Origin of the sequence: Pandoraea pnomenusa (genome assembly GCF_040391475.1) — a bacterium.
GTDB classification, from domain to species: Bacteria; Pseudomonadota; Gammaproteobacteria; order Burkholderiales; family Burkholderiaceae; genus Pandoraea; species Pandoraea pnomenusa_C.
This window is the reverse complement of sequence record NZ_JBEBXS010000032.1, coordinates 1-51419: the sequence shown is the minus strand read 5'-3', so window position 1 is coordinate 51419 and position 51419 is coordinate 1. Positions and strand designations below refer to the sequence as shown.

Genomic DNA, 51419 nt, shown 5'->3' with positions numbered 1-51419 from the left:
AGTACTTGGCTACGAACCAAGGGGTCGTGGGTTCGAATCCTGCCAGCCGCGCCAACTCAGTTGGCAAAAACGCTCCAGAGGCGAAAGCTTCTGGAGCGTTTTTCGTTTGTGCGTGCCCTTTTGCACCTGCCCTGAGTGCGGTGTGTGCCGTGAGAGCCGATGGTTTGCGTCAGGCATACGCGGGGAAGGGCGCCGAGGGATCGGTGCAGCCTGTCCTTCCCCCGAAGCCTGTGTGGCGCTATCCCCGGCTCGACGATGCCTCGCGGACGCCCTTGACGGTCGCCGTGGCGCTGCCGTTCGTGGCATTGGCGGCATTCGCGTTCCCGGCCGTTTTCCCCGACGTCCCTCCGCCGGTTTCCGGCCCCACTTGCCATCCCAGTCCCAGCGCTTTTTGCAGCGTGACGAACGACTTCAGCAGTTGTGCGTCGCCGGCGATGCGATCCTGCTCGGCCGAGAATCGTGTGCGTTCCGCATCGAGCCAGTCCAGCGTACTGGCAGTCCCGGCACGATAGCGCTGACGGGTGAGTGTCGCCGCCCGGGTCGCCGACGCTTCCACGCTGCGTAACCGGTAGACGTTCTCTCGCTGATGCCCATACCGCGCGAGCGCCACATCGGCATCGCGCAACGCACCGAGCACCACACTTTCATACTTCGCTTCTGCCTGATCGCGCCCGGCTTTTGCGCCATCCACGCCCGCCTGCACCCGACCGAAGTCGAGCACATTCCACTGCAGGCGCGGCATCGTCATCCAACTGAAGTTTTCCTTGCGCACCAGATGCCCCGGGTCGAACGCCGAATACCCAAGCTCGCCCATGATCGAGAGCTTCGGAAACCAGTTGGCGGTCTGCACGCCGATCTGCGCGTTCTGCGACGCAAGGTGCCGTTCGGCTGCGCGGATATCCGGACGCGCCTGCAACAGCGCAGACGGATCGCCGATGGCCACTGTCGCGGGCACGTTCGGCAATGCCTTGGACGCCTTCAACGTGTCGTCGAGCGCCCCCGGTGCGCGGCCTGTGAGCAGAGCCAACTGATCGAGCGACTCGATGACGTCGGCTTCGAGCGGCAGCACGCGCGATTGCGTTTGCTCGACTTGCGTGACGAGCCGTTCGACGTCGAGTTCCGATGCCACGCCACCCGCGCGTCGTTGCCGCGTGAGTTCGAGCATCTCCCCTTCGAGCTGTGCCGAGTCACGCACGAGTGCGAGCCGTGCCTGCTGATCGCGCAGCGCGACATACGTCTGCGCCACTTCAGCGGCGAGCTGGACGTGTGCATCCGCGAGGTCTTCCGACGCAGCGTCGGCGTCGGCACTCGCGGCCTCCACGGCGCGACGCGTGCCGCCGAACAGATCGACCTCCCAACTGGCGTCGAAGCCGGCGAGGTAAAGGTCGAGCGGCCCACGCCCGCCGCCGCCACTGTCACCGCCGAGCAAACTCAGATCGGGCGAGCGCGTGCGCACCATCGTGAGATCGACCCCGGCCTTCGGCAGCAGATCGGCCTGATGACTGCGAAGACTCGCTCGCGACTGACGCACCTTCGCCTGTGCGGCGCGAATGTCCGGACTATGGGCGATGGCGTCGTCGATGAGCGCGGTGAGTTGCGCATCGTCGAGCGCGGTCCACCAGCGTGCGACGCCTGGCGTGTGTGCCTGTACGCCCTCGCCGGCGTGGGCGAATGTGGCGCCCGTGCGCAGTGCGTCGCCTGCGACCTCGGGCGCGCCGTGATAGTCGGGACCGACCGTGCAGCCGGTGACGAGAAGGGCTGCCGCGACAGCCAGTGTTCGGATAGGAAGCGTCATGTTCGTTCAATGCCCGCCAGAGCTGAAGCCGGTCGGTTGCTTGAGCATCAGGGCCAGCGGCACGCACAGCAGCAGCGCGATCCCCAATGCGTAGAAGGTCTCGGAAAACGTCATCACGCTGGCTTGCCGCGCGATCTCGGCGGCGAGTTGCGCGGTCGCCTGCAATTGCGCATGCACCATGTCGCCCGACTGCGCGAAGAAGCCTGCCGCGTTGGCCGCCAGATGCTCCTGCCCCAGCGCGCTGTTCGCCGTGATCGTCTCGCGCAGCATCGCGTCGTGATAGTCGGTGCGGCGGTCGATGAGCGTGCCGAGCAGCGCCAGCCCGACCGACCCGCCCAGATTGCGGGCCATGTTGTAGAGCCCGGCGGCGTCGCCCGCGTCCTCGGCTGCAACTGCGGCCATCGACGCCTGATTGAGCGGCATCATCGCGAGCATCTGACCGACGCCGCGCAGCAGTTGCGACAGCGTGAAGTCATGACCCACGCTCTGTGCCGTCAGATCGATGTCGAGCATGCAACTCGCGAAGAAGCAGAGCAGACCGAGAATGACGAGCAGGCGAATGTCCACGCGGCTGATGAGCCGGGGCAGGAACGGCATCATCAGGAACGCCGGCAGCCCCGAAAGCAGCATGATGTTGCCCGACTGCTGTGCGTTGTAGCCCGCGATCGTCGCCAGGAACTGCGGCAGCAGATACGACACGCCATACAGCCCGGCGCCCACGGTAAAGACGATGTAGATCACGCTCGCATAGTTCTTGTTGCCGAGCAGCGAGAGCTTGACGATGGGCTTCTCGGCCGTGAACTGCGCCACGAGCATCATGCCGATGCCCAGCACCGAGAGCGCGGTCAGCCAGATGATCATGTGCGAGTCGAACCAGCGTTCGCGCTGGCCTTCCTCGAGCACGACCGTGAGCGAACTCAGGCCGATGGTGAGTCCGACAATGCCGAGCCAGTCCGCCTTGAAGAACGCTTGCAGGTTGGTCGGTTCACGCTTCAGGCCGAGCATGAGCAGCGTGACGATGGCCGCCGAGATCGGCAGGTTCAGGAAAAAGCACCAGCGCCAGTTCGCGTTTTCCGTCAGCCAGCCGCCGACCACCGGCCCGAGCAGCGGGCCGAGCAACACGATCAGGCCGAACATCGCCATGCCCACCGGCATCTGGTGCCGCGGCAGGCGCGTGCGGATGATCATCTGCGCCGTCGGAATCATCGCGCCACCGGCGAAGCCTTGTCCGATGCGTCCGACGATCATTTCCGTGAGGCTGCTCGACGCGCCGCACATCATCGAGAAGATGGTGAAGAAGACGGCGTTGAGCATCAGGAAGCGTCGCAACCCGAGCACGCGCGTGAGCCACGCGGCCAACGGGATCATGACGATTTCCGACATCAGGTAGCCGGTCGAGATCCAGGTGCCCTCGGTGCCGGAAGCGCCGATCTGTCCCTGAATCTGCGGCAACGCCGAGTTGGTGATCGAGATGTCGAGCGTGGCCAGCAGCGCGCCGAGCGCCCCGGCGGCGACGGCCACCCAGTCGGCTGCCGACGCGTTGCGTGGCTGCGCGGGAACGGTCGTTGCGACACTTGCCGAACCGACGTGCGCGACCTTAGCCACGCTTGACTCCGTTACCCGGCGAAGACGGCGCGGGGCTTGCATTGGACGGCAGGCCGACCGCAGGCCCGATGCCGGAATTCAGCGGTGCGCTGAGCGAGACGTTTGTCGGCGCGGCTTCCGTGGCCGGCGCTTTCGTGGGCGCCGCTTCCGTCGACGCCGCTTCCGTCGACGACACGATGGCATTGCCCGCCACCGGCCCCGCCTGCTTTGCCGGGGCGCTTTGCGCACGGCGATGCGTATCGACATCTGCCGTCACCGACAATCCGGGCAACAGCGCGGCACGTGCAGACGCCGGCACATCGAGTCGAATGCGCACGGGCACCCGTTGCACGATCTTCGTGAAGTTGCCCGTGGCGTTCTGTGCGGGCAGCAGCGCGAACTGTGCGCCGGTGCCTGGCGAGAGCGAATCGACCACGCCATGAATCGGCTCGCCGGGCAGGGCGTCGACATGCACTGTCACCGGCTGGCCGGGACGCATATGCCCCACCTGCGTTTCCTTGAAGTTCGCCGTCAGATAAACGTTCTGCACCGGCACGACCGTGAGCAGGCGCGTGCCCGGTTGTGCGAACTGGCCGACGCGCACGGCGCGGTCGCCGACGCGTCCGGCCAGTGTGCTCTTGACCACCGTATCCGCCAGGTCGAGCTCAGCCTTGCGTGCGCTCGCCTGGGCGACCGTCAACTGCGCTTTGGCCTGCGCCAGTGCGGCGGTGAGCGTATCCGTCTGACGCTCGGTGGCTTGCACGCTGGCCTCGTTGCTCTTGACCGTGGCGTCGGCACGTGTGCTCGCATTGCGCAGCTCGGCCAGACGTTCGTCCGTCTCCGCGCCGGTGGCGACGAGCGGCGCGTAGCGCTTGACCTGTCCAGCCGAGTACACGGCGTTGGCGCGCGCGCTGTCGAGTTCGGCGCGCGCCTGCGCGATCGTGGCGGCGTGCTGCGAGAGTTCGGCTTGCGCGCGAGCCACGTCGGCCTCGCGGGCCACGACGGTCGCCTGCGCTTCGTCGAACGCAGCCTGATACTGGCGTGCGTCGAGTCGCACCAGCGGCTGACCGACGCTCACGGTTTCGTTGTCGCCCACCAACACTTCGGTGACGTAGCCCCCCACCTTGGGCGCGACGGTCATGCTGTCGGCCTGCAAATAGGCGTCGTCGGTCGATTCGATGAAACGCCCGACGAACCACCACTGCGCGCCCCAGCCGAGGCCGGCAATCACACCGAGCGCCAGCGCGCCGAGCAGGATTTTCTTGCGACGCGGATTGCCGGGCTTGGCCGGCGCCGGGCCGGACGCCTGCGACGTTTCGTTGGCGCCGTGGGCCTTGCCCGCCGGGCTGTCAGCCTCGCGCACGACGGCGGGCGCGGATTCTGCCGGTTTGACCTGTGCTGCGGTGGTCATGGGAATTTCCTTAAATTATTCCAGTTGGCAGAATTATTCCAGTTGATCGATTTATGTCAAGTGTTATATTTTTGACGAAAGTTTTGGCAAGCAAGGAGCGACATGACAGGGACATCACGCGCGGGGCGTGCACAAGGTGCCGCCGTGCGCCCGCGACACGCGGTCGACACGGGATACCAACGTGGTGAGGAAACGCGTGCGCGCATCATCCTCGCGGCGATCAAGTGTTTTGGGGAATACGGTTTCGCGGGCGCGTCCACGCGCGACATCGCCACGGAAGCGGGGGTGAATGCCCCCGCCCTCCAGTACTACTTCGATAACAAGGAAGGGGTGTACAAGGCGTGCATCGAGTACATGGTGGGACTGGTGATGGGCCAGATGGGCGAGGCCATCGAAGCCGCCGAACGGGTGTTGGCCAACCCGGATTCGACTGACAGGCAACTGATCGATGCCTTCCTGGAGTTGCAGAACCGCAAGTCCGGCTTCCTGGAGGAAGTCCCTGAAGTCGAAGGCTGGCACATGTTCATGGCGCGCGAGCAGGCGGGACTGGGGCCGGAGGCGGGCTTCAAGGTGTTCCACGAGCGCTTCTCGAGTCGCCTGGCCGCGGTCGGCGCGGGGATCGTGACGCGTCTGGCCGGCGTGCCCGAAGACGACGAGGCCATGCGCGTTCGCGCCGTATGCATCAGCACGCTGGGCATGGCGTTTCGCGTGATGCGACGCTCGGTCGACAGCTCGATGGGCTGGAACAGCGAGCCGAACCCCGAGCGCAACCGGATGGTGCGCGAAGCCGTGCTCGACCAGACGCGATATCTGCTCGAACGCACGGTCCGGCAGCGCAAGGCGGCCGGGCGATAGTGCGTTTGTGAGGAAAGCATGAAAGAAGGGGCGCCGGTGGGCGCCCCTTTTTTGTTGCCGATCCGACAGCCCGAGCGTCTGCCTGAAAGCAGGCCACTTACAGCAGGGACTTCATCCGTCGATCACGACTGCGCGGCGGTTCGCTGCTGCGTCTCGCCATCGCGCTTGCGATACCAGAGGAAGTAAACCAGCAGCACGGCCGCGACGAACGGTACGCCGAAAATCAGCGTCATGCGGAACACGTCGGTGAAAAGCGTGGTCAGCATGATGGCGGCCATGAGACCGGCGCCGAGCAGCGTCAGCCACGGGAAACCCCACATGCGGAACGCCAGTGGCGGATGACGCTCGCGTCGCCATGCGCGACGGAAAAAGAAGTGCGTCACGAAGATCATCATCCACGTGAGCATGGCGCCGAACATCGAGATCGCCATCATGAACGTGAACGACGACTCCGGGTACAGGAAATTCACCAGCGTGGCGAGTGCGATGCCCACCGTCGAGAGCAGCAGCGCGGCAAGCGGCACGCCGCGGCGGTTCACCTCGCCGAAGCGCGCCGGCGCGTAGCCGGCGCGCGAGAGCGAGAACATCATGCGCGTGGTGATATAGAGCTGGCTGTTCATCGACGAGAGCGCGGCGATGAGCACCACGAAGTTGATGACGCCTGCCGCGCCAGGAATGCTGATCGCTTGCATCACCTTCACGAATGGGCTTTCGTCGTGACCGGCGGCCGTCCACGGCACGATGGCGAGCATGAGCGCGAGCGTGAGCAGATAGAACAGCACGAGGCGAACGACCGTCGAGCGGAACGCCCGCGTGACGGCACGCTCCGGATTCTCGGCTTCCCCCGCTGCCACGGCGATCATTTCGATGGACAGGTAGCTGAAGATCGAGATGATGACGGCGACCCACATGCCCCACAGGCCCTTCGGGAAGAACCCGCCGTGCGCGGTGTAATTCGCGAATCCGGCCGGTGTGTGGCTGCCGCCCGCGACCGAGCCCGGGGCGATGAACACCACATACGCCCCAATCAGAATGAACACGACGATGGCAGTGATCTTGATGAGCGAGAAGCCGTATTCGATCGCACCGAACAGGTTGACCGACATGGCGTTCACGAATACGAGTGCCGCCGAGAAGCCCGCGACCCAGTACCAGCCGGGTACCTGCGGGAACCAGTACTTCATGTAGACGGCGATGGCGCTCACTTCGGTGCCGACCGCGAGCACGATGCACGACCAGTACGCGTAGCGCACCAGGAAGCCGGCCCACGGGCCGATGTAATGCTCGGCGTAGGCGCCGAACGAACCGGATGTCGGGTGCGCGACCGTCATCTCGGCGAGGCAGCCCATGAGCATGAGGGCGATGAGCGCACCGATGGCGTACGAGATGAGCACGCTGGGTCCGGCAAAGCCGATGGCGAACCCGCTGCCGAGGAAGAGGCCCGTGCCGATGGCACCGCCAATGGCGATCATCGCCATCTGACTCGCCGTGAGCGAGCGTCGCAGCCCCTGTTCGCGCCGCGTGATGTGCGAGAAATCGCGAGGTTGACTGGAGGAAGACTGGGGGGAACGCGTCATGACACACCTCTTGGGCGCCGCCGTGCAACGCATACGGCACCCGCTTGAGTACAGCATTGCTTGTCATTGCCCGTTGGCGCATGGCGTGCGTGCCGTGACGGCCACGACAAGCACGCGAGCGCGAGCGAGCCCCGCCACCCCGGCCGGAGCCGGGGCGGGTCATACGAACCTGCCGATTGATGCATTGCTACGGGATGAACCGCTGCGGGCGAAACCGGGAAGGCGCGAGCGAGTCGCGCCGCCGGATCAGAAGATGTGGCGAATACCCGTTGCCACGCCCACTTGGGTCGAGTTACCCGGCAGTTCGACGCGTGCGGCGCCGCTGACCTTGTTGTAATCGACCGTGCCGTAGACCTGCGTGCGCTTGGACAGCGCGTACTCGGCGAGCAGCACGTACGTGTAACGACGGCCCGAACCGGCATCGCCCGCCTGGGCGTTGATATTCTTGATGTCGTCGAAATACGCGGCGCCCGTGATCGCGAGGTTCGGCATGGCCTGGATGGTCGTGCCGAGATAGAACGTCATGTCCTTGCGCGGGTTGTTGACCAGGTCGCCGGTGGTGACGGTGTGTGCCGGGTCGTTGAGCGTGCCGTCGAGCCAGCCGCTGCGGTCGCGACCGCCCATGTAACCGACGAACACCTTGGCGATGGAGACGCTGTAGATACCGCCCAGGCCCCACATCTGTTGCACACGCTTGGCAGCGTCACGCGCTTGCTGATACACGCCGGCGACCTGGAACGGGCCCATCGCGTAAGCGGCGCGTGCGCCCCAGTAGTTGCTGGCGGCCATCGTGCCGGCGGTGTTGCCGAAGCCGTAGGTGGCGCCGACCGACAGGCCGCCGAACGTACCGGCGTAGCTCACGGCGTTATCCACACGACCGCGCGTGATGTTGTACATCCACGAGTTGTTCGCGTAGTTGCCGATGGTGAGCGGGTCGAAGTCGCCGTAGACGTTGAACGCCTCGGTCGCCTGACGGCCGATCTTGATCGTGCCGTACTGGTTCTGCAGGCCGACGAACGCATAGCGGTCGAACAGGCGCGGGCCGTTGGCGAGCGTGCCGTTCTGCGGATTGATGCCCGATTCCAGCTGGAAGATCGCCTTCGTGCCGCCGCCGAGGTCTTCCGTACCCTTGAAGCCGAAGCGGCTGTTGGTCACGGCGCCGTTGGCGACTTGCCACGAGGCGTCGTTATTGGCGTTGGCGTTGGTCTGGTAACGCACGCTCTGGTCGACGATCCCGTACAGGGTGACGCTTTGCGCTGCGGCAGTGGTGCTGAAGGCGAGGCCGCACGCGGCCGAAAGAATGGCCAGGCTGGCCGGAATTGCAGACTTCATGGGTCTCCTTTTCTTGTCTTGTAGACGTCTTAGAGCTTATATAAAACGATCCGCGGTGCCCTCCGATGTAGGCCTCGCGGATTCTTTCCAGTCACGACAACGGCAATATGCAGAACATCGCCCAAACGCCGGAATGCCTCATCCAGCCCGGCCCAAGGGCGAGAGCTATCATAGCAACGCAAAAACCGAATTTGGTTGTTATTTCTGGCGGGGAACTGGCGGTCGTTCGAAGGATCTGCCAGAATCCGGGAAAACTTGACGGATTCTGCCAATGAACCTCGACCTTGCCGATCTGCGCATCCTCCGCCATCTCGAACTCAATGGCCGCATCTCCAACCAGGAGCTGGCCGACGCCGTCGGCTTGTCGCCGTCGGCATGCCTGCGCCGGGTCAAGTTGCTGGAGGATCGCGGGGTGATTTCCGGATACCGCTGCATCGTGGACGCACAGCATATCGGGCTGGAGTTCGAAGCGCTAGTGCAGATCACGCTGCGTCCGGACGTCGAACAGTGGCACGAGAAGTTTCTCGCCTGCGTGCAGAACTGGCCGGAGGTCGTGACCGCCCGGATCGTGACCGGCTCCGCCAACTACATTCTGACGGTAAGAGCGCGTAACCTCGCGCATTACTCCGACTTCATCGTCAATGAGCTATACCGGGCCCCGGCTGTCATGTCGATCCAGTCGAACATCGTGTTAAAGACGATCAAGAACGCCCAGTCGCTGGTGGACCTCGTCAAACAGAAATAAAAAATCTAGAACATATTAACTAATTTACAACAGTTCTCAATTCGCAGCCGGGAATTCCCAGTGCGAAAGAATAGGGAAAGAGACGCAGCATGGCAGTCATTACCACCATCGAGGACCTGCGGGTTCTCGCACAGCGGCGCGTGCCGCGCATGTTCTACGAATACGTCGATTCGGGCTCCTGGACGGAATCCACCTATCGCGCCAACGCGGCCGATTTCGCGGACATCGCGTTCCGTCAACGCGTTGCGGTCAACATCGAGCATCGGAGCACGCGCACCACGATGCTGGGCCAGCCGGTGGCCATGCCGGTCGCGCTGGCGCCCACGGGCATGACCGGCATGCAGCACGCCGACGGCGAGATCCTTGCGGCCCGCGCGGCGGAGGCGTTCGGTGTGCCGTTCACGCTCTCGACCGTGTCGATCTGCTCGATCGAGGATGTGACGGCGCACACCAAGGCGCCGTTCTGGTTTCAGTTGTACGTGATGCGGGATCGCGACTTCATCGAACGGCTCATCGACCGTGCCAAGGCGGCGGGGTGTTCGGCATTGATGGTGACGATGGACTTGCAGATCAGTGGCCAGCGTCATCGGGACATCAAGAACGGCCTGTCGGCGCCGCCGAAGCTCACGCTGCCGAACATTGCCAACATGATGACCAAGCCGCGCTGGTGCATGGGCATGCTGGGCACGCGACGTCGCACGTTCGGCAACATCGTCGGGCATGCCAGGGGCGTGGACGACATCGGCTCGCTCGCGACCTGGTCGGCCGCGCAGTTCGATCCGTGTCTGTCGTGGGACGACGTCGAGTGGATCAAGAAGCGCTGGGGCGGCAAGCTGGTGCTCAAGGGCGTGCTCGATCCGGAAGATGCCCGTGCGGCGCGCGATACGGGCGCCGACGCGATCGTGGTGAGCAATCACGGCGGCCGTCAGCTCGATGGTGCGATTTCGACCATTCGCGCGCTACCCGACATCGTGGCGGCGGTGGGCCGCGACACCGAAGTGTGGCTCGACGGCGGCATTCGCTCGGGGCAGGACGTGATCAAGGCGATGGCGCTGGGGGCAAAGGGGACGATGATCGGCCGCCCGTTCCTGTACGGGCTGGGGGCGATGGGCGAGGCCGGGGTGCGCCGGGCGCTGGAAGTGATCGCGAAGGAGATGGACGTGACGATGGCGCTGACCGGGCGCACCACCATCGACCGTCTCGATCCGTCGATGCTGATTCCCGGGAGCTATCCGACGGGCATCGGTCCGTACCTTCCCGAGCCGGGCGACCGCTGACAAGCGTCGCAGCCGACAAAAAAAGCCGCAGCCATGATGCTGCGGCTTTTTTGTTTGCATAGGGGCTTTCCGATAAACCGCCGCGCCCCTCCCGAAGCAGCGTCCGGGCGGCGATGATGTCACGAGTTGATTCGGCGGCATGGCGGCGACGCGAGGGGTGATGACAACAGATATGTTGTGACCGATGCGCAGAATTCACAACAAAACTGTTGTACCATTCAAATCCATCGCAGGTGAGGCATGAAGTACAGCGAATTTCGCCGGTGGCTGAGGCGGCAGGGTGCGACGTTCGAGCAGCACCGGGCCGGTTCGAGCCACTTTCGCGTAACGCTTAACGGGCGTTCGACGGTGTTTCCCGATCACGGTGCGAAAGAGATCGGCACGGGCCTTGTGAGTGCGATCAAACGACAGCTGGGACTGCAATGATCCCCGCCTGTCCCCCGGCCAAGCTACGAATCCAGAGGTAAGCCATGTTGACCTATCCCATGACGCTCAAGCGTGACTCGAACGGAACGCTGCTCGTTACATTTCCGGATGTGCCGGAAGCGATCACCGTCGGCGAAGACGAGGCCGACGCGCGTGAGCAGGCGCTCGAGGCGCTGGAGGCCGCACTGGAGTTCTACTTTGCCCAGAAACGGCCGATCCCCTGGCCCTCTCGCCCCAAGCGCGGGCAGTCAACGGTGACGTTGCCGATCATGGCGTCGATCAAGGTCCTGTTGGCAAACGAGATGGTTGCGCAGAACGTGAGAAAAGCCGAGTTGGCCCGACGCATGCATGTCAATCAGGTGCAGGTCGACCGTTTGTTGAAGCTTGGCTATGCGTCGCGGCTGGACGCTGTCGAGACGGCGTTCGCTGTCTTGGGAAAACGGCTCGAAGTCAGGGCGGTATGAGATTCGCGCCTTCGCAGCCTTTGCAAACCGCATAAACAAACGCCCCGCATCTGCGGGGCGCTTCGTTTCGGCCGACGCAGCTCGATCAATGATGGTGCTTGCGATGGCCGCGGCGCTTGCCGTGGTGGTGATCGTCGTCATACGAGCTGGAACGCGACATGTTGCCGCCGAGCGCGGCACCGGCGCCGCCGCCCACGGCCGCGCCGAGCAATCCGCCCGTGCGCCCGCCCATCGCATTGCCGGCTGCCGTGCCGGCACCGCCGCCCAACGCACCACCGAGGATGGCGCCCGTACGCTCGCGTCGGTTCGACGTCATCGCGCCGCCGGCACCGCCGCCGACCGCGCCGCCCACCACGGCACCGGTGCTGCCGCCCAGCGCACCGCCCACGGCCGCGCCCGCGACACCGCCCAGCGCACCGCCGAGGGCATTGTTCATATCACTGGCCGAGGCCGTCAGGGAGGTGGTTGCTGCCAGCGTGGCAATGGCCACCATCGGGAGAATTCGCTTGAACATGGGTCTTGATTTCGATTCGGGTTGACGCGAGGGAAGTATAAAGACGCGATCCCCCCGTGCTGCGGCTCGATTGTTTCGTCGCGCGTAAGACGGGTAACAAACTGTTACTGCGCGTGCATTCGCGCCGATTTGGTTATAGCGAATCGCCTGTCGCTCGACGTCGCGAAGGCACTTTCATGTCCGCGACGTGGCGGTACAACTGCGCCGCTGCGGGCGAGAGCGGACGGGCCTTGCTGCGGATCAGGCCCACGCGTCGCGTGACCACCGGGTCGATCAGCGGCACGCTCGTGAGCAGTGGATGGTCGCCACCGGGCATTGCCATCGTCGGGACCGCGGCCACACCGAGTCCCGCCTCGACCAGTCCCAGCATGGTGGTGACGTGCTGCGTCTCGCAAATGCTCGGCGGACGCTGCGGCAACCCCGTCAGCGCCTGATCGAGCAAGAGCCGGTTGCCCGAGACCTTGCCGACCGTGATGTAGTCGTATTCGTAAAGCTCGCGCCATGTCACGCGCTTCTTGCCGGCGAGCGGGTGATCGCGGCGGCAGGCTGCCACGTAACGCTCCTGCAGCAGAAGCTTGAATTCGATGTTCGGCTCCTGGCTGCCGATGAAGTTCAGTCCGAAATCGGCCTCGCCGTTCGCGACCGCCGAGAGCACCTCGTTGGCGCTCGCATCGAGCACCGAAATGCGAATGCGGGGAAACGCCCGGTGATAACGGGAAATCACCTGGGGCATGAAGTAGTACGCGGCAGACGGCACGCACGCGATCGTCACGTGTCCCAGACTCGACGACGCCACGTCGCGAATCCCGAGCAGCGCGTTGTCGAGGTCGTCGAGAATCCGCTCCGCATCGCGGGCGAACGCCCGCCCGACATTGGTCAGCGCGACCCGCCGCGTGCTGCGCTCGAACAGCTTCACGCCCAGCGCGTCTTCGAGCTTGTCGATACGACGCGAGAGTGCGGGTTGCGAAAGGTGAATGGACTCGGCCGCGCGGCGAAAGCTCGCGAGTTGCGCCACCGCGCGAAAGGCCTGCAAGTCGTTCAGATCGAAGTTGATCGCCATGAGATCGTCGGTAAAGTGCCTGGCGCCGGGGCAGCCGGAGGCTGAGCGGAACAAGGCGGCGCAGAGTGTACCGTGTTACCGCTCGGTAGGCGCATCAGCATCTTACGATTGATAGCGGATGCGCATCAATCCTTCCAAAACTTGCAATTCACAACGGGGGAACTTCCGGCGCACCATTGGCGGCTTCAAAAAGCGTCCGTGACGATGAACAAGTCCCAGGCAGAGACGCAGTGCGACGATTCATTGTCGGCTCGACCCCCCGGGCCGCAAGCAACACGGAGACAGCGCATGTCACAGCGCCCCCAAGACGCGGTTACGCGTCGCCCCTCGAAAGTCGGCGCAGTCGTGCGCGTGACGGCCGGTAACTTCCTCGAACAATTCGACTTCTTCCTGTTCGGTTTCTACGCCACGCAGATCTCGCGGGTCTTTTTCCCGACGGACAGCGAATTCGCCTCGCTCATGCTGACCTTCGCCGTGTTCGGTGCAGGGTTCCTGATGCGACCGCTCGGTGCCATCGTGCTTGGCGCGTACATCGATAACGTTGGCCGCCGCAAGGGCCTCGTCACCACGCTGGCGATCATGGCCAGCGGCACCATCCTCATCGCCTTCGTGCCCGGTTACGAAACCATCGGACTCGCTGCGCCGGTGCTGGTGCTGATCGGCCGTTTGCTGCAAGGTTTCTCGGCCGGCGCCGAACTCGGCGGCGTGTCGGTCTATCTCGCGGAAATCGCCACGCCGGGCCGCAAGGGCTTCTACACGAGCTGGCAGTCTGCCAGCCAGCAGGTCGCTATCGTCGTCTCGGCGGCGCTCGGCTTCACGCTCTCGCTCACGTTGACCGCGCAGCAGATCGCGGCGTGGGGCTGGCGTCTGCCGTTCCTCGTGGGCTGCATGATCGTGCCGGTAATCTTCGCGCTGCGCCGCTCGCTCGAAGAGAGCGACGAGTTCAAGCAGCGCAAGCGTCATCCGTCCGTGGGCGAAGTGTTCCGTTCGATGGCGGCGAATGCCGGCGTCGTGATTGGCGGCACCATGCTGGTGGCGCTCACCACCACCGCGTTCTACCTGATCACGGTCTACGCGCCGACGTTCGGCAAGAGCGTGCTGCACCTCTCGAGCGCCGACGCGCTGCTCGTGACGCTGTGCGTGGGGGTATCGAACTTCATCTGGTTGCCGATCGGCGGCACGTTGTCGGATCGCATCGGACGCCGTCCGGTGTTGCTGCTGTTCGCCGGACTCACGCTGGTGTCCGCGTATCCGGTGCTGACGTTCCTTGTGCAGGCGCCGAGCTTCACGCGCATGCTGGTTGCGCTGCTGTGGCTGTCGTTCCTGTACGGCATGTACAACGGCGCGATGATCCCGGCGCTGACCGAAGTCATGCCGCCCGACGTGCGGGTGGCCGGCTTCTCGCTCGCCTACAGCCTCGCGACGGCGCTCTTCGGCGGCTTCACGCCGGCCCTGTCGACATACCTGATCCACGCCACGGGCGACAAGGCTGCGCCGGGCTACTGGATGAGTTTTGCTGCCCTGTGCGCGATCTGTGCGACGGTGTTGCTCTATCGCGGCCGTACTGGTGGCCAGGGCCGCACTTCCACCGAACTCGCGGCTGGCTGACGTTCGAGAGACAGGCGCGAAGGGCTTCGGTCCGGCGCGCCTGTCGTGATTTTCGAGCCGTACGCCATCCGACGTACGCACATCCCCAAGAACAACACTCAGAGAGACAACTTCATGAACACGATGACCGCCCCGGCACGCGTGCGCCGTCTGCTTTCCGTCCTCGGCGCCGGGATCGCCGCGACTGCGCTCCTTGGCGCTGCCCCCGTGCATGCCGAAGATCTGCGCGTGATGAATTCCGGCGGTTTCACGGCTGCCTACAAATTGCTGCTGCCTAAGTTCGAAGCGGCGAGCGGCGACCACGTCGACACGGCGTGGGGCCCGTCGATGGGCAAGGCGCCCGAGGCGATCCCCAATCGACTGGCGCGCGGCGAGTCGGCCGACGTCGTCATCATGGTCGGCTATGCCCTCGACGATCTCATCAAGGCCGGCAAGGTGCGCGCCGATTCGCGCGTCGATCTGGCCGACTCGCGCATCGGGGTCGTCGTGAAAGCGGGCGATACGGTGCCTGATGTCAGCTCGCCGGAGAAACTGAAGGCCGCGTTGCTCGCTGCGAAGTCGGTGGCCTATTCCGACAGCGCCAGCGGCGTGTACGTCGAGCGCGAGTTGTTCAGCAAGCTCGGCATTGCCGATCAGATGCGCGGCAAGTCGGTCATGGTGCAGAAGACGCCCGTGGCCGAGAAAGTGGCCGCAGGCGACTACGCGATGGGATTGCAGCAGGTGAGCGAATTGCTGCCGGTGAAGGGCGTCGCCTTTGCCGGGAAGATCCCCGAGTCGCTGCAATCGGTCACGCGCTTCGCCGGCGGCGTGCCGGTCGCGGCACCGCATCCGGAAGCGGCGAAGAAGCTCCTGATGTACATGGCTGCGCCTTCCGTGGCGAAGGACGTCGAGTCTACCGGCCTCGATCCGCTCGTCCACTGACTATCGATGGCGTCGTCCCCAACGGGCGGCGCGCATCGATGAAGATGTGAACCAACGTGTCTCGTGTGCCCGGGCGGGCTTAACGGGCTTAATTTTCCCCTCGGCATCTTTGGCGGGTTTGGCTGACAATGACGTGTCAAACCAAGGCGTCGTCAACGACGACGCCACGCCAAGGAGAGAGACATGGCCCTCGCGCCAGCGACACCGTCCAACCCATCCACATACGCCCAGGCTGCCCGATCGGGGGCAGCCGCGCCCGATCTGAACGACATCGTCGCGCTCGACGCGCTGGCCTTGTCCAAGGCCATCCACACCCGGCGTGTATCGTGCCGCGAGGTGATGCAGGCCTATCTCGCCCACATCGAGGCGGTCAATCCGGCGGTCAATGCCATTGTGTCGATACGCGATACCGACGCGCTGCTCGCACAGGCTGACGAGCGCGACCGGCAACTGGCGAGCGGACAGTCGATGGGCTGGATGCACGGCATGCCGCATGCCGTGAAGGATCTCGCTTCATGCGCAGGGCTCCCCACGCGCAAGGGCTCGCCGTTGACCTCGGCCGATCCCGACACGCAGGACAGCATCAGCGTGGCGCGCATCCGCGCCGCAGGTGCGGTGTTCATCGGCAAGACCAACGTCTCCGAGTTCGGTCTCGGCTCGCACAGCTACAACCCGGTGTTCGGCACCACCCGTAACGCGTACGATCCCACGCGCATCGCGGGCGGCAGCAGTGGCGGGGCGGGCAGCGCGCTCGCGCTGCGCATGCTCCCGGTGGCCGACGGTAGCGACATGATGGGTTCGCTGCGCAATCCGGCCGCCTTCGGCAACGTGTACGGCTTTCGTCCGTCGCAGGGGCGTGTGCCTTACGGCCCCGCACCGGAAGTCTTCGTCCAGCAATTGAGCACCGAAGGGCCGATGGGCCGTACCGTCGCCGACGTGGCGCAATTGCTCGCCACGCAGTCGGGCTACGACGCCCGCAGTCCCCTCTCGATTGCCCATGATGCGTCGCACTTCACGAACGCGCTGCAACGTGATGTGAAGGGCCTGAAACTCGGCTGGCTGGGCGACTACGGTGGGCATCTGCCGATGGAAGACGGCGTGATGGCGCTGTGCGAAGCGTCGTTGCGCGACTTCGCGGCGATGGGCTGCGAGGTCGAAGCGTGCGTGCCGGATTTCGCGGCGGACCGTCTGTGGCAGACGTGGCTGACGTTGCGGCACTGGCTGGTCAATGGTTCGCTCGGCGATCTGTATGCCGATCCGGCGCGCCGCGGCAAGCTCAAGCCGGAGGCGCAGTGGGAGGTCGAGGGCGGTCAGGCGTTGCGCGCCTCGGATGTCTTCCGTGCGTCGATCGATCGCAGCGAGTGGTATCGCGCACTGGCGCGTCTGTTCGAGCGCTACGACTTCCTGCTGCTGCCGTCGGCACAGGTGTTCCCGTTCGAGGCGCAAACGCACTGGCCGTCGTCGGTGGCGGGCCGGTCGATGGACACCTATCACCGCTGGATGGAGGTCGTGATCGGGCCGACGCTGGCGGGCTTGCCGGCGATCAGCGTGCCGGTCGGCTTCGACGCGCGCGGCTTGCCGATGGGATTGCAGATCATCGGCCCGGCGCAGGCGGATCTCGCGGTGCTGCAACTGGCGCACGCCCATGAGCAGCAGACGCAATGGGTACAACGCCATCTGCCATCCATGCTTACGCGAGGCTGATACCGCATCACTGATGCGCAAAGCGCGGCCGGGCTCCTGTCCTGCCGCGTCCCCGCCGACGGGGCCGTTGGCGGTTCTCCATCGAAACCCTGGCGAATCGTCGCCAACCCGTCAGCGGCCCCGGGCGCCTTGGGCATGCGCGCGCAAAGGCCGCAGTAGCTCGCCCAAGGCGTTGTGATCGATCTCGTGCATGAGGGCGAGCAGGCGACCGATCTCGCCCGGCGGGAAGCCTTCGCGTGCGAACCAGCTCAGGTAGTTGCCAGGCAGATCGGCGATGAGCGTGCCCTTGTGCTTGCCGAACGGCATGGGCGTGGTCACGAGACGCATGAGCGCGTCGGCATCGAAATCGATCATGAAAGGCGGAGCAGGGCGGACGAAAGGCATCACGCTACCACACGCCCTGTCCTTCGTGCCCGACGTGTCTGCCACGTCGTTCAGATGCGTGACGTCAGCAATTGCCAGCCGGCGGTGCCGAAGACCACGGCGAGGCAGCCGTCGAGCCAGCGGCGCAGGCGTAGATAGACGCGTCGTGCTGCACGCGTGGAAAACAGAACCGCGTAGCCGCAAAAGATCGTCAGGCCGAGCGCGGCGCAGCCGGGCACCACGATCCAGGGCATGCCGCCGTCCGGCGTAGACGACAACGCGGCGACGGAGACCCATCCGAGCACGGCCTTGGGATTGGTCAGGTGCAGCAGCGTGCCGCGCAGGTACAGCCGTCGGAGCAAGAGCTTGCCATCGGCACCGACCGGCACCGTGGCCGCCGAATCCGACGCACGCATCGCCGAGCGCGCCGACTTGAACGCCAGCCACAACAGATAGAGGCCGCCGAAGAGCTTGATGACGACGAGAAACTGCGAATAGGCGAGCAACGTGGCCGAGACCCCCAGTGTCGCGATCATCGCCCAGAAGAGCGAACCCGACATGACGCCCAGTGCGAACGTCAACGCGGGGCGGCGGCCGTGATTCGCCGCGATGGACATGATGGCCAGGTTGCTCGGCCCCGGACTGGCCGCGTTGACGAAGTACGCCGTAAAGGCGATCAGCAGATGCGCGGAGAGTGTGGCGCTGGCGAGCATGGCAAACCTTGGACCGGGCGGTGGGAACCTGCGAAGTGTCACGGCGCGCATCTGCGAACGCCATAGACACTTCGTCAATCTTCGACCGAGCCAGTTGCATCGGGCGCAGAGGCTCGTGGTGTCACACCCCCAGCGGAAAGCGCCGATCAAATGTCGGCCTCACGTCGAGCGGTTGGCGCAGCAGGCCGACCTGCGAGTAGAAGTCGGCCGTGCGCTGTTGCTCGGCGATCAGCGCGTCGTCGATGTTGCGCCACTTCGTGGCACGTCGCGAGAACTGAAGTTTCGCGGCTTCGGGCGGAATGCCGATGATGCGCGCCATCGTGGCCGAGTAGGCGTCGACATGTTGATACGACCAGACCTGCGCGCGCACCACGCGTGCCAGGAAATCCCGCAGCACTTCCTGCCTGGCGGCAATGGCGGCGTCGGTCGCTGCGAGGTAGCTCAGTCCCGACCAGAGGCCGCGGCCGTTGGCGAGCACCCGGGCGCGTCCGGTCGTCTCGGCCACGGCGGTGTAAGGCTCCCAGGTCGCCCAGGCGTCGACGGACCCGCTGGCCAGTGCCGTGACCGTGTCGGCGGGCGGCAGGAACCGGAAGTTGACGTCGCCCGGCGCGAGACCGGCGGCCGTGATTGCCTTGAGCGTCACGAAGTGCCCGATGGAGCCGCGCGTCGTGCCGATGTTCTTGCCTTTCAGATCGGCCGTCGTGCGCAGCGTGGCATCCGGGCGGACAAGCACGGCGGTGCCGTAGGCGTCGGAACGGTTGGCGCCGATGATCTTGATCGCGGCCCCGGCCGAGAGCGCGAAGATGACCGGCGCGTCGCCGATCGGTCCGCAGTCGACAGCACCCGCATTAAGCGCTTCGGCCAGCGGTGCGGCTGCCGGAAACTCGGTCCATTGGATGTCGTAGGGCAATTGCTTGAGTTCGCCTGCGGCTTCGAGCAACGCGCGAAGCCCGCCTTTCTGATCGCCCGCCTTGAGCAACGGGCGGCCGGATTGGGCGTATGACAGTCCGGGCAGCGCGAGCGTGGTCAGGGTGCCTGCGGCGCTGGAAGTCGTGAGGTATTGCAGAAAGCGGCGTCGGGAAATCGTCATGTGGAGTGCCTGTGAAGCGTCGGAAGAATTGAACGGGTGGCGCCTGCGGACTAATGCACGAAGCCGCCTTTGACGAATCGCACTGGGTCGTCGTCGATCTCGCGCAGCGTCACACTGAGCGGGTCGGCACGCATTGCCGTCGGCGTGCCGCGTGGCGACGTGTCGAGATTGGTCGACGTGGTGCACATCAGCCCGCCATCGGCCCAGCCGCGACGTCCGGCCGGCGCGAGCGCGCGCAGCCAGCCGTCGCGATCGGCGAGCCATTCGGTGCCGGCCAGACGTGATGGCGACGTGCCGGCGATCTGCGCGAAGACTTGCCATGCCCCGGGCGTGTCGGCCACGCAGTCCGCGCGTGCGCCGTAAAGCGGGGTGACGGTGGCGGGGGCGGCATCGTCGCGGCGTGCCGCCACCTTGCGAAGGCCGGGCGAGGCGAGCGTCTGGCGGGGCACCTGACCGTCTTCCGTCACGAGCAGCGTGACAAAGCGCGGGTCTTCGAATGGCGCGGGGTGCGTTGCGTCGACGGCAACGACACGAACCCGTTGCGTCGCGCGCCATGCCGCGATGTCCCGCGCGGGTGCGTTCGCGCATTTCACGGCAAGCGCCGGCAGGCCAATCGGCACCGGCCAGCTACCCCCCGCTGCCATACCCGCAGACGCCGAGAGCACACGCATGTAGTCGAGCGCCCCCCAGATCTCGCGCTCGCTCAGCCGTCCGGCAAAGGCGGGCATGGTCACGCCCTGATCGTCGCGCATGCCATACAAGACGTGCCAGAACAGATCGCCGTCGGCGCGACGGCCCAACAGCGCGCTGGCCATCGTCGGTGGCCAGCGCCGCAGCGTGTCGGCGAGCGGTCCTTCGCCGCGTCCGTCCGCACCGTGGCAGGCGGCGCATTGCGCCGTGTACACGCGTTCGCCGCGCGCAATGCTCTGCACGGTGAAACCCGTCGGGTTGCTGTGGAAACTCGTGGGCACGGCCGCGGTGAGCCATAGCGAAGGCGACGGCCACGGGGCGATGGCGACGGCGGCCAAGGCCGCAATCAGCAGCCGGTGCCATGCGCGTCGCCAAACGAGAGCCAGCAACACGCAGGCGAGTGCGAAGGCGATCGCCGCCAGCATCCACGCGAATTGCCGCGCGAGCGCCACATCGATCACGAGATTTTCACCGGCGATGCGCACGTCCCACGGCCACGCCGGGGCGCCGTAAATGTCATCGGTGATGCCGAGCGCGTACAGTGCGTGCAGCACGGCGGATTGGGCGAACTGAAGCGCTTGCAGCAGCGCGTTCAGCCAAAGGTGCGAGGGCGGCGACGTCATCGGCGCCCCCCGCCGTGCTTGCGAAGCTGGCGGGCGTTGCCCGCATGACTCGCGTTTCCCGAATTACCAGCTTGCATCGAGCCCCAGATGTCGGAGCGCTTCGTGGCGCAGTTCGTTGATGCGTGCATCGCCGCGATGGCGTGGATACGGCAGGTCGACGCGCAGCTCGGCCACGATCCTCGCCGGACGCGCACTGAAGACGATCACGCGCTGCGCGAGAAAGAGCGCTTCCTCGACATCGTGCGTGACGAGCAAGGCGGAGAAACCGGCGCGTTGCCACAGATCGACCAGCTCGCTTTGCATGGCGAGCCGCGTGAGCGAATCGAGCTTGCCGAGCGGTTCGTCGAGCACCAACAGACGCGGATCGTTGACCAGCGCGCGAGCGAGCGCCACACGCTGCGCCATGCCGCCGGAAAGTTGATGCGGAAACGCGTCGGCGAAGTCGGCGAGCCCGACCCGCGCCAGCGCGGCATCGACTCGAGGGCGCGCTTTCGCGAGCACGCCACGCGCCTGCAAGCCGAGCGCGACGTTATCACGCACCGTACGCCACGGGTACAACGTGGGGTCCTGAAACACCACGATGCGCGAAGGATCGGGGCGCGTAATGACGTCACCGTCCTGCGTGATGCTGCCACGCGTGGCGGTTTCGAGTCCCGCGACCAGACGCAGCAACGTGGACTTGCCGCACCCGCTCGGGCCGAGCAGCGCCACGAATTCGCCGGGCGCGACGTTCAGGTCCACGCCGTCGAGCACCTGCAGTGGCGACTGCTGCGTGCCGAACCAGTGACTGACGCCCCGAATGTCGATTCGTGCGCCGGTGCCGTTGGCCGCATGCGGCGGCAGCAGGGGCGTTGGCGGCTCGGCGGCGAGAGACCGCGCGTGCGTTGCCGTGGAGGTTGCCGGGCTTACCATTTGACGGTTCCTTTCTGCCAGGCGAGCGCGCGGTCGCGCACGGTGAAGAGCAGGGTGATGACGCCGGAGAACAGCAGCGCCATGACGATCAGCGCGGCGTACATGTTGACGTACGACGCCCAGCCTTGCGCCCAGGTGAGGTACCAGCCCAGGCCGGATTTCACGCCCATCATCTCGGCCGTCACGAGCACGGAGAACGACGCGCCCAGTCCCATGAACAGTCCGACGAACACGTTGGGCAGCGCCGCGGGAATCGCGACGCGCAGTACCAGAAACGCTTCCGAGGCCCCGAGCGTGCGCGCCACGTCGTAGTAGCTCTTGTTCACGCCCGCGACGCCCGACCACGTGAGCACCGCGACCGGGAACGCCGTCGACAGGGCAATGAGGAACGCGGCCGCCGAGTAACTCGAGGGGAAGAAGTAGAACGTGAGCGGCAGCAACGCGGTCGCGGGCACCGGTCCGAGCACGCGCAGCACCGGATGCACCCAGTAGCCGATCGCGCGGGACCAGCCGATCGACACGCCGATCAGAAACCCTGCGACGGCACCGAGTCCGAAGCCGATGCCGAGCAGCTTGAGGGTGTTCACGGCGCTGTCGCCGAGCCGTCGCCAGTCCTCCGTATAGACCTCGATGAGCGACTGCGGCGGCGCGAAGAACGGCGTGGGCAACGTGCCGGTCTTCGCCGTGAGGATCTCCCACGCGGCGAGCACGAGCGCGATGGCGACGAGCCACGGCCCGGCGCCGGTCAGCGCCTCGCGCAGTCGCAGCAGGGGGGGCGTGGCCCGCCCCGCCACGGACAGTACCGCGAGCGACGCCGCCACCACGAGCGCGACGACGCCGAGTTCGTCGGTGAAGGCCCAGTCGGAGAAGCCGACCACCTTGTTGGGCCAGCGCAGCGTGAGCGCGCCGAAGGCCGCCCAGGCAAGTGCAGCGGCAAACCCGACGCCCCACAACGCAGGCGTACGCGGTGCAGCGAAAAGCTGATCGATCTCGGTCTCGTCGAAGGGCTGCGCGGGCAAGCGCAGCGGCGTGCCCTGCGTCTGCTCCGCCAGTTCGAGCGCACCGGCGGGGGAAGCCCCGCGCAGCGCGGCGTTATCCAGAATGGCACTCATGGTCGTTTATCCCAGGACATTGGCGTAGACGTGCTGCGCCAGTTTCTGCGGATCGGTGGACTTCTTGAGTACACCGATACGGCGGAAATCGTCGGCGAAGAACGCGATCTCGTCGCGCAGATCGACGCCGGTCGGATGGTGCGAATAGGTCAGCGTGGCGTACAGCTTGCGCAGGTCCTCGGGGCTGATCTTCGGTGAGTATTTCGCGAAGATCTTCGCGGCTTCGTTCGGGTTCTCGTTGACGAATTCCGTGGCCTGCACGATCGAACGGGCGAGCGCACTGGCGGCGGCGCGGTCGTTGCGCACCAGTTCGCCACGCGCGCCGATCACGCAGCACACCTTGCGGGCGTACTCGCCGCTCAGGTTGGTGGCCAGCTCCACGTAGGCGCCGTTGGTGCGCTTTTCCAGCAGATACAGATTCGGATCGCCGTCGGCGATGGCCTGAATCTCGCCCTTGTCGACGGCCACGCCCAGCAGGTCGGCCGGGTACTGACGCCACGTGATGTCGCGATCGGCGTCGATGCCGTGCTTGGCGAGCAGAATCTGGAAGAAGTGCTTGCCCGGGGCGGCGAGGTCGGACACGCCGATGGTCTTGCCCTTGAGCGCGGCAAGCGACGTCACGCCCGCGGCCTTCGCGCCGAGCAGTCGCACGCAGCCGCCGTGCGAGCTGCCGATGATCTTCACGTCGAAGCCGGCCTCGAGCGGCTTGAGCCAGCGGTGGATCATGCCCACGGCGGCGTCTGCCTTGCCGGTGGCGATGGATTCGAGCAACTGGTCGGTGGAACCGCTGTAGTTGATCAGATCGACCTGAAGCCCGTTCTTTTCGAAGAAGCCGCGCTCCTGCGCGGCGACGATGGGCGTGAGGCAGAACGAGTTCTGGTTCCAGGCGAAGGTGAGCTTGCGCGGCTGCGACCACGCGCGACGCCCGAGTAACAGTGCCGGGGCGGCGAGCGCGGCGGCGGTGCCCGCACGAAGCACCTTGCGGCGGCTGGCGCTCACGTCAAGTGATGTCGTGACGGCCGATTCGGTAGCGGTGTGGCGAAACTTCATGGAGACGACTCCCCTTTGGCATTCTGATGGTTGTGTGAGAGAGACGCGCGAGCGCTTCAGTCGAGCAGATCGGGCTCGGCGGCGACGAGCCCTTCATACAGGCTCTCGAACGAGTACAGCGCGCCTTCGGGGCCGCCGACCTGACTGTGCGTGTAGCGCGCGGTCGCTTCGTCGATGGGCACCGGCGTGCCGGCAGCCTGCGCAAGCAGTTGCGTGTGCGCGGCGTTCTCCAGTGCGATGTACCACCACGCTGCGGCCTCGACCGTCGGGCCGGCGGTGAGAATGCCGTGGTTCTTGAGGATCACGCCCTTGACGGTGCCGTTGCCGCCGGGTTTGTTCAGGGCGTTGGCAATGCGGTTGCCTTCGCTGTCGTCGACCACCATGCCGGTGAAGTCGTCGAACAGGGCATGGTCTTCGAAGAAGCCGCACGAGTCCTGCGTGAGCGGATCGAGCGGGCGGCCGAGCGTCGACCAGGCCTTGCCGTAGGTGGAGTGCGTGTGTGCGGCGGCCACGAGATGCGGATGCGCCTCGTGGATCGCGGCGTGAATCGCGAACGCGGCCTTGTTCAGCGGCCGATCCCCCACCACGGTTTCGCCGCGCGCGTTCACGAGGAGCAGATCCGAGACCTTGATGCGCGAGAAGTGAACCCCGAGCGGATTGACCCAGAAGTGATCGGTCAGCTCGGGATCGCGAGCGGTGATGTGGCCCGCGAGTCCGAGGTCGAAGCCGTGGCGCGCAAAGATGCGGAACGCGGCGGCCAGACGCGTCTGACGATGGCGGCGCTCGGCGAGTACGTCGCTGCGAACCGGCGGCGGATCGAACCAGAAGCGCTGCTGCGGCGCGGCGTTGAGCACGAGGCCGGTCGGCGTGATCGTGGTGCGGGCGGTGCCGGTGGCGGTGGCGGGAGTGGGCGGCGTCGGACGGGCAAAGGCCTGGGAATCGACGGGCAGAACGGCGGACATGGGGCAGGCTCCTGGTGATCGATGGTGGCGGCAGATGGCGTCAGGCGGCGCGGCGATTCGCGTCGGTACCGTTCGCGCGGTCGCGTTCGGCGACCAGTGTGCGCAGGCGCGGAATCAACTCGCGGCCGTAGTCGATGGCGTCGCCCAGCGGGTCGAAGCCGCGGATGAGGAACGTGCTCACGCCGAGGTCGTAGTAATCGAGCAACGCGTCGGCCACCTGCTCGGGCGTGCCGACGAGCGCCGTCGAGTTCGAGCGTCCGCCGATGAGCTTGGCGATCTCGGTCCACAGCACCTTGTCCAGACGCGCGCCCTTGTCGGCCGCTGCCAGCAGGCGACGGGCTCCTTCGCTCTGCAGGGCCGAGCCTTGCGGCAGTCCCGCGGCCTCGCGAATCGCCTTGGCCTGCGCGAGGATCCGGTCGGCACGCGCCCACGCTTTCTCTTCCGTCTCGGCCAGGATCGGGCGGAACGACACGGAGAAGCGCGGGGTGCGTCCGTGCACCGCGGCTGCGGCGCGCACACGCGTGGTGAGGTCGCGCACCTGATCGAGCGATTCGCCCCACAGTGCATAGATGTCGGCGTGTCTGGCCGCCACGTCCAGCGCCGCAGGCGACGCGCCGCCGAAGAAGATCGGCACGTGCGGTTGCTGTACGGGTTTGACCTCGGAGAAGCCTTGTTTGAAGCGGTAATACTTGCCGTCGTGATCGAACGGGGTGTCCTCCGTCCAGATGCGGCGAAGGATGTTCAGGTACTCGTCGGTGCGGGCATAGCGCTCGTCGTGCGAGAGGAAGTCGCCGTCGCGTTCCTGCTCGGCATCGGAGCCGCCGGAAATGAAGTGAACGCCCAGTCTCCCGCCGCTGAACTGGTCGAGCGTGGCGATCTGGCGTGCGGCCAGCGTCGGCGCCACGAAGCCCGGGCGATGCGCGAGCATGAAGTGGATGTTCTCGGTCACGGTCGACGCGTAGGCAATCGTGAGCGTCGCCGACGGGCTCGTGGAATGATGCGGCACGAGAATCCGGTCGAAGCCCGATTGCTCGTGGGCGCGGGCGAAGTTGCGCACGTAGTCGCGGTCGACGGCGGCACCTTGCTGCGGATGTATTTCGGATTGCTTACTGCTTTGGATCATGCCGATGATTTCGACGCTCATGACGCACTCCTGGTAGGGAAAAGAGGCGCGTGCACGGCGACGACGTGGGTCGGTTTGCGCTACACGCCCATCGTTCGATAGTGGAAGACGATAAGACAGTGAACGGGAGTGAGCCTACGCAAACAATCTTCGGCCGTTAAATAATCATTTACGCAAAGATTATTCGATATGGATGGTTGGGCCGCGGCCCGCAGCGTCTTACGCTATCGGCACTACGCAAGACGGCGCATGGTGCGCTCCGCGCGTATTTGCTTATTCCAAAATCATGGCTTCTTCCGCTCATCCGGTGGCGCGCTCGGGCGCGTCTTCGGGCACATCTTCGGGCACATCGTCCAGCGTTTTGCTGCTGCCCCGTGCCGAGGGCATTGCACGCCTCGCACAACTCGATGCCTTGTTGCCGTCCGTCACGTGCGCGTTCGCCGAGGGGGCATCGCTGCTCGATCGGGACGCTCGCTTTCCCTTCGATCACTTCGCACTGTTGCAGCGTCACGGACTGATTGCCGAGGTGGTGCCGCGCGATGCCGGCGGCGGCGGCGGCGGGCTCGTCGTGGCGCGTCGCATCGTGGGCGCCGTCGCAGCGGGCGAGTCGGCGACAGCGCTGGTGTTGACGATGACCTATCTCCAGCATCGTGCGCTCGCGCGTGGGAACACGCGTTGGCCGCAGGCCCAACGCCACGCGGTGTTCGAGAGCGCAGTGCGCGACGGGGCCCTCATCAATGCGCTGCGCGTGGAGCCCGATCTGGGGACGCCGGCGCGTGGCGGGTTACCGTCGACCATCGCCCGGCGTACGCCATCGGGCTGGCGTCTGTCGGGGCGCAAGCTCTATTGCACCGGCATTCCCGCGCTGCGCTGGCTGTCGGTCTGGGCGCGCACGGACGAACCCGAGCCCCGCGTCGGGGTGTTTCTCGTACCGCGTCCGGCCGGATCGCAAGACGTGCCGGATCGTCCCGGAATTCGCGTGGTGCAGAACTGGGACCATCTCGGGTTGCGCGCCTCCGGCAGCCATGAAGTCATCCTCGAAGACATCGATCTGCCGTTTGGCAACGCCGTCGACATCCGGCCTCTGCACGAGTGGGCGCCGGCGGGCATCGGCCAGCGCGACACCGACGCTCACATCGAGCAACAGGCGTGGATGAGCGTGCTGCTCGGCACGTTGTACGACGCCGTGGCGCGCGCGGGCCTCGACTGGCTCGTCACGTTCCTGAATACTCGCGTGCCCGGCAATCTGGGCGCGCCGCTGGCCACCGTGCCGCGCATTCAGGAGACCGTGGGCGAGATCGCCGCACTGCTCCACGTCAACCGGCGGCTGCTCGATGCCGCTGCGGTGGCGGCCGATGCGGGAGAACCCGATGACGATATTGCCAGCGGTGCGCTAAAGTTCACGGTGACGGGCAATGCGATCCGGGCGCTCGAACTGGCGTTGCAGTTGTCGGGCAACCATGGGCTCTCACGCAACAACCCGCTCGAGCGCTATCACCGCGACGTGCTGTGCAGCCGCATTCACACGCCGCAGAACGACTCCATTCTGGGCGCCGCCGGCCGGCAGGCGCTCGCTGTTTTCCGGGAATCCGTATGACTGCAGGTGTGAACGACATCAGTCTGGCTGGCGATCTGGCCGGGCACGATGCGAAAGTTTACGAAGCGCTCGATCCCTTGCGCACGTTCGTCGCGGGGTTCTCGCGATTGCTCGAGCGCCGTCCGCACGAGACCACGCTGCTTGAAGAGGGCGCCGGGCTGCTTGCCCAACTCGTCGCGCGCGACGACTGGCTGCCTGAGGCGTTCGCCACGCCGCATCCCGAGCATTACCAGCAATTCCTGTTGCACTGCGATTCCGCGCAGCGATTCTCGATCGTGAGCTTCGTGTGGGGCCCGGGGCAGCGCACGCCGATTCATGACCACACCGTGTGGGGCCTGATCGGCATGTTGCGCGGTGCGGAAGATTCGCAGCCGTTCGTGCTCGATGCGAACGGTGTGCCGGTCGTCGCCGGCGATCCGGTCCGGTTGTCGCCGGGCGATGTGGAAGTGCTTTCGCCGCGTCTGGGCGACATTCATCGCGTGAGCAATGCGCACGCCGACCGGGTGTCGGTGAGCATCCACGTCTATGGCGCCAACATCGGCGCCGTGCATCGCAGCGTCTTTACCGAGACGGGTGAACGCAAGGGATTCGTCTCCGGTTACGCCAATGCGCAACTCCCCAATCCGTGGGGACGCCCCGCCGAGCGAGCGCCTGGTCGTTCGCAGTAAGATCGAATTCACTTCTCACGCATTCAAGGAATTGCCGTGCCCGTCCAAACCGATTCATCCGACCTCGCTTTCCCCGTGCTGCGTTTTGCCGACGTGCGCGCCGCCTTGCTGGCCCGCGAGGAAATCGCGTTGCTCGACGTGCGCGAAGAAGACCCGTTCGCACAGACGCACCCGCTGTGGGCAGCGAATCTGCCGCTTTCGCGCGTGGAAATCGAAGCGTGGGCGCGCATTCCGCGCCGCGACACGCGCATCGTCCTGTATGGCGAGCATGACGGCCACGATCTCGCGCCACAGGCCGCTGCCGTGCTGCGCCAACTCGGCTATACCGACGTCAATCTGCTCGAGGGAGGTCTCGACGGATGGATTGCGGCAGGCGGCGAAGTCTTTCGCGATGTGAACGTGCCGAGCAAGGCGTTCGGCGAATGGGTCGAGGGCTTGCGTCACACGCCGTCGCTCTCGGCGCAGGAAGTGCAGGCGCTGATCGACGCCGAGGCCGACGTGGTGATCGTCGACGCGCGTCGCTTCGATGAATACCAGACCATGAACATTCCCGGCTCCACGAGCGTGCCCGGTGCCGAGCTGGTGCTGCGCGTGCGCGAACTGGCGCCCGACCCGGCCACGCGCGTCGTCGTCAATTGCGCGGGACGCACGCGCAGCATCATCGGCACGCAATCGCTGGTCAACGCCGGACTGCCGAATCCGGTGGCGGCGCTGCGTAACGGCACCATCGGCTGGACGCTCGCCGGACAGACGCTGGAGCGCGGGGCCGACCGCCGACATCCGGCAACGGTGCGCGAAGCGACACTGGCGGTCGCCAGAGAGGGCGCGCGCGCCGTGGCGGATCGTGCCGGGGTGCGTCGTATCGCTTTGGCGGAGGTGCCGTCGCTCAATGCGCCGGGACGCACCGTCTACCGGTTCGACGTGCGCACGCCGGAAGAGTACGCGGCCGGGCACCTGCCGGACTTTGCGAGCGCACCGGGCGGTCAACTCGTTCAGGAAACCGATCATCAGGTGCCGGTGCGCGGCGCGTGGATCGTGCTTGCGGACGACGACGGCGTGCGTGCCGACATGACCGGGTCGTGGCTCGCGCAGATGGGCTGGACGGTGTATGTCGTCGAGCCGCATGGCGAACTCGAGCGCGATGCGCAGGGCGGGTGGCCGCTGCACACACCGAGCGCTCCCGACGTGGCGAGCGTCGCGCCCGCGTTGCTCGCACGCTGGCTCGACGAAGCGACGCCGGGGCAGGTGGCCGTGCTCGACTTCACGTCGGGCGTGAACTACGTCAAGCGGCACATTCCGGGGGCGTGGTTCGTCATTCGTGCGCGTCTGGCCGAGGCGCTGCGCAAGGTCGGGCCGGCGCAACGATACGTGCTGACATGCGGCTCCAGCCTGCTTGCACGGTATGCGGCGGCGGATCTGCGGCGTCTGACGGATGCCGAGATCGTCGTACTGGAAGGCGGCACGCAGGCATGGATCAACGCCGGACTGCCGCTGGAATCGGGCGAGACCCGTCTGGCCAGTGCGCGCGACGACCGCTATCGCCGACCGTACGAAGGCACTGACAACGCGGCCGAGGCGATGCAGGCGTATCTCGACTGGGAGTTCGGCCTCGTCGAACAACTGCGTCGCGACGGCACGCATCATTTCCAGGTCGTGTAAGCGACGTTCGTAAGCCGATGGCCTGCGCGCGCCGATGGGCACCGGGGCGCGCATTATCGGCGGTGTGGGTAGACGTGGCATACTCCCGAACTTCCGACGCCGCCGCCTGAGCCGTTCGCGACAGGGGCATCGCTCGCATGACCGCGAGCGATGCCTGAGACACGGACGGGGGGCCGCGGCCGACTCGCTTCCGATTCGACCATGCCATTGCAGCGTTTCATTGCCCGTCGACTGGGCGCCCTCACCGAGCCGAGCACCCGCATTCCCTATGCGTGGGTGTATCACGAGCCCGACGTCTTCATGCAGCGCACGTCGTCGCTCACGGTGGCCAAGAAGTATTTGCACCGCCGCTTGCGTCTGGCCATGAGCGGGCAGGCGAACCGTGAGGTGCCTCACGTCGCCCCCGATGCGCGCGTGCTGTGGATCTACGGCGGCAAGGCGTCGGTGGGCGATGCCGTGATGGACATGTCCGGGCGCGCATTGCTGCGTGACCGGGAGGGTCCCATCGACCTGCTGATCTCGCCAGGGCTGAAGGCGGTCTTCGAAGGCGACGATATCTTCCGGAACATCTTCGACGATCCGGCGCGCGTGAATCCGGGCGACTACGACGTCGTCGTTCTGCAGGAATTCAACTATCCAACCTTGCGCCTGAAGCGCAAGCACTTCGCCGCGTTGCCGTTCGCGTGTCTGTTCCGTTTCTTTCACGGACCGGATCGCAACCAGACGCAGTTCAGTCTCGCGGCCGTCAACGACGTCTTCTCGCTGGGGTTGTCGTCCGATGCATTGTTCGCTCGCGCCAAGCCGTACTTGCGCGAGGAGTCCGACCTGCCCGATACCATTGCGCAGCAATTGCCGCCGGGGCCGTTCATCATGCTGGCGATGGGCGGTGTCGAGCCGCGCCGCACGTATGCGCACTGGCGTGAGTTTCTGCAGGCCTACGACATTGCGTACACGCCCGGCATGCCGGCCGGGATCGTGATGTTGGGGTCGGGCAACGGGGTGGACGCCGCGCGCGCCCTGATGGAGGCGAAGTTCGTCCATCTGCAACTGACCTCGTTCGTCGGGCAACTGACCCTTCGCGACGCCAAGCGCGTGATTGCCAATGCGTCGCTCTTCGTCGGTGCCGACGGCGGTCTGATGCACGTGGCGCACACCACCCCGACGCCGAGCGTCACGCTGTTCGCCAAGGCAGAACCACCTTATCTGCGCCTCACGCCGCGTTGTCAATCCACGCCATTGCAGACGGAGAGCGATGTGAGCGCAGTGGATCCCGACGAACTCGCCAACACCGTCATCGACGCGTTGCGCGCGGCACCCGCCCGTTTGCGCTGACCCGGCCAAGCCATTTGCCGCCACCGTCCGGGGAGCGTGGCGCGACGCGACGTCGCCGAATGGATCCTGCTGCGGCCTGTCACAGGCGGGCGTGTCAGCCCCACATGACCAGGCGAATAGCGCTCTGCACCTTGTTGCGGCAGCCCGTCTTGTCCAGGCAATTGCGGATGTGAAAGTTCACGGTGCGTGTAGAGATGCCGAGGATCTCGCCAATTTCGTCGGCAGTTTTCCCCTCGGCGGTCCACAGCAGGACTTCTCTTTCTCGCGCCGATAGCGAATCGAAATCGAACTGCCGAAGTTGCGGGCGCAGCAGCCGGCTCATCGCCTCATGCGTGTAGTTCGCCAGCACGCCCATGCCGACGCGAAGCGAGTTCAATTCCGTTGCGGTGAGTGCGTCTTCTCCTCGGCTGAAAGTCAACAGCCCGAACTCGCCGTGTGGCCCCCAGCTGGAGCGGGCGACACCGTGATTCAGGCCGAAGTCATGCGCGTCGCGCCATAGCGCGTCTGCGGGCAACAGCGTTGGATCGTCCCACGGGATCAACGACTGACTGCGCATGCCGGCTTCGATCGTCGGATCGATCGCGAGATAGCCTCGCTCGCGGTAATGCCTCATCCAGCCGGCGGGATAGCTATCGAAGACCAGCGTTTCCGACTGCGTGGCACTCCGGTGGTACCGGAAGCCGTAGCTGCAAAACGCGAAACCGATACGTTTCGAAAACTGATCGACGCGCTCGAACAGCAGGTTCGCGTCGTTCACTTCGCCGTAGTCCGAATGGATCGTTTCGAGCAGGCGCATCAGGTGCGGCATCACGTCCTCCGGGACGATGGGTCACGACAATTTGGCCAGTTTCACTACCGAAGCACGATTCGCACGCGCGAACGATTCCGGCGCGGCAACTGGCGATGGCCGCGTGTCCCCTTGGGCAAGGTCAGAACGTCGGATTCGAGAAATGAATAAAAGCGTAGTGATGGTGTTGCTCACGTCAGGCGTCGATTCTTTTGATCTCGTCGATCAATTAATCAGCGATGACGTATCAATGCCGGTGAGGTCTATCCCCGTGTAAAAAATGCAATCCGTGCATTAATGGAATGAAGAATATCAACCGCCTATCGGGATTGCAATGTGTGCATCAAAAATATCGCAAATCGGGACTTCTTGAAAATCAAGATATTTTTTAATTATATGAGTATTATTTAAATCAATGACTTGCACGTGAGTTGGCTGGGATCGGGTACGGGGGCATCTGGGCGGCGGTCGCGATGTATTACATGTTTGCGTGTAAAAATGCTGTAAAAATTTGGTGATTTCTAAAATTTCTTTGTCTTGAAATGGTTTGAAAGTTTAATTTTGGTGAATTTGTTGTTTATCGAAATGCACGGTAGTTTTTGGTGGGTTTTCTGTGAAAATATTCGGATCTGAATGTTTTCTGATTTAGACGGAAAGTGTCACGATCTATTCGCTTCGATTGCGGCGCGAATCAATTGGGTCAGTGCTTTTTCGTCGATGGCGTCATCTTGATGGAAGTCGATGGCGCGTCGGGTATTGCCTTCGAGGCTTGCATTGAACAGATGGGCGGGGTCGGGAAGCGTGGCACCTTTCGGGAAGGTCATTTTGACGGCGTTCTTATAGGCTTCGCCGGTGCAGAGGATGCCGTTGCAGGACCAGACGGGCACGCGCCATTTCCATTCCTCGACGACGTTGGGAGATGCGTGTGTGACGATCTTGCGCAGATGGGCGAGGGTAGTGCCTCGCCAGTCATCGAGCTCGGCGATGCGGGCATCGATGAGGGCGGAGGCTTCGGCTGGGGAGGGGAAGGTTTTCGGCATGTCGCGGACTCCGGCAGGGGAAACACGATAGAGGAAGGGGCATTGTAGCGGGCCGACGGCGCTGGGTATCGACGGGGGCAGTTGGGGAGAATTCGGGGGAGTGAAGCATGGAGACGGACCGGGGCCCCTTTCCGAATCGAGTTGGGTCTATGTCTGAGAGGCGGAAAGGGGCCCCGGTCCGTCGGGGGGCGATCAGAACCCGAGAGGGGGGAGCGATCAGAACCCAGGAAGAGGGACGATGCTCGGGAGGGCGCCAATACGCCACTGGGAGAGCGTAGCGCCGGATCAGCACGCGGCCATCAGGAATGGCACTCGGAAGGGCAAACTCAGTACCGAGCGGACCCGGGGGGGCACGCTCGGTACTGAGTCGAGGGCCGGTTAGAACGCGGCGGAGTAGATCGCGAAAGCGTCGGCTTCCTTGACCTCGCGGGGATTGTTCACCAGCAGACGGGTCTGGAGCATGGCATCGGAGGCCATGCGGGCGATGTCCTCCTGCTTCACGCCGACTTCGCGCAGCGTGCGAGGAATCGCGGTATCGACGACCATTGCTTCGATGTGACGGATGAGGGCATCCGTTTTCGCTTCGTCGCTGCCGGTGGCTTTCGAGGGCAGGATCACGTCGGCGAGTTCGGCGTACAGCTTGCTGGCTGCCGGGGCATTGAAGCGCATCACGTGCGAGAGCACCAGTGCGTTAGACAGGCCGTGGGCGACGTGGAAGATGCCGCCGATCGGATAGGCCAGCGCGTGAACGGCGGCCACTGGCGAGTTCGCGAACGATTGCCCTGCGAACATCGCGCCGACCAGCATGGCTTCGCGGGCGTTACGGTTGGCGCCGTCGTTGCACGCGGGCAGCAGATTGCGCGAGAGCAGTTCCAGCGCCTTCACCGCCAGCATGTCCGAGATCGGATTCTTCAGATGCGCGGACGTATAGGCCTCGATCGCATGCACCATCGCGTCGATCCCTGTCGCTGCCGTAGCGGCGCGCGGCAGGCCGAGCGTCAGTTCCGCGTCGAGAATTGCCAGATCCGCGAACAGCTGCGGCGCGACCACGCCCATCTTTGTCGTCTCACCCGTCGTCACGATCGACACCGCCGTGACTTCCGAGCCCGTACCGGCCGTCGTCGGCATCTGGACCAGCGGCAGTCGCGAGCCCGTCACCTTCTTGATGCCGTACATGTCCTTGATCGACTGCGTGCCCGGCAGCAGCACGGCGAGCAACTTCGCCACATCCATCGACGAACCGCCGCCCAGACCGAGCACGATCTCCGCGTCGGCCGCGCGCGCGCGTTCTGCGGCTTCGAGCACCACATGCTCGGGCGGATCGGCGATCACGTCGTCGATCACCGATACCTGCCAGTCATGCTTTGCCAGATCGGCCAGCGCCGGGGCCAGCAGACCGCTCTTGTGCAAAAAGCCGTCCGTGACCACGCACAGGCGCTTGCCTGTCGGAAACTGTTCACGCAGCAGCGCGCCCAGACGGCGTGCAGCCCCAAATTCCACGACGACGGTCGGTACCGTCTGGAAACGAAATGCGTTCATGATCGTTTTCCCTATTCGTTCTCTTCAAGCGTTTTCAGATACTCACCGGATGCTCACGCCACCATCTGGCCGCGATCGATCCGATAGACGTTATCGAGCACAGCACCTGCGTGTTGCAGATCCGCGCCCGAAAGAATGACCGCGAGGCCCTCGCCGCGCATCTGACCGATCACCTCGGCAATGCGCTTCGACAGGGCGGGGGCCACGCCTTCAAACGGTTCGTCGAGCATCAGCAGGCGCGAGCTCGTCATCATCGCGCGGCCGACGGCCACCAGTTTCTGCTGGCCCCCCGACAATTGCAAGGCGCGACGCGGCGCCCATTCGCGCGCTTCCGGAATGATCCGGTAGACCTTGTCCAGGCGCGCCTGCACGTCCTTCGCCTTCAATGCCCAGGCCGGCACGCACAGATTCTCCTCCACCGTCATGTCCGGAATCAGACGACGGTCCTCCGGCGCATAGCCGATGCCCAGCGACGTACGTTGATGCGACGGCGCCTTCACCAGATCCACGCCATCGAACGTCAACGTGCCGCCGTTCGCCTTCACCAGCCCCATGATCGCGCGCAGCGTCGTCGTCTTGCCAGCGCCGTTGCGGCCGATCAAACCCACGATCGCGCCCTTCGGCACCGAGAACTGCACCCCGCGAAGAATGTCCGTCGCGCCGAAGCGCACATTCAGATTTCCGACTTCAAGCATGGGCCACCTCGCTTGCCACCCCTGCGGTGCCCGGCACTGCGGCCACCGTCTCGCCAATGATCAACTCGCGCACCTGCGGGTCGGCCAGCACCACGTCCGGTGTACCGTCCGCGAGAATGCGGCCGTCGCAGAATGCGAGCACGCGGTCGCTGTAGCGCCGCACAATCTCCATGTCGTGCTCCACGAACAGCACCGTGATGCCCAACACGCGTGCCGCATCCAGCACTCGGTTCATCACGTCGAACTTCTCTTCCGCCGCCACGCCCGACGTCGGCTCGTCGAGCAGCAACACCTCCGGCTTGCAGACCATCGCCAGCGCAATGTCGAGCAGCTTGCGCACGCCTTCGGGCAACGTGCCCGAGATCATGTCCGCAAACTCCAGCACGCCCAGGCGCGCCAGACTCTCGTTCGCCAGGTCGGCAGACAAACCCGAGATCGCCAGTGCGATCTCGATGTTCTCGCGTGCCGTCTGCGAGCCGAAGAGCTGCGGGATCTGGAACGAACGCGCAATGCCCAGACGCGTAATCTTGCGCGGCGCCAGCCCGGTGATGCGCTTGCCGCGGAACACGATCTCGCCGCGATCCGGCTTGATGTAGCCGGTGAGCATGTTCACGAACGTGGTCTTGCCCGCGCCGTTCGTGCCGATCAGGCCGACCACGCTCTGCGCGTCGATGTTGACCGTGATGTCCTTCGCCGGCGTGACGCTGCCGAAGGTCTTGTACAGGCCCGTGGCCTCAATGATGTGATTCGATGCCATCTCGTGCCCCTTATGCGGTGTCGCCCGATGCGGCCGCAGTCGTCGTCGGCGAGGTCTGGGAGGTTTGGGTGACCGGATGCACCGCCGCCGACTTGCGGCGGCCCAGGCCCAAACTCGTCAGACCGCCCGGCAGGAACGCGATGATCGCCAGCATGATCGCGCCCATCACGATCTGCCACGTATTCGGTGCGTAGCGATACGCCATCGCGCGCGCCACTTCCAGCAGCAGCGCACCGATGAACGGCGAGAACGCGAAGCGCGTACCCGAGAGCACCGCGATGAAGACGAACTCGCCCGAGGTCGTCCAGAACGCCATGTCCGGATCGATGTGGCCGATGTTGAACGCCTGCAACGCACCGCCCAGACCGGCCAACGCGCCCGCGATCACGTACGTCAGATGAATGTTGGCGCGCGCCGACGTCCCGAGATACTCCACGCGAATCTCGTTGTCCTTGATCGCGGGGCCGAGACGACCCGGCGTCGAGCGCATGTACACCGCCACCACCATCACACAGACGATCGCCGCGATGAAGCCCACGGCGAACAGGTTCGTCCCCGTGAGCTGCCACGGCTCGGCGCTGCTGCCCAGCGTCGGGGCATTCACGTTGAAGCCGTCGCTGCCGCCGAGTTCGACGTTATTGAGCAGCAGCCCGTAGCAGATCATCGACAACGCCAGCGTGAGCATGGCGAAGAAGATGTCGCGGTAACGCGCCAGCAGGAAGCCGAGCACGAACGCCAGCACCGCCGACACGACCATCGAGACCGCCAGCAGCGCGAACAGCTCCGTGAGGCCGTAGTAGTTCATGCCGAGGCCCACGCAATACGCGCCGACCGCGAAGAAGAGTGCCTGCCCGAACGAGGCCAGTCCCGTGCGCAGCAACAGCGCCAGACCCAGCGCGACAATGCCCTTGGACAACGCCACCGACACCAGGAACTGCCACTGCGGCAGCGCGAGACCCGCCGCACCGATCACGACGAAGCCGACCACGGCGAGCCACGTGCCGGGCGCGCGCAGTTGAGAACAGATTGCGGAACTCATATCTTGCGAGCCTCCAGCGGAGCGAAGATGCCTTTCGGGCGCACAGCCAGCACCAGCGCCATGACGATGTAAATGGAGAAAAGCTCGCCTTGCGGCCAGTAGTGCACGGCACTCGCGCGCACCAGCCCCACGAGCAGGGCGCCGAACGCCGCGCCGGGCAGCGAGCCGAGCCCGCCGATCACCACCACCGCAAACGTCAGCACCACGATCTCGACACCCATGCCCGGTGCCACCGAGACCGTCGGCGCGGTCAGCGCACCGCCGATGGCCGCGAGCACTGCCCCGGCCATGAACGTGAATACGAAGTAGCGGCTCACGCGAATGCCCATCGCCTGACTGACTTCACGATCGTGAATCACCGCGCGCAGCAGACGACCGCTGCGCGTGAACTTCAGGAACGCCGTGAGGCCGACGCCGGCCACGAGCGCCACGCCCACGATCAGGAAGTTGTAGTTCGGGTACGAAAGATCGCCCAGATCGAAGTTGCCGAGGAAGCTGTACGGTTCCGAGACCGAATACGGATCCACGCCCCAGACGAGCTTGATCGCGTCTTCCATGATGAGGAACAACGCGTAAGTGACCAGCAGCAGCACCACCGGGTCCTGCCCGTAGAAGCGCTTGAGGACACCGCGCTCCATGATGAAGCCGATGGCTCCGCCGGCGACGATGGCCGCCAGCACGAGCAACAGATAGCTCACGTAAAGATTGCCGCCCTGGGCAACCCACGGGCCGATCAACGTCACGCCAGCGTACGCGCCCAACGCGTACAGGCTGCCGTGCGCCATGTTCAAGATTTTGAGCACGCCATAGACGAGGGTCAGTCCCAGGGCAACCAGGAACAGCCACGCGGCGTACATCACCCCGTCCACCAGGACGGCGTAGATCTGCGACATCTCGCATTCTCCTTGGAACGCAAAGCGGCGGGCGAAACCCCGTTCGCCACGCCAGCCTTGCGGGTACGACTCAAGGTCGGTTACTGCTTTCTTGCAGGGAAGGCGCGAACGCCCTCCCGAACGTGATGCCTGCGATGCTTTAGTGCTTCAGGCCGCCCTTGATCCAGTCGGCAGACTTCACGCCTTCCGGCGGGGTCACTTCCGCGATCGAGTACTGCTTGACGTCGGTCACGGTGACCTTGCCGTTCACGTTCTTCACCACGCCGAATGCCGTACCTTGTGCCGCCTGGTGACCCTTGCCCAGCGTCAGGCCGATCTTGCCGGCCGGGGCATCGAACGCCAGGTGCTCGAACGAGGCGATGACCTGCTCGGGCGTGGGCTGCTTGCCGCCGTTTGCGGCCTGTGCCTTCTCATAGGCGGCCTTGAGCGCGAGAATGCTCTGGTTCATCTTGTACGACGGGTAGCTCGGCGTATCGTTGAACTTCGCGCTGTAAGCGGTGCGCAGCCAGCGGTTCAGGGCGTTGTCCGGCGCGAACATGCCGTACATGCCGCGTGCGCCGATGATCACGCCGTCCGGCAGACGCGTCTTGCCGTGCGTGGCAGTCTCGCCTGCGGTGAGTACCGTGAGCGATTTCTTGAACAGATCGCGCGGACCGGCCTGCACCACCAGACCTTCCAGATCGCCACCCCAGAAGCTCGAGTGCAGCACGTCCGGGTGGGCAGCCAGCAGGCTCGAGATACCGGCGTTGTACTGACCGGCGCCCAGTTGCGGCATTTGCGAGCTGACCGACTTCGCGTTCGGCTTGAGCGCCTTGAGCGTGCCTTCGAAGTCGGCCCAGGCGTCCTGACCCCACGCGTAGTTCTGGTTGATACCGGCGTAGGTTTGCAGATCCGGCTTGCGCTCGGCGACGTAACGGGCGGCGCCCACGTTGTCCATCGTGGCCGTGGCGACCGGACGGAAGACGTACTTGAAGCTGGCGTCTTCGAACACGCGCGGCGTGCCGCAATCGAAGAACAGCGTGACCTTCTTCATTTCTTCAGCCACGGGCGCGATCGCCAGGCAGTTGCCCGACGACGTGTAGCCCACCACGTAGTCCACGCCCTGGTTCAGCAGGTTGCGGTACTCGCTCACCTGCTTGCTCGTGCTGCCGGCTTCGTCGATGTAGACGAGCTCGATCGGTGCACCGCCAAAGCCCTTGGTGGCGTAAGGTGCCGGCACCTTGCCGGCGTTGAGCTCGGCAGCGGTGACTTCGGCGGCATTCTTGGCAGGCACGCCGAAGGGGCCTGCAGCGGCGCCCGACATGAACGTCACGATACCGATCTTGACCGGCTTCCCATCGGCCTGTGCCGTCGTGGCAACCGAGGCGATGGCGGCGCCGGCCGCCAGAGCGAGAGCGAGCGGCTTCATGCCGCGCTGGATAACGCGCTTCATACTGGTTTCCTTTGGTGGTGTTGCGACTTGTCAGTCGATTTTTGGAGTGACGGAGTTCTTGTGCTCCAGTGCGGTGTCGGGGCCCGGCGTGCGGGCCCGCGTCATCACACTTGCAGGCACAGGTACTTCAGTTCGAGGTATTCCTCGATGCCGTAGTGCGAGCCTTCGCGGCCCACCCCGGATTGCTTGATGCCGCCGAACGGGGCGACTTCATTGGAAATGAGGCCGGTGTTCAGGCCGACCATGCCGTACTCGAGCGCCTCTGCCGTGCGCCATGCGCGGGCGACGTCGCGCGTGTACAGGTACGCGGCGAGACCGAACTCGGTGTCGTTGGCCAGCGCCACGGCGTCGGCATCGCGTGTGAAGCGGAACAACGGTGCGACCGGGCCGAAGATTTCCTCGCGGGCCACGCGCATTTGCGACGTGGCGTCGGCGATCACGGTCGGGGTGTAGTAGGTGCCGCCGAGTGCGTGGGCGTTGCCGCCGACCAGCACGCGGGCGCCGCGCGACTTGGCGTCTTCGACCAGCGTCACGACCTTTTCCACGGCCTTGCCTTCGATCAGCGGTCCGATCAGCACGCCGTCTTCCAGACCGTTGCCGACCTTCATCTCGGCCACACGCTTGGCAAACTTCTCGGCGAAGGCGTCGTAGATGCCGTCCTGAATATAGAAGCGGTTCGCGCACACGCATGTCTGGCCGCCGTTGCGATACTTCGCGGCAAGCGCGCCTTCCACGGCGGCGTCGAGATCGGCGTCGTCGAACACGATGAACGGTGCGTTGCCGCCCAGTTCCAGTGACAGACGCTTGACCGTCGGTGCGCATTGCGCCATGAGCAGGCGGCCCACGCCCGTCGAGCCGGTGAACGACAGCTTGCGCACCGTCGGGTGCGAGGTCAGCACGCCGCCCACGGCGCGTGCGTCACCCGTGACCACCTGGAACACGCCGCCCGGAATGCCGGCGCGATGCGCCAGCTCGGCCAGCGCGAAGGCGGACAGCGGCGTGAGTTCCGACGGCTTGACCACGATGGCGCAGCCTGCGGCCAGCGCCGGGGCGACCTTGCGGGTGATCATCGCTGCGGGGAAGTTCCACGGCGTGATGGCCGCGCATACGCCGACCGGTTGCTTGATCGTCACAAGGCGCTTGTCGGCAGCGGGCGTGGCGAGCACGTCGCCGTCCACGCGCTTGGCTTCCTCGGCGAACCATTCGATGAAGCTCGCGGCATAGGCGATCTCGCCACGGGCTTCCGCCAGCGGCTTGCCCTGTTCGCGGGTCATCAGGTAGGCGAGATCGTCGGTGTTGGCGATCATCAGGTCGAACCAGCGGCGCAGCACGGTGGCGCGTTCCTTGCCGGTGCGTGCGGCCCACGGCTTTTGCGCGGCCTCGGCGGCCGCCACGGCGCGCGTGGTTTCTTCCGCACCGAGTTCCGGCACCTTGGCCAGCACTTCGCCCGTGGCCGGATCGACCACGTCGAACGTCTTGCCGCTGTCGGCCGCGATCCATTGACCGTCGACCCAGGCAAGGGTCTTGAAGAGATTGGTGTCTTTGAGTTGCATGGCAATTGGCCGGACTCGCCGGCGGGTCGTGTGTGGATGAAGGGCGCGCGACAGTGTCTCGTGGTGTCGCTTGCCGTTCTATCTATTGAACGGTATTCTATGTATTGAATGTGATTCTACGTATTGAACGTTTTGGGTGCAACTAAGGGGTTTTCCTAGGGCGGGATGAGAATGACTTGCCCGTACCATGCTGGCGGCGTGGCCCCGAGATTCGGGGCTGACCGGTCCCGAAGCGGCCCCGACGCTGCCCCCGGGCGGTGATCGAACCGATCCCGGCGTGCCTGCCGGACCGACGGCCTTTCACGATTTTTCGAACCGACTTCCGATTCCCGATTCATGCCCAAGCGCAAATTCGACGTACCCGCCAATGCCACTTCCCCGGAAGCCGAGCCGCTCAAGACCACGGCACCCGCCGTGGTGCGCGCCGTGCACATCCTCGATGTGATCGCCGCGTCGCCAGAGCCGGTGGCGCTGGCCGATCTGGCGCGCGAGACGGGCGTGCCCAAGAGCACGCTGCACGGGTTGTGCGACACGCTGGTCAAGCTGCGCCTGATCAAGCGTCACGCCAACGGCGGCATGACGATGGGGTCGTATGTCATGGGATGGGCCAACGCATTTCTTTCGCAGACCAACATCACCGAGGAGTTCCGCGCGGTGTGGGAGGCGTCGCGAGCGTTTGCGCAGGAGACCGTAACGCTGTCCGTGCTCGACGGCGCCGAGGTGATCTATCTCGCCTGTCACAACGGCAACCGTCCGCTGGGCGTGACGTTCCGCATCGGCATGCGCTTGCCCGCGCCGTACACGGCGACCGGCAAGGCCATGCTCTCCACGCTCCCGCCGGGCGAAGCGGCCGAGTTGCTCGCCGGAACCTGGCCCGAACCGCTCACGCGCGCGAGCGTGAGCACCTATCCGGCGCTGGCCGAGGAAATGGCGCAGGTGCGCCGCGACGGGTATTCGATCGACAACGGCCAGATGCGCGAAGGCATGATCTGCTTCGGCGCACCGGTGTTCGATGCGAGCGGCGAGCACGCTGTGGCAGGGCTCGCCGTCAGTTTCCTGACCAATGAGATCGACGCCGAGACCGGGCAGCGCATCGGCCGCCAGATGCGTGAACTGGCCGACCAGCTGTCGGTCCGTCTGGGCGCGCCGGCCCGACGCTGACGCACAGTTCGGCGCAGCTGGCGGGCGTCTCGGAGGATTGCGGCGTGGGCTTGGGCGTGAAGTGACGGTGTGGTCTGCCGCGTGCGTTACGGCGTATTACCGTGCTGTGGCGCATGTCAGCGTACGGCCAACCGCCCGTCAGGCTGGGGTTGGCCGGCGGACAGCGTGGCGTGGCCATCCGATTGTTATCTTTGGCGGAACAGTCATGTTCAGTTATGCGGGCTATTCCCTAAGGGTTATCACTGGCATCATCTGGCCTTGACTGATGTCCAGACAAGCCAGAGGAAGCGTAGGGAAGCGCGATCCCGGCGGTGCCATGGGGCGGACATCCAATAGGGAAGCACTACGCCATGTCCAATATCGCAATCGTCTATTACTCGCAAGGCGGGGCAACCGCCATGATTGCCCATTCGGTGGCTCAGGGTGTGAATGAGGCGGGCGCTCACGCCCAGTTGCTCAGCATCGAGCCGCATCAACTCATCGACGGTCAGTGGCACGACGAAGCCACGCTCATGCGTCTGGCTGGTGCCGACGCCGTCATTTTCGGTGCCCCGGCGTTTCAGGGTGGCATTGCCGCGCCGTTCAAGGCGTTCGCCGATGCGGCCACGCGCTGGCGCGCCCGGAGCTGGCGTCACAAGGTGGCGGGCGGGTTCTCGTTCAGCTATCGTCCGGGCGACGAGAAGCGCAACACGCTCGACTACTTCGCGGCGCTCGCCCATCAGCACGGCATGGTTTGGGCCGACGCCGAGATGCAGGACGAGACGCACGCGGCACCCGTCATGGCAGATGCCCGTGAGCCGGCCGATTTTCCGGCGATCACCGCGCCTGGCGTGGACGTCGATGCCGCTTACGCACTCGACCCGGCCGACGTCATTGCCGGCAAGCAGTACGGGCGTAATGTCGCGGCGCTGGTGGCCCGTCTGGCCGGCGAAGTCCTCGAGTCGCCCGCCGTGCTGGCTCGCCGGGCCCTGAAGGAGGCCGAGCGCCGTCTCTGATCTGAGCGACTTCGCGAATCGTAGCAAGCACAGGCGACGGGCGGGCTCGCGAAAGCCTGTCAGAGACGGACAGTAGAACGTATCCGAAGACCGAAGAAAAAAGGCGTGGGTGCCGGCGGAAATGCCGGCCCCACGCCTTTTGCATTGGGATCGCGTCGTTTCAATTGCTTGGCGCGTCGCCGGACGGCTCGGCATGAATTTGCAGGACGGCGTCACGCTTGGCGAGCAGATGCTTTCGCAGGATTTCGCCCAGACGCTTGCCGTCGTGCTTTTCGAGCGCGTCGATCATCTGCTCGTGCTCGGCAATCGCTCGATCCCATTTGTCCACATGGAAGTTCGAGCGAAAGCGCAGCGCCATCAGACGGCGATTGATGGACACATAGGTCTGGCGCAGCGCCCCGTTGCGCGCCGCTTCGTTGATGCGATCGTGAATGGCCTGATTGCGCGCGTAATAGCCCGGCAGGTCCTGCTGCGCGCGGCACGCGAGCATGGCGTAATGCAGCGCCTTGATCTCGGCCAGTTCGACGGGCGTCATGCGCTCGGCGGCCAACTCGCCCGAAAACGCTTCGAGTGCGCTCAGCAACTCGAACATTTCCCGAATTTCCTTCTCGGTCATGCGCGCCACGCTCGCACCCCGGTTCGGGGCGATTTCGATGAGGCCTTCGGCCGCCAGCACCTTGAAGGCTTCTCGCAGCGGTGTGCGCGAGATGCCGAGCGTTTCGCACAGCTCGCGCTCGTTGAGCTTCACGCCGGGGGAAAGTACCCCTTCGATAATGAGGCGGCGCAAATGCTCGACGACCGTGTCGTGCAGGCGAAGTCGCTCCACACGCGGGATCTCGGGGGCGGCAATCGTCGATGTGTTTTCCATGTTTTGCATTCAAAATCATCAACCCTTCATGGTCGCGATTGTAGCGCACGGTGTCAGGCCGCCGTATCTCTAGGGTAAACGACTGTATTAAAAGCGCTTCTCACCCCTTGCGAAAGTCTTCGGCTCTGCTAAAGTATTTTGCATGCAAAATTCAAAAGCGAATTTTTGAAGAGGAGAGAGACGTCCATGTTGAAGCTCGATTTCCATCCCTCGGGCCGCCATTTCCTGCAGATCCCCGGGCCGAGCCCGGTGCCCGATCGCATTCTGCGCGCCATGAGTTACCCGACCATCGACCATCGCGGCCCGGAGTTCGGCGCGCTCGGTCGCAAGGTGCTCGCCGACATCAAGAAGATCTTCAAGACGGAACAACCGGTGGTGATCTACCCGGCGTCGGGCACCGGCGCGTGGGAAGCCGCGCTGACGAACACGCTCTCGCCGGGCGACCACGTGCTCATGTTCGAGACGGGACACTTCTCCACGCTGTGGAAGAAGATGGCCGAGAACCTTGGCCTGAAGCCGGAATTCATCGGCCTGCCGGGCACCGACGGCTGGCGCCGTGGCGTGCAGCCGGACATGATCGAAGCGCGTCTGCGTGCCGACACGTCGCATGGCATCAAGGCCGTGTGCGTGGTGCACAACGAAACATCGACCGGTGTGACCTCGGATATCGCCGCCGTGCGCCGCGCGATCGACGCGGCGGGCCACCCGGCGCTGCTGCTCGTCGACACGATCTCGGGGCTGGGCTCCGCGGACTATCGCCACGACGAATGGGGCGTGGACGTCACCGTCTCGGGCTCGCAGAAGGGCCTGATGTTGCCGCCCGGGATCAGCTTCAACGCGGTCTCGCCCAAGGCGCTCGAAGCGGGCAAGCAGGCGAAGTTGCCGCGCGCGTTCTGGGGCTGGCAGGAAATCATCGAAGCGAACAAGAACGGCTACTGGCCGTACACGCCGAACACGAACCTGCTGTACGGCCTGTCCGAGGCGCTCGACATGATTCTCGAGGAAGGGCTGGATAACGTGTTTGCACGTCACCAGCGCCTTGCCGAAGCCACGCGCCGCGCCGTGCGCGCCTGGGGGCTGGAAATCCAGTGTCAGGACCCGGCGGTGTACAGCCCGGTGCTCACCGGTGTGGTCATGCCGCAGGGTGTCGACGCCGACGAAGTGCGCAAGCGCATCTACGAACGCTTCGACATGTCGCTCGGCCAGGCACTCGGCAAGATCCGCGGCACGATGTTCCGCATCGGCCACCTGGGCGACTGTAACGACCTCACGCTCATGGCAACGCTCTCCGGTTGCGAAATGGGCTTGCAGATTTCCGGCGTGAAGCTTGCCGGTTCCGGTGTGGTGGCCGCGATGGATTACCTCGCGCAAGCGCAGGCGACGCCGTCGCTCAAGGTTGCCGCCTGACGTGCCGTAGTCCGAAGTATCAGGAGACACGAGGGGCCGCCGCACAACGGCGGTGCCCTCAGTCACGAACGCTTTACTTGTCATTCAGGCGTCACAGGACCTCGACACAGAAAGGTCCGTGCCCCAGCAACACCTTTGTGCGCCGGCATGTCGCGGGTGCACTTCACAGGATGTTTCAGGAGACAATGCAATGAAGCTTTTCAGAGCGACAAGGGTCGTGCTGGTGATGCTATGCGTCATGTATTTCATCACCTATCTCGATCGCGTCAACGTAAGCACGGCGGCCGCCGGCTTCGGTAAGGAATTCAATCTCAACAAGACGGAAATCGGTCTTGTCTTCTCCGCATTTGCCTATCCCTATCTCGTCTTCCAGATCATCGGCGGTTGGGTGAGTGACCGCTTCGGCGCCAAGCGCACGCTGCTCGTGTGCGGTGCGTTGTGGGCCGTGGCGACGATCCTGACCGGTATGGCCGGCGGTCTCGTCACGCTGCTGCTCGCGCGTTTGCTGCTGGGTCTGGGCGAGGGCGCCACGTTCCCGGCAGCCACGTCGGCCATGTCGCGCTGGGTCGCCAAGGAAAAGCGCGGCTTCGCACAGGGCATCACGCACGCGGCCTCGCGTATCGGTAACGCGGTCGCCCCGGCCGTGGTCGTGTTCATCATGGCCACGCACGGCTGGCGCGAATCGTTCTATCTGTGCGGGATCGTGAGCCTGGTCTGGGTGGTGCTGTGGGCGTTCACGTTCACCGAGCGTCCGCAGGACCATCCGCGCATCACGCCTGAAGAGCTTGCCGTGCTGCCCGCGCTGAAGGCCAAGAGCGCCTCCGTGCCGTGGAGCCCGCTGTTCAAGCGCATGATGCCGGTCACGATCGTGTACTTCTGCTACGGCTGGACGCTGTGGCTGTTCCTGTCGTGGATTCCGCAATACTTCCTGCACAGCTACGACCTCGATCTGAAGAAGTCGGCGCTGTTCGCCTCGAGCGTGTTCTTCGCCGGGGTGATCGGCGATACGCTCGGCGGTATCGTGACGGACAAGCTGTACGAGCGCACCGGCAGCCTGAAGCGCGCCCGCAGCTGGATGGTGTCGGTGTGCATGCTGCTCACGCTGATTTCGCTCGTGCCGATGATGTTCACGCACCATCTGTATGTCTCGATGGCGTGCCTCGCGTTCGGCTTCTTCTTCGCCGAAATGACGATCGGCCCGATGTGGGCGATTCCGATGGACGTCGCGCCGGAATACTCGGGCACGGCCAGCGGCATGATGAATACCGGCTCGGCGCTCGCCGCCATCATCTCGCCGGTGCTCTCGGGCTACCTCATCGACCGTACGGGTAACTGGGAACTGCCGTTCGTGGGCAGCATGATCCTGATGGGCGTCGGTGTGGTGCTCGCCTTCCGCATGCAACCCGAAAGCAAGTTCTCGCTCGCGGGCGACGACGCCGCCGCAAGCAACGCACGTCAGCCCGCCTGACGCGCACCGGATGACCGCCTGCGCCGTCGCGTCATCTTCGCGACGGCCGCGGCATCGCAGCACGCTACCTGCCGGGCGGACACGCGTTTCGTCCGGCAGGCCCGCCACACCACGACGATCGTGCGCCGCCCCGGTGTCCCCGGTGAGCCAGCCAGCCGGACCCGCCAGTCGTCGACAGGTCGACAACCATTACACGCGGCCCCCACAGCCGGCAACATCATGAATTCCCAATCGAACGCGAACGCCAATCTCATCAGCCAGCCCGTGCATCTGATGCCGATGCAGCGTGGCGGGGTCGCACTCACGCCGTTGCAGGACCGGCTGCGCCGTGAGCTGCGCGGCGACGTGCTCTTCGACCGCGCGAGCCGCGGCCGCTATGCGACCGACGCGTCGATTTACCAGATATTCCCCATCGGCGTGGTCGTGCCGCGCGATCAGGACGATCTGATTCGCGCCCTCGACATCGCGCGCGATCAGAAGGTGCCGGTGCTCGCGCGCGGCGCGGGCACGAGCCAGTGTGGCCAGACCATCGGCGAGGCCCTGGTCATCGACAACAGCAAGTGGCTGAACCGCGTGGTGGCGTTCGACGCCGAGGCGCGTACCGTCACCGTCGAGCCGGGCATCGTGCTCGATCATCTGAACGCATGGCTCAAGCCGCACGGCCTGTGGTTCCCGGTGGATGTGTCGACTGCGGCACAGTGCACCATCGGTGGCATGACGGGCAACAACTCGTGCGGATCGCGCTCGATCGAGTACGGCAACATGGTGCATAACGTGTTGTCTATCGATGCCGTGCTCGCCGACGGGGCCCAACTGCATTTCGGCTCACTGCACACGCCGCCGTCGGACGCGCGAACCCGCGAGATCCTGGCGCGCGTTCACGAGATTGCGGTGCGCGAGCACGACGAACTGCGCGAGCGCGTGCCGCGTGTGCTGCGTCGTGTGGCGGGCTACAACCTCGATCTGTTCGACTGCCTCAACCCGCGCGCGTACACCGACGACGGTGTGGCGAACCTCTCGCATCTGCTCGTCGGCTCGGAAGGCACGCTGGCGTACAGCCGCCAGGTCACGCTCAAGCTCGCACCGTTGCCCACGCACAAGACACTCGGCGTGGTGAACTTCCCCACGTTCTATCAGGCGATGGATCTCACGCAGCACATCGTCAAGCTGGGGCCGGTCGCCGTGGAATTGGTCGATCGCACGATGATCGATCTGGCGATGGATAACGCCGCGTTTCGTCCGGTGATCGAGAAGGCGCTCGTGGGCGATCCGCAAGCCATTCTGCTGGTCGAATTCGCCGGCGAGGATGCTGCCGCGCTGCGCGCTCGACTTGATGACCTTGCCACGCTGATGGGCGATCTCGGTCTGCCGGACAGCGTGGTCAAGATGCCCGAGGCCGGACCGCAAAAGGCGCTGTGGGAAGTGCGCAAGGCCGGCCTGAACATCATGATGAGCATGAAGGGCGACGGCAAGCCGGTGTCGTTCATCGAAGACTGCGCCGTGCCGCTCGAACATCTGGCGGAGTACACGCGACGTCTGACCGAAGTCTTCCATCGCAACGGCACGGAGGGCACGTGGTACGCCCATGCGAGCGTGGGCACGCTGCATGTGCGCCCGATTCTCGACATGCGTCGCGACGGCGCCGTGAAGATGCGCGCCATTGCGGAAGAAGCGGCGGCGCTGGTGCGTGAGTACAAAGGCGCTTACTCCGGCGAGCACGGCGACGGACTGTGTCGTGGCGAGTGGGTCGCATGGCAATACGGCCCGCGTATCAATGCGGCTTTTGGCGAGATCAAGCAACTGTTCGATCCGGAAAATCGCTTCAACCCCGACAAGATGGTCCGTCCGCCGAAGATGGACACGCGTGAGCTGTTCCGCTTTGCGCCGGGCTACGCCGCCCGGCCGATCACGCCGGCGCTGGACTGGGCCGCATGGAACGTGAAGCGCGATGCGCTGACCGGCGCGCAAACCGCACCGGACACCGGCAGCGATGCGACGCATGGCCTCGCGTCGGCGGTGGAGATGTGCAACAACAACGGCCATTGCCGCAAGTTCGATGCGGGCACGATGTGCCCGAGCTATCGCGTCACGCGTGACGAACAGCATGTCACGCGCGGACGGGCGAACACGTTGCGCCTCGCGGTGTCCGGACAATTGGGCGAGGACGGGCTGGCCGGCGACGAGGTGAAGGCCGCGCTCGACCTGTGCGTGTCGTGCAAGGGCTGCAAGCGCGATTGTCCGACGGGGATCGACATGGCGCGCTTCAAGATCGAGGCGCGTCACGCGCGGGCGCAACGTCATGGTGTCTCGCTCCGGGACAAGCTGATCGCCTACCTGCCGCGCTACGCGCCATGGGCGAGCCGCGTGGGCGGCCTGCTCGACGCGGCGCAGCGTCTGCCGGGCAGCAATGCGGCCAAGCGCTGGCTCGGCCTCGCACTGGAGCGGTCAGTGCCTGCGTTGAAGACCTCTTTCCTGTCGCGCGAGGCGCCGTTGGGCGCCGCCCCGACGACGGATGCCACCGGACAGCGTCAGGTGTTGCTCTTCGTGGATACGTTCAACAACTACATGGAGCCGGAGAACGCGCGCGCGGCCAAGCGGGTGCTCGAAGCGGCGGGCTACACGGTGCACGTCAATCAGCGGGCGGGCGAGCGGCCGTTGTGCTGTGGTCGGACGTTCCTCGCTGCGGGACTGGTCGACGAGGCGAAGGCGGAGGCGCGGCGTTTGCTCGATGCGGTCATGCCATTCGTTGAACGGGGTGTGCCGATCGTCGGGCTGGAGCCGTCGTGCCTGTTGTCGTTGCGCGACGAAGTGCTCGGTTACGGCTTCGGCGATGCGGCCCGTAAGTTGGCCGACAACGCGTTCCTGTTTGAGGAATTTCTGGTTCGGGAGAAGGCGGCCGGACGCCTGGAAGTGGCCTGGCAGGCACTGCCCGATGGCGTGGGCGAGGCGCTGGTGCACGGTCACTGCCATCAGAAGGCGTTCGACGCCTATTCGCCTGTGACCAAGGTGCTTGGTTGGGTGCCGGGGCTGAAGGTATCATCGATCGAGTCGTCATGCTGCGGCATGGCAGGCAGTTTCGGTTACGAGGCCGAGCACTACGATACCTCGCGTGCGATGTCGGAATTGACGCTGTTGCCGGCGATCCGCCAGCGCAACGCGAACGCGATCGTCGTTGCCGACGGCACCAGTTGCCGACATCAGATTCATGATGGGGCGCAGGCGGAAGCGATTCACGTGGCATGCGTGCTGGCGCGTGCGCTGCCTGCGTGATGTGCGCTTCGACGATGCCCCTCCCGCGAACGCTTCTGAAAGGATTGTGATGCCCGATTCCGTCAACACCGCTTCGACGTCTGCGAATGTCCACGCACCCTTGACGGTGCCGCCAGTCGCTCGCCCGGGTGATTCGCTCGCGCAAGTGGCCACGCCGTCGCTTCTGCTCGACCTCGACGCGTTCGACGCGAACGTCGCACGCATGGCGAGCGCGGCGGCCGCGCGCGGTGTCGCCGTGCGCCCGCATGCGAAGGCGCACAAGTCGGTCACGATCGCGCGTGCGCAAATGGCGGCAGGTGCCGTGGGCATCTGCTGCCAGAAGCTCACGGAGGCGATCCCGTTCGTGAACGCGGGCATCGGCAACATTCACATCAGCAACGAGTTCGTCGGCAACGAGCGTGTGGCACTGGCGGTGGCGATGGCTTCGCGTGTATCGCTGTCGGTGTGCGTGGAAGACGTGCGTCAGGTCGCACCGCTCGGCAAGGCTGCACAGAATGCCGGCGTGCGCATCTCGGTGCTGCCGGAAGCCGACGTGGGGCAGGGCCGCTGCGGTATCGACTCGACGGATGCGATGGCGCGGCTGGTCGACGCGATCGATCACTACGAAGGGCTGCGTTTCGGTGGCATTCAGGCGTATCACGGCAGTGCGCAGCATATCGCCGGTTGGGACGAGCGCCGCGACACGGCGCGGCGTGCCGCAGATCAGGCCGCGGCGTATGTTCGCTTCCTGGCCGCGCGTGGCATTGCGTGCCCGGTCGTCACGGGCGGCGGCACCGGCACTGCAGAGTTCGATATCGAGAGCGGCGTCTACACCGAGATCCAGCCGGGTTCGTATGTGTTTCTCGACGCCCACTACGGCTCGCTCGAGTGGCGCGACGACTGGCGCTACCGTCATGGGTTGTTCCTCGCCTCGACGGTCATGAGCACGGCGCGTCGGGGCATCATCGTCTGCGACGCGGGGCTCAAGAGCGTGGCTACGGACTCCGGGCTGCCGCGCTTCTGGTCGTCGCAGCAGGCGGGCAAGCCGCAATACCGTTCGGCATCGGACGAGCACGGCGTGCTGGATCTGGCGTCGCCCTCGGAGGATGGTGCTGACTGGCTGGGCGAGCCGATCCTGCTGGTGCCGGGGCATTGCGATCCGACGGTGAACCTCTACGATCGCTATGTGGCCGTGCGGCATGGCCGGGTCGAAGCGCTGTGGCCGATTGAAGCGCGGGGTCTGAGTCAGTGAAAATATTTCGACTGAGGGCTTCCCAAGATTCGAAAACCACGCTATAGTCTCACTTCTTCGCCGTACGGGGGTATAGCTCAGCTGGGAGAGCGCTTGCATGGCATGCAAGAGGTCAGC

At 65.1% G+C, this 51419-nt stretch carries 44 protein-coding genes; 18 read left to right on the top strand and 26 right to left on the bottom strand.

All coding sequences use genetic code 11. The features are described from left to right. Positions 1-238 precede the first annotated feature (238 nt). The 3 genes from ABWO90_RS22870 to ABWO90_RS22860 are packed head-to-tail and all read right to left on the bottom strand — an operon-like array spanning position 239 to position 4790. Complete coding sequence (locus tag ABWO90_RS22870) at positions 239-1795, bottom strand: efflux transporter outer membrane subunit (RefSeq protein ID WP_353193524.1); 1557 nt, start codon at positions 1793-1795, stop codon at positions 239-241. A gap of 6 nt (positions 1796-1801) precedes the next feature. Next, positions 1802-3442, bottom strand: coding sequence for a DHA2 family efflux MFS transporter permease subunit (locus ABWO90_RS22865; protein WP_502922681.1), 1641 nt, complete (start codon positions 3440-3442; stop codon positions 1802-1804). After that, entirely contained in the window at positions 3393-4790 is a 1398-nt protein-coding gene (locus ABWO90_RS22860) for an HlyD family secretion protein (protein ID WP_353193523.1), read from the bottom strand. The genes ABWO90_RS22865 and ABWO90_RS22860 overlap by 50 nt, the downstream gene beginning before the upstream one ends. Before the next feature lie 102 nt (positions 4791-4892). Between ABWO90_RS22860 and ABWO90_RS22855 the strand changes: the two genes are divergently transcribed. Continuing rightward, positions 4893-5645 carry a CerR family C-terminal domain-containing protein gene (locus ABWO90_RS22855; protein ID WP_353193522.1) on the top strand — a complete coding sequence of 251 codons (753 nt, stop codon included), beginning with the start codon at positions 4893-4895 and terminating at the stop codon, positions 5643-5645. Between the two features lie 122 nt (positions 5646-5767). Here the strand turns inward: ABWO90_RS22855 and ABWO90_RS22850 are convergent, their stop codons facing one another. Further along, complete coding sequence (locus tag ABWO90_RS22850) at positions 5768-7222, bottom strand: amino acid permease (RefSeq protein WP_353193521.1); 1455 nt, start codon at positions 7220-7222, stop codon at positions 5768-5770. A gap of 246 nt (positions 7223-7468) precedes the next feature. After that, the gene (locus tag ABWO90_RS22845) at positions 7469-8554 is read right to left on the bottom strand and encodes a porin (protein ID WP_353193520.1); all 1086 of its coding nucleotides are present in this window, start codon (positions 8552-8554) and stop codon (positions 7469-7471) included. A gap of 271 nt (positions 8555-8825) precedes the next feature. Here ABWO90_RS22845 and ABWO90_RS22840 point away from each other — a divergent pair, with 271 nt between their 5' ends. The 4 genes from ABWO90_RS22840 (at position 8826) to ABWO90_RS22825 (ending at position 11466) form a co-directional block, all read left to right on the top strand. Beyond that, positions 8826-9299, top strand: coding sequence for an Lrp/AsnC family transcriptional regulator (locus ABWO90_RS22840; RefSeq protein ID WP_353193519.1), 474 nt, complete (start codon positions 8826-8828; stop codon positions 9297-9299). An 89-nt stretch (positions 9300-9388) separates the two neighbouring features. Further along, positions 9389-10576: an alpha-hydroxy acid oxidase gene (locus tag ABWO90_RS22835; RefSeq protein WP_353193518.1), complete on the top strand. Its 1188-nt coding sequence runs from the start codon at positions 9389-9391 to the stop codon at positions 10574-10576. A gap of 240 nt (positions 10577-10816) precedes the next feature. After that, positions 10817-11002, top strand: coding sequence for a type II toxin-antitoxin system HicA family toxin (locus ABWO90_RS22830; protein WP_353193517.1), 186 nt, complete (start codon positions 10817-10819; stop codon positions 11000-11002). A gap of 44 nt (positions 11003-11046) precedes the next feature. Continuing rightward, positions 11047-11466 carry a type II toxin-antitoxin system HicB family antitoxin gene (locus ABWO90_RS22825; protein ID WP_353193516.1) on the top strand — a complete coding sequence of 140 codons (420 nt, stop codon included), beginning with the start codon at positions 11047-11049 and terminating at the stop codon, positions 11464-11466. A gap of 85 nt (positions 11467-11551) precedes the next feature. On the opposite strand, the gene ABWO90_RS22820 is transcribed toward ABWO90_RS22825, so the two are convergent. After that, positions 11552-11980: a hypothetical protein gene (locus ABWO90_RS22820; RefSeq protein WP_353193515.1), complete on the bottom strand. Its 429-nt coding sequence runs from the start codon at positions 11978-11980 to the stop codon at positions 11552-11554. 133 nt (positions 11981-12113) lie between these two features. Next, complete coding sequence (locus ABWO90_RS22815; protein WP_353193514.1) at positions 12114-13040, bottom strand: LysR family transcriptional regulator; 927 nt, start codon at positions 13038-13040, stop codon at positions 12114-12116. A 288-nt stretch (positions 13041-13328) separates the two neighbouring features. Here ABWO90_RS22815 and ABWO90_RS22810 point away from each other — a divergent pair, with 288 nt between their 5' ends. From ABWO90_RS22810 to ABWO90_RS22800, 3 genes are all read left to right on the top strand, one after another. Then, positions 13329-14648, top strand: coding sequence for an MFS transporter (locus ABWO90_RS22810; RefSeq protein ID WP_353193513.1), 1320 nt, complete (start codon positions 13329-13331; stop codon positions 14646-14648). A gap of 123 nt (positions 14649-14771) precedes the next feature. Continuing rightward, positions 14772-15569: a substrate-binding domain-containing protein gene (locus tag ABWO90_RS22805; RefSeq protein WP_502922682.1), complete on the top strand. Its 798-nt coding sequence runs from the start codon at positions 14772-14774 to the stop codon at positions 15567-15569. A gap of 183 nt (positions 15570-15752) precedes the next feature. Continuing rightward, positions 15753-17273, top strand: coding sequence for an amidase (locus ABWO90_RS22800; protein ID WP_353193511.1), 1521 nt, complete (start codon positions 15753-15755; stop codon positions 17271-17273). Positions 17274-17384: 111 nt separating this feature from the next. On the opposite strand, the gene ABWO90_RS22795 is transcribed toward ABWO90_RS22800, so the two are convergent. The 9 genes from ABWO90_RS22795 to ABWO90_RS22755 form a co-directional block, all read right to left on the bottom strand. Then, on the bottom strand, positions 17385-17627 hold the full coding sequence (locus ABWO90_RS22795; protein WP_353193510.1) for a DUF3820 family protein: 243 nt from the start codon (positions 17625-17627) through the stop codon (positions 17385-17387). 80 nt (positions 17628-17707) lie between these two features. Then, positions 17708-18349: a LysE family translocator gene (locus tag ABWO90_RS22790; RefSeq protein ID WP_353193509.1), complete on the bottom strand. Its 642-nt coding sequence runs from the start codon at positions 18347-18349 to the stop codon at positions 17708-17710. 121 nt (positions 18350-18470) lie between these two features. Further along, positions 18471-19439 carry an ABC transporter substrate-binding protein gene (locus tag ABWO90_RS22785; protein ID WP_353193508.1) on the bottom strand — a complete coding sequence of 323 codons (969 nt, stop codon included), beginning with the start codon at positions 19437-19439 and terminating at the stop codon, positions 18471-18473. A gap of 50 nt (positions 19440-19489) precedes the next feature. Further along, positions 19490-20752 carry a c-type cytochrome gene (locus ABWO90_RS22780; protein WP_353193507.1) on the bottom strand — a complete coding sequence of 421 codons (1263 nt, stop codon included), beginning with the start codon at positions 20750-20752 and terminating at the stop codon, positions 19490-19492. Between the two features lie 63 nt (positions 20753-20815). Beyond that, positions 20816-21664 (bottom strand): ABC transporter ATP-binding protein, encoded by an 849-nt coding sequence (locus tag ABWO90_RS22775; RefSeq protein ID WP_353193506.1) that lies wholly within the window; start codon positions 21662-21664, stop codon positions 20816-20818. Beyond that, positions 21658-22776 (bottom strand): ABC transporter permease, encoded by a 1119-nt coding sequence (locus ABWO90_RS22770; RefSeq protein WP_353193505.1) that lies wholly within the window; start codon positions 22774-22776, stop codon positions 21658-21660. The genes ABWO90_RS22775 and ABWO90_RS22770 overlap by 7 nt, the downstream gene beginning before the upstream one ends. 6 nt (positions 22777-22782) lie before the next feature. Further along, the gene (locus tag ABWO90_RS22765) at positions 22783-23826 is read right to left on the bottom strand and encodes an ABC transporter substrate-binding protein (protein ID WP_353193504.1); all 1044 of its coding nucleotides are present in this window, start codon (positions 23824-23826) and stop codon (positions 22783-22785) included. A 56-nt stretch (positions 23827-23882) separates the two neighbouring features. Beyond that, positions 23883-24788 (bottom strand): class II aldolase/adducin family protein, encoded by a 906-nt coding sequence (locus ABWO90_RS22760; protein ID WP_353193503.1) that lies wholly within the window; start codon positions 24786-24788, stop codon positions 23883-23885. A 40-nt stretch (positions 24789-24828) separates the two neighbouring features. Continuing rightward, a complete protein-coding gene (locus ABWO90_RS22755; protein ID WP_353193502.1) occupies positions 24829-25932 on the bottom strand; it encodes an LLM class flavin-dependent oxidoreductase in 1104 nt (367 codons plus the stop codon). A gap of 265 nt (positions 25933-26197) precedes the next feature. On the opposite strand from ABWO90_RS22755, the gene ABWO90_RS22750 reads away from it, so the two are divergent. From ABWO90_RS22750 to ABWO90_RS22735, 4 genes are all read left to right on the top strand, one after another. Beyond that, the gene (locus tag ABWO90_RS22750) at positions 26198-27508 is read left to right on the top strand and encodes an acyl-CoA dehydrogenase family protein (RefSeq protein WP_353193501.1); all 1311 of its coding nucleotides are present in this window, start codon (positions 26198-26200) and stop codon (positions 27506-27508) included. Then, on the top strand, positions 27505-28176 hold the full coding sequence (locus tag ABWO90_RS22745) for a cysteine dioxygenase family protein (protein WP_353193500.1): 672 nt from the start codon (positions 27505-27507) through the stop codon (positions 28174-28176). The genes ABWO90_RS22750 and ABWO90_RS22745 overlap by 4 nt, the downstream gene beginning before the upstream one ends. Before the next feature lie 36 nt (positions 28177-28212). Further along, positions 28213-29835 (top strand): rhodanese-related sulfurtransferase, encoded by a 1623-nt coding sequence (locus tag ABWO90_RS22740; RefSeq protein ID WP_353193499.1) that lies wholly within the window; start codon positions 28213-28215, stop codon positions 29833-29835. A 201-nt stretch (positions 29836-30036) separates the two neighbouring features. Further along, positions 30037-31167 carry a glycosyltransferase family 9 protein gene (locus ABWO90_RS22735; protein ID WP_353193498.1) on the top strand — a complete coding sequence of 377 codons (1131 nt, stop codon included), beginning with the start codon at positions 30037-30039 and terminating at the stop codon, positions 31165-31167. Positions 31168-31261: 94 nt separating this feature from the next. Here the strand turns inward: ABWO90_RS22735 and ABWO90_RS22730 are convergent, their stop codons facing one another. From ABWO90_RS22730 to ABWO90_RS22690, 9 genes are all read right to left on the bottom strand, one after another. Beyond that, entirely contained in the window at positions 31262-31975 is a 714-nt protein-coding gene (locus ABWO90_RS22730; RefSeq protein ID WP_353193497.1) for an autoinducer binding domain-containing protein, read from the bottom strand. A gap of 638 nt (positions 31976-32613) precedes the next feature. Then, positions 32614-32994 (bottom strand): DUF1801 domain-containing protein, encoded by a 381-nt coding sequence (locus tag ABWO90_RS22725; RefSeq protein WP_353193496.1) that lies wholly within the window; start codon positions 32992-32994, stop codon positions 32614-32616. Positions 32995-33372: 378 nt separating this feature from the next. After that, positions 33373-34533: an iron-containing alcohol dehydrogenase gene (locus ABWO90_RS22720; RefSeq protein ID WP_353193495.1), complete on the bottom strand. Its 1161-nt coding sequence runs from the start codon at positions 34531-34533 to the stop codon at positions 33373-33375. Between the two features lie 53 nt (positions 34534-34586). Next, on the bottom strand, positions 34587-35228 hold the full coding sequence (locus ABWO90_RS22715; RefSeq protein WP_353193494.1) for an ATP-binding cassette domain-containing protein: 642 nt from the start codon (positions 35226-35228) through the stop codon (positions 34587-34589). After that, on the bottom strand, positions 35221-35985 hold the full coding sequence (locus tag ABWO90_RS22710; RefSeq protein ID WP_353193493.1) for an ABC transporter ATP-binding protein: 765 nt from the start codon (positions 35983-35985) through the stop codon (positions 35221-35223). The genes ABWO90_RS22715 and ABWO90_RS22710 overlap by 8 nt, the downstream gene beginning before the upstream one ends. Positions 35986-35995: 10 nt before the next feature. Next, a complete protein-coding gene (locus ABWO90_RS22705) occupies positions 35996-37024 on the bottom strand; it encodes a branched-chain amino acid ABC transporter permease (RefSeq protein WP_353193492.1) in 1029 nt (342 codons plus the stop codon). After that, on the bottom strand, positions 37021-37917 hold the full coding sequence (locus ABWO90_RS22700) for a branched-chain amino acid ABC transporter permease (RefSeq protein ID WP_353193491.1): 897 nt from the start codon (positions 37915-37917) through the stop codon (positions 37021-37023). The genes ABWO90_RS22705 and ABWO90_RS22700 overlap by 4 nt, the downstream gene beginning before the upstream one ends. A 139-nt stretch (positions 37918-38056) precedes the next feature. Then, on the bottom strand, positions 38057-39349 hold the full coding sequence (locus ABWO90_RS22695; protein ID WP_353193490.1) for an ABC transporter substrate-binding protein: 1293 nt from the start codon (positions 39347-39349) through the stop codon (positions 38057-38059). 104 nt (positions 39350-39453) lie between these two features. Then, positions 39454-40902, bottom strand: coding sequence for an NAD-dependent succinate-semialdehyde dehydrogenase (locus ABWO90_RS22690; RefSeq protein WP_353193489.1), 1449 nt, complete (start codon positions 40900-40902; stop codon positions 39454-39456). Between the two features lie 336 nt (positions 40903-41238). Here ABWO90_RS22690 and ABWO90_RS22685 point away from each other — a divergent pair, with 336 nt between their 5' ends. Both ABWO90_RS22685 and ABWO90_RS22680 read left to right on the top strand, forming a co-directional pair. Beyond that, positions 41239-42063: an IclR family transcriptional regulator gene (locus ABWO90_RS22685; RefSeq protein WP_353193488.1), complete on the top strand. Its 825-nt coding sequence runs from the start codon at positions 41239-41241 to the stop codon at positions 42061-42063. Positions 42064-42413: 350 nt separating this feature from the next. Beyond that, a complete protein-coding gene (locus tag ABWO90_RS22680; protein ID WP_353193487.1) occupies positions 42414-43058 on the top strand; it encodes a flavodoxin family protein in 645 nt (214 codons plus the stop codon). A 160-nt stretch (positions 43059-43218) separates the two neighbouring features. Here ABWO90_RS22680 and ABWO90_RS22675 read toward each other — a convergent pair whose 3' ends face one another. Beyond that, the gene (locus tag ABWO90_RS22675) at positions 43219-43935 is read right to left on the bottom strand and encodes a GntR family transcriptional regulator (protein ID WP_353193486.1); all 717 of its coding nucleotides are present in this window, start codon (positions 43933-43935) and stop codon (positions 43219-43221) included. Between the two features lie 177 nt (positions 43936-44112). Between ABWO90_RS22675 and ABWO90_RS22670 the strand changes: the two genes are divergently transcribed. The 4 genes from ABWO90_RS22670 to ABWO90_RS22655 all read left to right on the top strand — a co-directional run bounded on the left by ABWO90_RS22670 (position 44113) and on the right by ABWO90_RS22655 (position 51302). Then, positions 44113-45333, top strand: a complete 1221-nt coding sequence (locus ABWO90_RS22670; protein ID WP_353193485.1) for a pyridoxal-phosphate-dependent aminotransferase family protein — start codon at positions 44113-44115, stop codon at positions 45331-45333. Positions 45334-45523: 190 nt separating this feature from the next. Further along, positions 45524-46801 carry an MFS transporter gene (locus ABWO90_RS22665; protein ID WP_353193484.1) on the top strand — a complete coding sequence of 426 codons (1278 nt, stop codon included), beginning with the start codon at positions 45524-45526 and terminating at the stop codon, positions 46799-46801. Positions 46802-47020: 219 nt separating this feature from the next. Then, complete coding sequence (locus ABWO90_RS22660; RefSeq protein ID WP_353193483.1) at positions 47021-50071, top strand: FAD-binding and (Fe-S)-binding domain-containing protein; 3051 nt, start codon at positions 47021-47023, stop codon at positions 50069-50071. Between the two features lie 49 nt (positions 50072-50120). Continuing rightward, positions 50121-51302, top strand: a complete 1182-nt coding sequence (locus tag ABWO90_RS22655; protein WP_353193482.1) for a DSD1 family PLP-dependent enzyme — start codon at positions 50121-50123, stop codon at positions 51300-51302. Positions 51303-51419 lie beyond the last annotated feature (117 nt).

Bases quoted from the DNA above. Each gene is read 5' to 3' on its own strand.
- ABWO90_RS22870 (WP_353193524.1), bottom strand. From the start codon at position 1,795: ATGACGCTTCCTATCCGAACACTGGCTGTCGCGGCAGCCCTTCTCGTC.
- ABWO90_RS22865 (WP_502922681.1), bottom strand. From the start codon at position 3,442: ATGCAAGCCCCGCGCCGTCTTCGCCGGGTAACGGAGTCAAGCGTGGCT.
- ABWO90_RS22860 (WP_353193523.1), bottom strand. From the start codon at position 4,790: ATGACCACCGCAGCACAGGTCAAACCGGCAGAATCCGCGCCCGCCGTC.
- ABWO90_RS22855 (WP_353193522.1), top strand. From the start codon at position 4,893: ATGACAGGGACATCACGCGCGGGGCGTGCACAAGGTGCCGCCGTGCGC.
- ABWO90_RS22850 (WP_353193521.1), bottom strand. From the start codon at position 7,222: ATGACGCGTTCCCCCCAGTCTTCCTCCAGTCAACCTCGCGATTTCTCG.
- ABWO90_RS22845 (WP_353193520.1), bottom strand. From the start codon at position 8,554: ATGAAGTCTGCAATTCCGGCCAGCCTGGCCATTCTTTCGGCCGCGTGC.
- ABWO90_RS22840 (WP_353193519.1), top strand. From the start codon at position 8,826: ATGAACCTCGACCTTGCCGATCTGCGCATCCTCCGCCATCTCGAACTC.
- ABWO90_RS22835 (WP_353193518.1), top strand. From the start codon at position 9,389: ATGGCAGTCATTACCACCATCGAGGACCTGCGGGTTCTCGCACAGCGG.
- ABWO90_RS22830 (WP_353193517.1), top strand. From the start codon at position 10,817: ATGAAGTACAGCGAATTTCGCCGGTGGCTGAGGCGGCAGGGTGCGACG.
- ABWO90_RS22825 (WP_353193516.1), top strand. From the start codon at position 11,047: ATGTTGACCTATCCCATGACGCTCAAGCGTGACTCGAACGGAACGCTG.
- ABWO90_RS22820 (WP_353193515.1), bottom strand. From the start codon at position 11,980: ATGTTCAAGCGAATTCTCCCGATGGTGGCCATTGCCACGCTGGCAGCA.
- ABWO90_RS22815 (WP_353193514.1), bottom strand. From the start codon at position 13,040: ATGGCGATCAACTTCGATCTGAACGACTTGCAGGCCTTTCGCGCGGTG.
- ABWO90_RS22810 (WP_353193513.1), top strand. From the start codon at position 13,329: ATGTCACAGCGCCCCCAAGACGCGGTTACGCGTCGCCCCTCGAAAGTC.
- ABWO90_RS22805 (WP_502922682.1), top strand. From the start codon at position 14,772: ATGACCGCCCCGGCACGCGTGCGCCGTCTGCTTTCCGTCCTCGGCGCC.
- ABWO90_RS22800 (WP_353193511.1), top strand. From the start codon at position 15,753: ATGGCCCTCGCGCCAGCGACACCGTCCAACCCATCCACATACGCCCAG.
- ABWO90_RS22795 (WP_353193510.1), bottom strand. From the start codon at position 17,627: ATGATCGATTTCGATGCCGACGCGCTCATGCGTCTCGTGACCACGCCC.
- ABWO90_RS22790 (WP_353193509.1), bottom strand. From the start codon at position 18,349: ATGCTCGCCAGCGCCACACTCTCCGCGCATCTGCTGATCGCCTTTACG.
- ABWO90_RS22785 (WP_353193508.1), bottom strand. From the start codon at position 19,439: ATGACGATTTCCCGACGCCGCTTTCTGCAATACCTCACGACTTCCAGC.
- ABWO90_RS22780 (WP_353193507.1), bottom strand. From the start codon at position 20,752: ATGACGTCGCCGCCCTCGCACCTTTGGCTGAACGCGCTGCTGCAAGCG.
- ABWO90_RS22775 (WP_353193506.1), bottom strand. From the start codon at position 21,664: ATGGTAAGCCCGGCAACCTCCACGGCAACGCACGCGCGGTCTCTCGCC.
- ABWO90_RS22770 (WP_353193505.1), bottom strand. From the start codon at position 22,776: ATGAGTGCCATTCTGGATAACGCCGCGCTGCGCGGGGCTTCCCCCGCC.
- ABWO90_RS22765 (WP_353193504.1), bottom strand. From the start codon at position 23,826: ATGAAGTTTCGCCACACCGCTACCGAATCGGCCGTCACGACATCACTT.
- ABWO90_RS22760 (WP_353193503.1), bottom strand. From the start codon at position 24,788: ATGTCCGCCGTTCTGCCCGTCGATTCCCAGGCCTTTGCCCGTCCGACG.
- ABWO90_RS22755 (WP_353193502.1), bottom strand. From the start codon at position 25,932: ATGAGCGTCGAAATCATCGGCATGATCCAAAGCAGTAAGCAATCCGAA.
- ABWO90_RS22750 (WP_353193501.1), top strand. From the start codon at position 26,198: ATGGCTTCTTCCGCTCATCCGGTGGCGCGCTCGGGCGCGTCTTCGGGC.
- ABWO90_RS22745 (WP_353193500.1), top strand. From the start codon at position 27,505: ATGACTGCAGGTGTGAACGACATCAGTCTGGCTGGCGATCTGGCCGGG.
- ABWO90_RS22735 (WP_353193498.1), top strand. From the start codon at position 30,037: ATGCCATTGCAGCGTTTCATTGCCCGTCGACTGGGCGCCCTCACCGAG.
- ABWO90_RS22730 (WP_353193497.1), bottom strand. From the start codon at position 31,975: ATGCCGCACCTGATGCGCCTGCTCGAAACGATCCATTCGGACTACGGC.
- ABWO90_RS22725 (WP_353193496.1), bottom strand. From the start codon at position 32,994: ATGCCGAAAACCTTCCCCTCCCCAGCCGAAGCCTCCGCCCTCATCGAT.
- ABWO90_RS22720 (WP_353193495.1), bottom strand. From the start codon at position 34,533: ATGAACGCATTTCGTTTCCAGACGGTACCGACCGTCGTCGTGGAATTT.
- ABWO90_RS22715 (WP_353193494.1), bottom strand. From the start codon at position 35,228: ATGCTTGAAGTCGGAAATCTGAATGTGCGCTTCGGCGCGACGGACATT.
- ABWO90_RS22710 (WP_353193493.1), bottom strand. From the start codon at position 35,985: ATGGCATCGAATCACATCATTGAGGCCACGGGCCTGTACAAGACCTTC.
- ABWO90_RS22705 (WP_353193492.1), bottom strand. From the start codon at position 37,024: ATGAGTTCCGCAATCTGTTCTCAACTGCGCGCGCCCGGCACGTGGCTC.
- ABWO90_RS22700 (WP_353193491.1), bottom strand. From the start codon at position 37,917: ATGTCGCAGATCTACGCCGTCCTGGTGGACGGGGTGATGTACGCCGCG.
- ABWO90_RS22695 (WP_353193490.1), bottom strand. From the start codon at position 39,349: ATGAAGCGCGTTATCCAGCGCGGCATGAAGCCGCTCGCTCTCGCTCTG.
- ABWO90_RS22690 (WP_353193489.1), bottom strand. From the start codon at position 40,902: ATGCAACTCAAAGACACCAATCTCTTCAAGACCCTTGCCTGGGTCGAC.
- ABWO90_RS22685 (WP_353193488.1), top strand. From the start codon at position 41,239: ATGCCCAAGCGCAAATTCGACGTACCCGCCAATGCCACTTCCCCGGAA.
- ABWO90_RS22680 (WP_353193487.1), top strand. From the start codon at position 42,414: ATGTCCAATATCGCAATCGTCTATTACTCGCAAGGCGGGGCAACCGCC.
- ABWO90_RS22675 (WP_353193486.1), bottom strand. From the start codon at position 43,935: ATGCAAAACATGGAAAACACATCGACGATTGCCGCCCCCGAGATCCCG.
- ABWO90_RS22670 (WP_353193485.1), top strand. From the start codon at position 44,113: ATGTTGAAGCTCGATTTCCATCCCTCGGGCCGCCATTTCCTGCAGATC.
- ABWO90_RS22665 (WP_353193484.1), top strand. From the start codon at position 45,524: ATGAAGCTTTTCAGAGCGACAAGGGTCGTGCTGGTGATGCTATGCGTC.
- ABWO90_RS22660 (WP_353193483.1), top strand. From the start codon at position 47,021: ATGAATTCCCAATCGAACGCGAACGCCAATCTCATCAGCCAGCCCGTG.
- ABWO90_RS22655 (WP_353193482.1), top strand. From the start codon at position 50,121: ATGCCCGATTCCGTCAACACCGCTTCGACGTCTGCGAATGTCCACGCA.